Origin of the sequence: Bradyrhizobium liaoningense, assembly GCF_018130955.1 — a bacterium.
GTDB classification, from domain to species: Bacteria; Pseudomonadota; Alphaproteobacteria; order Rhizobiales; family Xanthobacteraceae; genus Bradyrhizobium; species Bradyrhizobium liaoningense_C.
In genome coordinates this window covers 1-52,621 of the sequence record NZ_JAFCJM010000047.1, presented here as the reverse complement: position 1 = coordinate 52,621, position 52,621 = coordinate 1, and the positions used below count along the sequence as shown (strand labels likewise).

Below are 52,621 nucleotides of genomic sequence, written 5' to 3'. Positions count from 1 at the left end.
AGCGAACCGCCGTATACGGACCCGTACGTACGGTGGTGTGGGAGGGGAGGAGCTGCGAGGCTCCCCCCTATCCCGATTTTGGCCAGCCGCGGTGGCTTCGCACCGATGCCGGCGGCTTTTACACGTCAGCACTCTTCTAATCTGAAGCGCGCGTTTGGCTCGCTCCGTCTCGACCGCGTGTCGATGCGTGCGTGACGTTCAGCCACGCGCTCCCGGCCAGATTGACCATCGTCTTCAGATTGTAGTATATCTCCTTTAGATTGTAGAACATTAAACTTACTCGTTGAAGTGAGTTGAGCCGGCTGTGCCGGGCCGGATGCGCTCGAGTGCAGCAAGACCGAGTGCAGCAAGAGACGTCATCTCGAAGCGCTGGTTTACCAATCGGGAGTGATCCATGTCGCATCTCCGGACGATTCAAGCCTTTGCTCTCGCTGTCTCGTTCGTTGCGGCCGGCGCCGGCATCGCAAAGGCCGACCGGGCCGGTTGCGAGTACAGGGATATCGACGTTGCGCGCTATGGCGAAAAACCGTTCCGCAATCCGCCCGAAATCGTCTCCGCGAACGGCGTGCTGAAGACCGCCCTCGACGTCCAGTACACCGATTCGAACACCGTCAGCATCGGCGGCTGCGGCGTCACGCTCCGGACCTATGGCGGACGCCTCGCCGGTCCGACGCTGCGCGCAAAGCCCGGAGACGTGCTCAACATCCTCCTGTCCAACAAGCTGCCGGTAGAAACGCCCGACCAGGTCAATCAGCAATTCGAGCAGGAGCGGTCGAACGCGCATTTGAGCGTCGTGCCCGCCTCGTTCAACACCACCAATCTGCATACCCACGGCCTGCACGTCTCGCCGGTCGGCAACAGCGACAACGTCCTGCTCGCGCTGCTGCCGCAGACGCAGTTCCCCTTCGAGATCAGGGTGCCGGCGAACCATGCGCCCGGCTCGTTCTGGTATCACGCCCACACCCATGGCTCGACGTCGATCCAGGTCGGCAGCGGCATGGCCGGCGCGCTCATCCTGGACGACGATGCGTCGAAGATCCCGCCTGCGCTGCGCGAAGCCAACAAGGGCGAGAAGGTCATGCTGTTCCAGACCATCCTCTACGACACCAATGGCGAGCTGAATCAGATCTCTGCGCTGTTTCCCGATCCGTCGCCCTGTCCGACGCCCAACCCCGGCACCTGGACCTGCAGCAAGCGGCAGATCACCATCAACGGCGATTTGCGCCCGGTGATCACGATGCGGCCCGGCGAGGTGCAGCGCTGGCGTCTCATCGACACCGGCTTCCGTGCCTCGCTCGCAATCCGGCTGGAAGGGCACCCCCTGCATGAGATCGCGCTCGACGGCCTCTATCTCGGCCGCGTCGATACCTGGCCCGCGGGGCAGACGATCGAGCTGCAGCCGGGCTATCGCAGCGACGTGCTGGTGCAGGCAAGCAAGACGCCCGGCCGCTACCGGCTGATCAACGGCGCGCTGACGGCCGCGCAATCGTTGCGCGCGGTTGCGCAGGCGGAGGAAGTGTTGGCCATCGTCGACGTGCAGGGCGAGCCCGTGGACATGGCGCTGCCGACCAGCGCCGAGATGGCCCCGCTCGCGCCGTTCCCGAACGTCGACCTGAAAGCGAAGGCGGTCGGCGTGCAGCAGGTCGTGTTCAAGCTCGGACAGGATCGTCCGGGCAATCGCAACTATTTCCAGATCAACTACGAGGCCTTCGACCCCAACCACACGCGCAAGGTGGTGTTGAACACCGTCGACCAATGGTCGCTCTCGACCATCGGCGATCCCACGGAGAACAACGGCATCCCGCCGCTGCCCCACGTCTTCCACATTCACGTCAATCCGTTCCAGTTCGAACGGCAGGGACCGTCCGGTCCGGAGACGGTCTGGAAGGACACCGTGCTGGTCCCGCCGCGGAAGCAGATCAACGTCTACACGCAGTACACCGACTACATCGGCGCCTTCGTCCTGCACTGCCACATCCTGGATCACGAAGACCTCGGCATGATGGAGGTCGTCGAAGTCGTCAGCCCGGAAGGCTCACAGCCGCTGCGCGCGTTCGTGGGCGGCGGACATCGTCACTGACGCGACAACCATTGCGACACGAAGCGACGCGACAAGCGCCGGCCCCCAGACCGCCGGCTCCGATCTCACCAAAATGGCCCGCTCCGCGGGCCATTTTTGTTTGGCGGGCCGGGCCTCACTTGCACTCGTCGACCGGATATTGCTGTCCGCCGCCGGCGCCCTTGAAGACGCCTACGAAGAATTTCTTGCCGCCCTTGCACCGGCTGATGCAGGCGGAAATTTCGCGCGTGCATGCGGCGGCATAGGTCTTGGCCTCCGCGCCCTGGCCGCTTGCCCAGGTCTTGCACTCCTGCGCCTGCGTCGTGCAGGAATTGGCAAGCGCGCTGACGGTGCCGCCGATGGTCATGAACGCGATCGTCGTGATGGCCAAAGTAAACTTCTGCATACAAACATCCTCTGAAAGTAAATCGTTTCTAGTCAACGTACGAAATGTTCGCGTCCCCCTCACACCACCACCAGCCCCACCGCAAGCACCAGCCCGCTGAGATACGTGAACAGCGCGCCTGCGAACCTTCCCGGGTTCGGGCGGTTCAGCGACTTTCCCCACAACAGGCTCGCGGCGAGCGCGAAGCGCGCGAGCGTGGCGATCACAATGGTCACGGTGATCCACATGGGCGCGGGGTGGATGGCGAACCACAGGAACAGCACGGCGAAGAACGGGGCGTATTCGGCGGTGTTGGCGTGCGCGCGCACGGCGCGGTGGACGGGATCGGTCGGGCTCGGGTCGTGGCCGATGCTGCGGCGGTTGCTGCGCCGCTGGATCGAGACGTTGAGCCCGAGGCCGAACAGCAGCAGGCCGAGCAAGGCGGTGCAGATGATGGCGATGTTCATGCGTGGTTACTCCCCCAAGGATGCGGCGGGAGAAGATCAGATCGGGCGGCGCCGGGGAAGGGCGGCGGGGCGGTCACGTCAGCAAATTGCCCCTGGCATCAGTGTTTTTGCCGCCCGCCGACGGCCATGCACTCCTGCGCTGCCGCGGCGCTGCCCGGCGCGGGGAGGGTGCAATGGCGTTGTTGCGTCGGGGGGCGTCTGGCGCGCTGAGGCAATGTTCGCTACAATCACCCTGCTTGGCCGCAGGGCTAGGTGACTTTTGCTTTGACGTTTTTATCATTGATTGGCCTGGCGGCCGCCTTTGGCCGCTGCACTGTTTTGCAACATGAGCGAAGCCATGACCACACGGGATCCGGCAGCTCTCTTGTCACCAGTCGAGCGCGACCTCCGGCTCGATCTCTTCCGCGGCATCGGCCTGTGGATGATCTTCCTCGATCACATCCCGCACGACGTCGTGGCCTGGCTCACCCTGCGCAATTACGGCTTCAGCGACGCCGCCGAGTTTTTCGTCTTCATCTCCGGCTATCTGGTCGGCTGGATCTATGGGCCGATCGTCGCGGGCGGCTGGTTTCTCGCGGCGGTGAAGCGGCTGTGGACGCGTGCGGCCGAGCTGTACGTCGCGCACATCATGCTGTTCCTGCTGTTCACCGCGCAGATCGCGCGCACCGCGCGGCGCTTCGACAATCCGATGTACGAGCACGAGTTCAACGTCTTCAACTTCCTCCAGCATCCGGACGAGCTGATCGGCCAGGCGATCCTCTTGAAATACAAGCCGGTCAATCTCGACGTGCTGCCGCTCTACATCTCACTGGTGTTCTTCGCGCCCTTCATGGTGTGGTGCCTGACCAAGCGGCCGAACCTCACGCTGGCAGGCTCCGCGGTGCTCTACATCCTGGCGCGCTGGTTCGACTGGAACGTCGCCTCCTATCCGCCCGGCACGACCTGGTATTTCAACCCGTTCTGCTGGCAGCTCATGTTCGTGGTCGCGGCCTGGTGCGGCATCGGCGAGATCGATAAGATCGCGAAATGGGTCTGGTCCAAGCCGGTGATGGCGCTCGCGGCGGCCTGGATGGCGTTTGCGCTCGTGATCGTGATGACCTGGCACATCCACACGCTGGAAGCCATGATTCCGAAATGGATGATCAAGGCGATCTATCCGATCGACAAGACCGACCTCGACATGCTGCGCTTCACCCACTTCCTGGCGCTGGCGATCTGGGTCACCTATTTCGTCTCGCGCAAATGGAGCCTGCTGGACACCAACTGGCTGCGCCCGGTGATTCTGTGCGGCCAGCATTCGCTGCCGATCTTCTGCCTCGGCGTATTCCTGTCGTTCTCCGCGCACTGGATCCTGACCCAGTACACCAAGGGGGTCTGGCAGCAGCTCGCCGTCTCCCTCGCCGGCATCGTCATCATGTGTGTCGTGGCCTGGCTGCTCGACCGCGCCAAGCGGGTGCCGAACCTGTTCGTCAGGGTGACGGAGGTCGAGGAGCCGGAGGTCGAAATCGTGCGGGTGGGCGCCGCGCCTGCGAAGCGTTGAGATGACCCGCGCAGTCGAGTTGGGATTTTTCGTGGAGGGGTCTTATGTCGAGAGCCTTTTTGACGATCGGCGTGCTTCTGCTCCTCGTCTTCGGTGCCGCCGCGCAGACGCCGTCGCCGGAAGCGCTCGGTGCAGCGCGAAAACTCGTCGTCACCCTGAAGATTGCGGATCAGTATCGCGCGCTGCTGCCGCAGCTTTTGCTCAAGCTCAGGCCCGTGGTGGCGCAGGACCGGCCCGAGATCGAGCGCGACTACGACGCCATGATCGCGCCGGGCTCTGATATCTACACCCCGTTCCTCAACGCGATGATCGACCAGATGGCCGCGGTCTATGCCCAAACCTTCACGCTCGACGAATTGCGCCAGATCGAGGCCTTCTACGCCCACCCGGCCGGGCAGAAGTTTCTGGAGAAATCCGACGCGCTGGCGCAGGCAAGCGCGCAGATCGGCCAGGACGCCAGCCGCAAGGCCGCCGACGAGCTGAAACAGCGCCTCACCGAGGCGCTGCGGCAGAAGGGGCATAAGCTCTGAACGAGCGTTCCTAGGCAGCGAAAGCCGGCAGTTTCCACGTCCGGGTTGCAACCTGGAGCACGCACCGGCCGCCCGGTGCACGATAGCGTCCTCACGCAAGCAACGCTCCGTTCAAGCAATCAGGAAAGGAGCTTCAGGGAGGACACACCATGACCGGCGAAACCGCAGCCACCATCTCGAAAGCCCGCGAGCATGCGATCGGCGACCTCCTGCGCCGTTCCGCTAGCCGCGATCCGGGCCGGCTGGCGGTGGCCTGCGGCAGCGTGAGCTGGACCTTTGCCGAGATGGACGCCGTCTGCAACCGGCTGGCGCGCGGCCTGCTGGGCCTCGGCGTGACGAAGGGCGACCGCCTCGCGGTGCTGTCGCGCAATTCGCACGCTTTCGCTGCGCTCCGCTTTGCGGTGGCGCGGATCGGCGCGGTGCTGGTGCCGATCAACTTCATGCTCAATCCCGATGAGATCAATTTCATCCTCAAGAGCTCCGGCGCAAAGCTGCTCGCGACCGGGCCCGATTTCGTGGACGCCGCCCGCGCCGCCTCGGCCAGGGATTGCGCGGTCGAAAAGCTGATCTGGCTGCCGGGCGAGGATCCCGCCACGGCGCCGGCCGGTCTCACCACCTTCGACGATCTGCTGCATGCCGACGGCTCCTTCCTCGAAGCCTCCGTCGACAGCCGCGATCTCGCGCAGATCGTCTACACCAGTGGTACGGAATCGCTGCCCAAGGGCGCGATGCTGAGCCATGAGGCCGTGATGTGGCAATATGTAAGCTGCATCATCGACGGCGGCATGAGCGTGGAAGACAAGGTGCTGCACGCGCTGCCGCTCTATCACTGCGCCCAGCTCGACGTCTTCCTGGGGCCGCAGATCTATCTCGGCGCCTCCGGCGTGATCACGGGCAAGCCGACCGCCGACAACATTCTGGCGCTCATTGCGGCTCACAAGATCACCGCTTTCTTCGCGCCGCCGACGATCTGGATCGCGATGCTGCGTTCGTCCAACTTCGACAAGACCGACCTGTCGACGCTGCAGAAGGGCTATTACGGCGCCTCGATCATGCCGGTGGAGGTACTGCTCGAACTGCAGCGCCGGCTGCCGAACGTCAAATTCTGGAATTTTTACGGCCAGACGGAAATCGCGCCGCTCGCCACGGTGCTGAGGCCGGAGGATCAGCTTCGCAAGGCCGGTTCGGCCGGCAAGCCGACGATCAATGTCGAGACACGTGTGGTCAACACGGCGATGGAGGACGTCGGGGTCGGCGAAGTCGGCGAGATCGTGCACCGCTCGCCGCATCTTCTGTCCGGCTATTACAACGATCCCGTGAAGACCGCCGCGGCGTTTTCCGGCGGCTGGTTCCACTCCGGCGATCTCGCCACCGTCGATGCCGAGGGCTACATCACCGTGGTCGACCGCGTGAAGGACATGATCAAGACCGGCGGCGAGAACGTCGCGAGCCGCGAGGTCGAGGAGATGGTCTACCGCATTCCTGCGGTCTCGGAAGTGGCCGTGGTCGGCCTGCCCGACCCGCGCTGGATCGAGGCGGTCACCGCGATCATCGTGGTCAAGACCGGCGAGACGCTCGACGAGGAGGGCGTCATCAGGCACTGCGCCGGCCAGATGGCGCATTTCAAGGTGCCGAAGCGGGTCATCTTCGTCGACAGCCTGCCCAAGAACCCCAGCGGCAAGCTGCTCAAGCGCGAGCTGCGCCAGCGTTTTGTCGGGGCTGATACCCTCGACAAGGCGATCCAGAAGAATTTTGGCACTTGAGGCGGAGCACTTCGCCGCGAGCGTCTGGCAAGTCGCGCGCGAAGGGGCGATCGACTCCCTAATCGGCCGCGTCGGCCAGCTTCCGGGTATCGTCAGGCGTCCGTCCGAAGCGGCGACGAAACGCGCGATGGAAGTAGGAGACGTCCTGAAAGCCGGCGAGATGCGCGATCTCGATGATCTTGCGCGTCCGCAGGCTCGGATTGCGAAGCAGTCGCTCGGCGCGCAGCAGGCGGTGCTCCAGCACGAAGCCGGTATAGGTCTCGCCGGCCTGCTCGAACATCAACTGGATGGTGCGCGAGCTGATCCGGTGTGTGGCTGAAAGGCTGGTGAGCGACAGTTCGGGACTTTCGAGCTGCGCCAGGATGTTGGACTTGAGGGTTTCGAAGCGCGCTGCGGCAAGGCCGCGAGAGCGGGCCTCCTCCGCCACGGTGCCGCGCGCCCCGATCATCAGCACGGCGAGGTCGAACAGATGCTGCGAGACCGCGTCGAGCTCCGCCGGCTGAAGCTCGGTCGCATGCGCCAGCGCAAGGTCGTAATACCGCAGGAACATCGAGGCGATTGGTGTGACGCCGGCGATCGACTTTGCGATCAGGTCCTCGGCGTTCGGGCACGCGCGCAGCAGCGCCTTGCGCGGCAACAGCGCGGTCCGGAAACTACCATATGTCGTCTGAGTGATGTAGGCGCCCTTGATCGAGGGGTCACCGATCGTGATGTCGCCGGCAGCGATCTCCAGCGCGCGATTTCCCATTGCCCCGATCAACCTCGCATTGGGCGACGTCGTAATCACCAATTCGTCGTTCGTTCCCATCGACACGAAAGACATCGGGGTGCCCGATGAGGCCGACATATTGAGGCGGGGAAGAATGACCGGCGTCATCGTCCGGTGAACTCGCCCATCCCCGACTGGAACGAAATCGACCGCCGCCACCCGGCGGCAAAATTGCTCGCGCCACATCTCGTAGGCCGGACCGTTCGGGTCGCCATCGAATGAGAGTTGAGGCTGGGTCATCGATCTGGCGGGAATCGTTCGTTGGCAATCTCTGGCGAGCGCATTCTTGCCGTGGGGGCGGGGGGCGGCAACGAGAAAAGCGCGGAATTGCGCGAAAGGCCACTCGCGATAGCGCGCTGAGCCAGTGACGAGGTGCCGCAGGCCGGTGTGCTCGGTTCGCAACAGGTGACCGCGAATGTGACGCGCCTTCACGTCAGTCCATCTCGTCTTTCGTCAAGCGCCAAGATCGGTGGCCGCCCTCGCCCTATCGTCTGCCGACGTGAGGATGAAGAGGAATGTTTTGATGTCGGGCCGGGCGAAATATCGGATTGCAATTGTCGTGTCGCTCATCTTCGGAGGGCATGCCGCAGGCGGCGCGATGGCCGCGGATCTCGCCTACAAGGCCGTCCCGCCTACGCCGATGTTCGACTGGACCGGCTTCTACGCAGGTGTTCACGCCGGATATGGCACCGGCAACGGCAACAGCGCGACGGTGGATCCGAGCGCACTTCTGGCGCTGTTTCCGGCAGTGCCCGGCATCAATCCGGCCACGTCAACGACGTCTCCGCCGTTCACGCTCGGTGTCGGGCAATCGGGTTGGCTGGGTGGCGTGCAGGCCGGCTACAACTGGCAATCCGGACATACGGTCGCGGGCATCGAGGCCGACATCAGCGCATCAGGAATTCGTGGATCCGCCACAGGTGCGTATGCGCTGCGGCCCGTCTTCCTCGTCGGCGACTTCGACAATTATGCCGGCCAGGTCACGGTCAACCAGGAGATCGACTATTTCGGCACGCTGCGCGGTCGCCTCGGCTATGGCGGCAATGGCTGGCTGCTCTACGCGACGGGCGGCCTCGCCTGGGCTCATGTCAAGGCGAGCCTCGACAGCAGCCATGTGCGCCTGACCAACAATTTCCCGATCGCCGGACTGCCGGCAGCCCTGGACGGACACGCCGCCACGAGCGGCTTCAACATCGGATACGCAGCCGGCGCGGGCGGCGAGTGGGCGTTCGCACCGCAATGGTCGGTCAAGGGCGAATATCTCTACCTCAATCTCGGTCGTAACGTGTCGCTCTCGATTCCCGGCACGAGCCTGGCGGGAGGGGATATCGAGCTGCACACGTTCAGGGTCGGATTGAACCGGCGATTTGCGCCGTGAGGCCGAGCCTGGGCTCTCAGTACTTCTTGACGGCCGCGCCAAATGCGAGCCATAGCGCGATCGAGGCGATGCCAAAGCCGCCGAGCAGCAGGAAGGTCGGACCGTAGCCGATCCATTCGGCGATCCAACCGCCGAGCGCGGGACTCAAGCTGGCGCCGACGCCCTGCACGGTGATGACCGCGCCCTGGCCGAGATTGATGCGGCCTGTGCCGTTGAGCGAGCGTGCGACCATGCCGGGCACGGCGACGGTCTGTAGTCCCGTGCCGATGCCGTCCAGCACCTGCACGGGGACGACACCCCACCAGCCCGTGAGGAAGAAGGCGAGCACGCCGCGGATGGGCAGGAACATGAAGGAAGCGAGGATCACCGGCCAGTAGTTGCGCTTGCTGGCAACCTTCATGGCGATCAGCGACGTTACGACCATCACGCCTTGTGCGATGACGACGGTCGTTGCGACGAAGCTCGGCCCGTTGGCCTGCCCGTCGGCGACGGCCGCAAGGCCGTAGAGCGGCACGATGGCGGCATTGCCGAGGTGGAAGATCGCGAGCGCAAGCGCCAGCACCAGCAGCGGCTTGTGCTTGAGCAGCATTTTCATCGCGTCCGGCGGCGCCTTCGAGTCGTCTTCCTTGCTCCCGCGCGCGACGCGATCGTCGATCGCGCCGACCGGGATCATCAGCACGCAGGCGATTGCGATGGCGCCGAAGACCGCCGCCAGCACGAACACTGCGACGTAGCCGTAGGTCCAGCCGAGATAACCCGACAGCGCCGCGCCGACCATGTTGCCGGCGTGGTTGAACGCCTGATTGCGGCCGTTCTGCTGGTTGAAACCTTTCTGCTTGACCATGCCGAGCGTGATGCCCGTCACCGCCGGCACGATCGCGGCACTGGCGAGCGATTGCGCGATCTGCGAAGCCGTCACCGCCCAGAAATTCTGCGAGATCAGGATGATCGCGGAGGCGGCGACGACGCAGATACCGGGAATGACCACCCACATGCGCTTGTTGCGGCTGGCGTCGATGAAGCCGCCGATCGGCGTCGTCATCAGCATGCCCGCGACATTGCCGATCGTCATCGCGGTGCCAATCATTCCACTGGCCCATCCGTGCGATTGCAGGAAGACGCCGACGAACGGCCCGATGCCCGACTGCATGTCGGCCATGAAGAAGTTGAGCGCGAGGAGGGGCCAGAGACGGGGTGAGCGGGAACGCGATGTCATCGAACGTCAGGCGTGGTCCGGTGGCCGGAGGGAGTGACCGGTGTTCTCCGTGGTGAGAACGTAACCGATGCTGGTCACGTTGGTTCCAAGACCCTTGTTCAAGACTCTTGTGGCGACTCTTGCGGTCGGACCGTCTTGCTGCCATCTCGTGCAAGGCTGCCCTGGAGCAGGGCTGAAAGCACTGGAGCACCACGCATGCCCCTCTGGACTTGCGAAACCTGCGGCGCGCAATTTCCTGCCGGCGACAGGCCGCCCTCCGCGTGCCCGATCTGCGAGGACGAGCGCCAATATGTGAACTGGAAGGGCCAGACCTTCCTCACGCGCGAGGCGCTCGCGGATCGCTGTCGCCTCGTCTGGCGCGACGATCTTGGCCTCACCGGGCTGGCGCTCGAGCCGGGTTTTGCGATCGGCCAGCGCGCGCTGCTCGTGCCCGATGCCGGCGGCTGCGTGATGTGGGACTGCGTTCCGCTGGCAACGGCCGAGGCAATCGCTCATGTCAAATCCCTGGGCGGGCTGAAGGCGATCGCGATCTCGCACCCGCATTACTATGGCGCGCTCGCCGACTGGAGCGACGCTTTTGGCGGCGCGCCGGTCTATCTTCACGCTGACGATCGCCAATGGGTGACGCGGCCGCATCCGGCGATCGTGCATTGGACCGGCGACATCAGGCGCATCTCCGACGATATCGTCCTCGTCCGCAGCGGCGGCCATTTCGCAGGCGCGACCATGCTGCATTGGGCGCGCGGCGCCGACGGCAAGGGCGCGCTGCTCACCGGCGACATCGCGCAGGTGACGATGGACCGCCGCTTCGTCAGCTTCATGTACTCCTATCCGAACTACACGCCGCTGAATGCGGCCGCGGTGCGCCGCATCGCGGACAGCGTCGCGCCGTTCGCCTTCGATCGCATCTACGGCGCGTGGTGGGGCCGCAATATCGAAGGTGGCGCCAAGGCCGCGTTCGCGGCGTCTGTCGCGCGTTATCTGGCCGCGATCGCCTGAGGCGCGGCCCGAATTGCGCGATATCCCGTCAGGTGATCTCGGACAATGGCTCTGGAGCAGGCCTGGAGTCGTCAGCATTTGCGTCGCTGGCGGAGATGATCAGCCAAGACGAAGCCCCAGCATTCCCGCGACCGTTGCGATTGCGAACACGCCACCGCTGACGATGATCCCGACGGCAATTCTGTTGGTGATCGCGATGCGCCAGCTATGCGCGAGAAGCACAACTCTGAGACCGCAGGCAAGGTGCGCGATCGTTACGAATGTTGCGAACAAATAGTAGGGCACCTGGCGGGCGTTGGAGAGGTTGCCAAGCAGGCCGACCTTGAACCCGGTCGCAAAAACCCAGTTGGTGTCGATGCCGACGCCCCAGCGCGCGACGATGAAGATCACGAGCATGTGCGCCGAGAGGAACGCCGCGACTCCGACGCCGGTCGCGACCTGGAGCATGCGGAAGGGATCGTTGGGGGCATATTGGCGAATCGATGCCAGCCAGACACCGCTGGCGACCTGAAACAGGAACAGCGCCACGATCACGGGCTCCACGATGCCGGAGCGATACCAGACGCGCAGCATTTCCATGACCTGGATATGAAGGTCCGTTCCCAAGAGGCCGATGAAGTGATTTCCGAGATGCGCAATCAGGAACAGCGCCAGAATGACCGCCGCCGAAACTCCGTGGGCGAACCGCAACCGGCCGGTCCACGCCGGTTGCAGGCGGGCCTTGCGCTCGCGACCCGCGGCGGCAATTGCCGTCAGTGCGACCCAGACCACGATCCAGACCAGGCGATCGTCGAACGTCCAGCGGAACCCCGCTGCAATGACGCGCTCGACGGTGAACAGGGCCGGGGCGGCGAAGGCCAGCAGGGTGATCCAGCGCGTGCCGGAATACCCTTCGCGACCGTTATGTCCGACCAGCATCGCAAAGCTGACGAGCGAAGGGATCGCGGCGCAGAGCAGCGAGGCTGTGGCGCCGTAGAGCGCAGCGATCTTGGTCGTGCCTTCCGCTTCGCGCATCAGCGACGCGGATGCGAACAGGCCCCATACCGCCAGGGGGTAGAGCAGCGCGAGGAAGGGAGGGAGGATGGCGGCCATCCTTGCCGAGATCACGGGACCTCCGCGCACAGATAGGCTCTCGGCTGGCGCAACATCCGTCATGTCATTCTCCATCTGGGGAGATCGGAAGAGGCAAAGACATGCCTGTCCGATGCCGGGGCTGGACCCCGGTTTCTCACCGCGTTAATATTCGAGCTCGAATAACATATCAGAGTTCGAACATTATGCGCAAGTCACGTGTCGCGCCCGGATTGCCGAGGGTCGGAGAGGGCAAACGAGGTGAGGAGGGCCACGTCGGCTATCTTCTGCGACAGGCCGCCGGTGCTCACCGCCTGCGGATGGAAAGGACGTTGGCCGAAGTCGAGGTGACGCCGCCCCAGTTCTCGGTCATGACGATGCTTGCCGCATATCCTGGTCATTCGAACGCGGATCTGGCCCGCCTCGCGCTGCTGACGCCGCAAACCGTGACCGTGATCGTCGCGAATCTGGAGCGGACAGGGGCGGTCAGCCGACACGCGCATGCGGTCCATGGCCGTATCCAACATCTGGAATTGACTGAAAGCGGACATGCCCTGCTCAGGAAATGCCGCGCGCTGGTCCATGATCTCGAGGATTCTCTCACCCGCGGCCTCGCCGAGAACGAGACGCAAACCATACGCCGCTGGCTGGCGCGGGTCGCCACCGGCACTGTCGAATAGCGCGAAGCAACCTCCCGTCGCAGCCGTGGCTGTCGGCTCGCGACGCCAGAGGCCCCGCGCCGCAGATGCGAGGTGCTACGCCCGCTGCCGCGCGGCGGCGGGCAGATCCTGCCACTTCGACCAGGAGACGTAATAGGCCACCGCCGCCAGCCCGGCGAAGCCGAGCAGGCTGACCGCGATCTGCATGGCGACCAGATTGGGGCCGGTGATCAGGATCAGATGTGCGGCAAAGGACAGGAATACGCCGATGCAGAACACCGCGAGCCATTCCTCGCCGCATCTGATGACGATCTGGAGCAACCGCCACTGCAAGGCCGGATGGTCGGCCGGCACCAGAAAGGTCGCGAGATAGGCCAGCGCGAGGAAATGCAGCACGCGATAGGGCGCGAGGTTTTCCTTGTCGGGCGTGAACACGTTAAGGACGACGTCCGGCACGTAGGCGGCCAGTGGCGGCCAGTTCCGCGCCAGCGTGATCGCCATCGCAAACACGAGATAAGCGCCTGCCAGCGCCCGCAGCCACGCCATGCCATGCAGCGCGCGGCTGGACGTGCCTGACACCGCGAACCAGCCGCCCAGCACCATCAGCAACTGCCAGCAGAATGGATTGAAGGTCCATTCGCCGTCGGGATAGATGCGGAAACTCCAGCCGAAGTATCGCGCGGCGGCATAGAGCGCGACGGAGGCGAGCAGCGTCAGGTTCGGCCGCCGCATCAGGCCCCACAGGACGAGTGGGAAGAACGCCATCAGCGGGATCATCAGTTGCAGGAGGTCGAGATTCAGCGGCTCCTCCTGCAGCACCAGCCCGCGCACCAGGATGCGCAGGGGATGTTCGAGGATCCCCGAGATGTTGTATTCGTGGATGATCTCCGGTGCCATCGATCGCGAGGCGACGTAGGCGATCGTGTCGATATAGATCACGAACAGCACCACATAGGCCGCATAGAGCCGCCAGACCCGGCGGAAGATGCGCGTCGCCGCGACCATGAAGCCGCGCTCCAGCACCATCTTGCCGTGGATGATCGCCACCCCATAGCCCACCACGAACACGAACAGGTCGGCCGCGCCGCTGAAGCCGAAATTCCGCAGCGTCAGCAGGTTCACCACGTTGTTCGGGACATGGTCGATGAAGATCGACCAGTTGGCGATGCCGAGCGTCAGATAGAGTCGCGCATCATGACTGAATGCGGCGAGGTTCGCCTTGGCGGTGGAATTCATTGCTTAAGTATGGGGATCAAGTACGGGGATTGGAATCGCAGGGGCGCCGCTTTTAGCGGCAAGAACCGTCTCTTCCGAGTAGCGTTTCCGTGAAGTGGCATTGCCCCTTTCGTCAGCGCCTCGACTGATTCGAGCCGCCCGGAGGTAGTTAACGTCGCGGAAGAGGCATCGGAGGCGATCACAACCTCTTGATCCCTGGCTCTCCTGCGCTATATCCCGGTTTTCCCCTGATGGATTTCACCGGGTATACGCATGACGACGTCAGATACGGCTGTGCATACGCAGCCCTTCCAGGCCGAGGTGTCCGAGCTTCTGCACCTGATGGTGCACTCCGTCTATTCGGAGACCGACATCTTCCTGCGCGAGCTGATCTCCAACGCGTCGGACGCCTGCGACAAGCTCCGCTACGAGGCGATCGCCAATCCGGCGCTGCTGGGCGAGGGCGAGGCACCAAAGATCCGCATCATCCCGAACAAGCCGGCGGGAACGCTGACCGTCGCCGACAACGGTATTGGCATGGAGCGCCAGGAGCTGATCGACCATCTCGGCACCATCGCCCGTTCCGGCACAAAAGCCTTCGTGGCCAAGCTGAAGGAGGCCAAGGACGGCCTCGGCCTGATCGGCCAGTTTGGTGTCGGCTTCTACTCCGCCTTCATGGTCGCCGACAGGATCGCGGTGATCAGCCGCCGCGCCGGCGAAAGCGACGTCTGGACCTGGACGTCCTCCGGCGGCTCCGGATTTGAGATCGCGCGCGCTGGCGAGGAAGATGCGAGCCGCGTCACCCGCGGCACCGAGATCGTGCTGCATTTGAAGGACGACGCGAAAAAATATCTCGAGGCTTACGAGATCGAGCGCATCGTCGGCGCCTATTCCGACAACATCCTGTTTCCGATCGAACTCGTGCCGGAGGAGGGCGAGGCGCGCCAGATCAATTCGGCGAGCGCGTTGTGGCAGCGCTCGAAATCGGAGCTCACGGCGGACGATTACAAGCAGGCCTACAAGCAGATCGCGACCGCCTTCGACGATCCCGCAATGACGCTGCATTACCGTGCCGAGGGCCGCTACTCCTATGCGGTGCTGCTGTTTGCGCCGTCGACGAAGCCGTTCGATTTGTTCGAGCCGTCGCGCAAGGGCCGCGTGAAGCTCTACGTCCGCCGCGTTTTCATCACCGATGACGCCGATCTCTTGCCCGGCTATCTCCGCTTCGTCCGCGGCGTGGTCGACAGCGAGGACCTGCCGCTCAACATTTCGCGCGAGATGCTGCAGAACAATCCGCAGCTCGCGCAGATCCGCAAAGCCGTGACCACCCGCGTCGTCAGCGAGCTCGAAAGCCTCGCCGACAAGGACGCCGAGAATTTTGCAAAAATCTGGGACGCATTCGGCGCCGTCATAAAGGAAGGCATCTACGAGGATTTCGAGCGCCGCGAAAAACTCCTGTCGCTGTCGCGCTTCGCCACCACGACGGGCGAGAAGCGTTCGTTGAAGGACGTCGTTGCCGATTTCAAGCCGAACCAGACCGAGATCTACTATCTCGTCGGCGACAGCATCGAGCGGTTGAAATCGAATCCGCGCCTGGAGGCGGCGACCGCGCGCGGCATCGAGGTGCTGCTGCTCACCGATCCCGTCGACGCCTTCTGGACCTCGATGCCGTCGGAGTTCGAGGGCAAGCCGCTGAAGTCGCTGAGCCAGGGCGACCTCAATCTCGATTTGATCCCGCGCGTCGACGAGGAGAAGAAGGACGAGCCGGCCGCCGACGAGGCCGCGACCATCGCCGTCATCAAGGGCTCGCTCGGCGAGCGCGTCAGCGACGTCAAGGCCTCGACGCGGCTCACCAGCTCCGCCTCCTGCCTCGTTGCCGACAGCCAGGGGCCGAGCCGCGAGCTCGAGCGCATTTTGGCGCAGCAGAACCGCGGCCAGCGCTCAAAACCGATCCTCGAGATCAATTTGCGCCATCCGCTCGTCACCGCGATCGCGAAGGCACCGGCCGGCTCGACGACGGTCGACGACCTCAGCCTGCTCCTGCTCGAACAGGCGCAGATCCTCGACGGCGAGCTGCCGGAGGATCCGGCCGCCTTCGCGGCGCGGCTGAACCGGCTGGTGCTGCAGGGCCTCGGTTAGCCAGTCGCGAGCGTTTGCAATGACGGGGATTGGGCAAGACGCGCGCCCACGTTGAACCCTGTCATTGCTGCGCCCGACGAACGGGGATGCAGTTCATCCCGTCACGTCCGTTTCGTCGCATCCTTTCGCTCGCCTTCGGTCTCGCTCTGTCCGCATCCGCGCATGCGGCCTCCGACGACGGCACCAAGCCGGACGTGCCAAAGTCGCCGCGCAACATCCTCGAGACGCGGATTCCCATTCCGCACGAGCCCGATGCCGCCAACAATGGCTGCCGCTTGCGGGCGTCTCCGACGGAGCGCGAGATCGGTGCACTGAGCGAGGTGCCGTTCTGGAGCCTGATTGAGCACGTCAATCTCCACGCCGGCTTGCGCGTCATCATTGATGGCCGCGAAGGATTTGCAAAGCTGATTGCCCCGCTCGACGAGGACGCCCGCAACCTCGCGACACTCTATATGCTGTGGTACTATTTCGGCCGCGACGGGCTGCACACTTTCCTCGGCGGTGAGGCCGGTGACGCCGCGCCCCTGGTCCGCGACGCCCTAGAGGCGGCGGGCATGACCCGTGAGCACGACGTCTTTACCCGTGCCATGGCGCTGTTCGGCAAGGATTACCCGCTCGACCGGGACACGCGCTGGAATTTCTACGGCTGGAGCCGGCCGTCCACGCAGATCGACGCCGTCACCTCCATGCCTGCGCCGCTCAACGCCTTTGACTACCGCATGATGGCGCTCGCGCGCGAATTTGGCAGCAAGGTGGCTTTGGCAAAACGCATCACCGCCTTCGTCGAGAGCAAGCCCGCACTGTGGCAGCGCATCGAGAGCGAGCGCGCCCATCTCAACGAGCCCGATCGTCTGCGCATCCTGACGTCTGCGCTCTGGAAGGACATGGTCTCGCTGTGGCGACCCTATCCGGAGATCGAGAAGCGCCTCGCCTCGTTCACCAGGCCGCAGCGCACCATGCTGGTCATGTCCGCCTTCAACGACGAATTCATGAACGGCGGCGTGCATCAGTTCTTCTACAATTCGGAAGGCGCGCTCGCGCCCGAGGTGCGTGATGCCATGATCGAGCTCGGCATGACCGCGCAGGCGGCGATTCTGCAGCGCGGCCTCGACATGTTCGCCAAGCCCTATGTCCGCGACACCCAGCGCCGACGCGAGACCTACTTCCATGGTGACGACAAGAAGGATTGGGGCGAGCGCCTCTCGGCGCTGACCGACGAGCTCTATGCGCTCGACGGTGGGCTCGAGTTCCACCAGATCAAAGACAGCATGGTCGTCGAGGGCGGTCCCGGCATCGAATTTGCCATGCTCAACTACGCCCACAAGACTAGCCTGCTGCCGTGCTAGAGCATGATCCGGACCCGAAGGCCGCGTTAGCGCAAAATGTGAAGCGGTTTTCTTGTTTCTTGAACGGGCACGGCGCCTGGTGCCGGGCCGGCGAGCCCGCGGAACGGGATATAGCAGGTCAGGGAAATGCGGTCGTGGAAAGCCGTTCCGGTGTGGCCTCCGGAGATCAAGTCGGTGTCACAGCTTTCGCCGCAACGTCCGGTGCGCCGCGCGCTCGTAGATCGCAATGATGATGGCGCAGGGAATCAGTCCGAACACCAGCAACAAGAGTATCGTCGCAAGCATGGCCATCGATCCATGTGCGGGGGAAATGTGCGGCAGTGTGCCAAGGTGCTTCGCGATGATTCGGAATCATAGCATAAGAGAGGTGGCCACGAGAGAGGATCGGAGCACATATGCGGCCGCGCGGCTTCATTCCTTCGTCGAAGGCGTGGCATAAGCCGTGCGACGACCCGCGTCAGGGACAGTTGTATCGGCGTGTCAGTCTGATATGGGTTCCGCGCGGCTGTTGCGCCGCGCCGTTGCGGGAGGGAAGACCATGCGCACATCATTCGGGATCATCTTGGCGATCGGCATGTGGCTCGCGGCCTCGCCCGCCGATGCCCAGAAGTACGATCCGTGGTATCCGGTTTGCATGCATCGCTATGGCGGCGGCTTCCGTGGCGGAGCGGACTATTTCGATTGCTCGTTCACCTCGCTCCCCCAGTGCCGGGCGACCGCATCGGGCCTTCCCGCGACATGCGACCTCAATCCCTACTATGTGGGCGATCAGCCTCCGCCGCGCAAGCGCAACAAGCCGGCTTACTAGGGCTGGTCTACGTTTCTCACGCCGCGATCTGCCGGCGCGAGCCTCGGTCTATCCCCGTGATCCCAAGGCTCAGCGGGCGACGCGTTGCGTCGCCCGGCGCGCGCCTCCAGCAACAACGGCTTTGCCGTTGCGCGGGGATGCCGGGGCCATCGCGGCCACTGATTTCGGCCGCCCGCACGCCGTTCCCTTTGGCTGGTAAAGGATAGCTGCAGTTCATGCGCGACTAACCGTGTTTTACCGTGTCTCTTAACGCCTGGTCAGGGCTCGCGGTCTATAGCTACCGCAAGACAGATGAGACCTGCCGAAAGAACACGGAAATGAACACCGGCGTCATCGACCAGCCCCAAGAACAGTTCAAAGCCGTCAAAGCACCCTCCGCGTCGAAGATCTGGCTGAAGGCGATCGAGCTCACCGCGCGCATCGAGACGCTGCCGGGCCGGCTGTTTGCCGATGTCGTCGACGATTGGGCCAGGCGCCAGCCGGACCGCGCCGCGCTCCTCACCGACGACGCCACGATCGATTACGACACGCTGGCGCGGCGCATCAACCGCTATGCGCGCTGGGCGCGCTCGGTCGGCCTCGCCAAGGGCGACACGGTCGGCCTGATCATGCCGAACGGCGCCGATTATCTCGCGGCCTGGCTCGGCATCAGCCGCGTCGGCGGCGTGGTGGCGCTGCTGAACACAAAGCTGGTGGGGCCATCGCTGGCGCATTGCATCGATGTCGCAAGGCCTCCCCATCTCCTCGTCGCGCATGATCTGGCGGATGTGCTGGCCGGCGCATCGCCGTATCTGAAATCGTCGCCAAAAATCTGGACGCATGGCGATGCCCGCGCCGAACGCTCGATCGACGTCGCGCTCGCTGCTCTGAGCGATGATCCGCTCATGGCGGAGGAGCATGGCGATGTCACCATCAACGACCGTGCGCTGCTGATCTACACGTCAGGCACCACGGGCCTGCCGAAAGCCGCAAGCATCAGCCACCGCCGCATTCTCAACTGGGGTTCTTGGTTCGCCGGCCTCACTGGTGCCACGCCGCAGGACCGGCTCTACGACTGCCTGCCGCTGTTCCATTCGGTCGGCGGCATCGTCGCCCCCTGCAGCATGCTGGCCGCCGGCGGCTCGGTGGTCATTGCGGCAAAGTTCTCGGCGACGAATTTTTGGAACGACATCGTCCGCTTCGATTGCACGTTGTTCCAGTATATCGGCGAGCTCTGCCGTTATCTCCTCAAGGCGCCGCCGTCGGAATATGAGAACCGCCATCGCCTGCGGCTGGCCTGTGGCAACGGCCTGCGCGGCGACATCTGGGAGGATTTTCAGGAGCGCTTTGCCATTCCGCGCGTGCTGGAATTCTACGCCGCGACCGAGGGCAATTTTTCGCTGTTCAACGTCGAGGGCAAGCCGGGCGCGATCGGCCGCATTCCTCCGCTGCTCGCCCACCGCTTCCCGGCGGCGATCGTCAAGGTCGATCCCGACACCGGCGTACCGCTGCGCGATGAGGACGGGCTGTGCGTGACCTGCGCGCGCGGCGAGGTCGGTGAAGCCATTGGCCGCATCGGTGTTGCCGACGAGGGCGGTGGCCGCTTCGAAGGCTATACCGATGCCGGCGAGACCGAAAAGAAGGTCCTGCGCGATGTGCTCGCCAAGGGCGATGCCTGGTTCCGGACCGGCGACCTCATGCAGATCGACGACAAGGGCTTTTTCCATTTCGTCGATCGCATCGGCGATACTTTCCGCTGGAAGGGCGAGAACGTCGCAACGTCGGAGGTGAACGACGCGGTGCGCGAGTTCGCCGGCGTGATCGATGCCACCACCTACGGCGTCAGCATCCCCGGCACCGACGGCCGTGCCGGCATGAGCGCGCTGGTTGTGAATGAGGGCTTTGATCTCTCGGGTCTTGCCGCGCATCTTGCAAAACGCCTGCCGGCCTATGCGCATCCACTCTTCATCCGCATCGCCGGCGCGCTCGATGCGACCGATACGTTCAAGCAGAAGAAGGGCGAGCTCGCGCGCGACGGATTTGATCCGGATAAAGTCGCCGATCCCATATTCTTCGCCGACCCGAAATCGGGCGGCTATGTCGCGCTGGATCAGGCGAATTACGCGGCGATCCTGGACGGTTCGATTCGGCTGTGAGCCTACGAAAAATCGGACATAGGTCGGATTTTATCTGAATTGTCCAAGAAGGCATTTACTTCTGTCGGGTAAACAAGGCGCCAAATACTCAAGCACATTGGGAGGCGGGGGCTCGACGCTCCGCCGTAACAAAAAAGAAGCGAGCAGGCCATGTCGGTAAGGTTAAAGATCCTTGAAGCCATCAAGCAGATCGCGCAGGAGCAGCACGTCAAGCTGCCCCCATTGACGGACGATCTGTCCTTACATGAGACGGGTTTCGACTCGCTCGCCTTCGCCATCCTCGTTGCACGCCTCGAGGACGAGCTCGGTACCGACCCCTTCACGATTTCCGAGGACGCGGCGTTCCCCTCGACCATCGGGGATTTCGTGCGGGCCTACGAAAATGTCCCCGCGTGAGATCTTTGCGCTTCGCGACTATCTGAGCCCGGAGCTCAAGGGCCGCACCATCTCCGACGCCCATCATCTGGTGTCGCTGACGGACGTGCTGTCGCATACGGTTTTGGGCGGCCGCCTGCGTGAGCTGGCGGGCCGCTCTGTGCTTCTCAAACTGTCTGACCAGCTCAAGTCGGGCCTCGCCATGATCGAGCTCGACGGCGTCGCACGGCGCATGCTGCTGTGTCCGCCCGATCTCAATCCTGCGCATCTCGACGCGTTGATCGCGGATGCCGAGATCGACGCCGTCGTCACCGACGACCCCGCGTCATGGGCCGACAAGGCCATCGCGCTGATCGTGTCAGCGCAATTGCCGCCCATCGCAAGCGCGCCGGCCAGGACCGAGCGCGCCACCGAATGGCTGATGCTGACCTCGGGCACCTCGGGCGTGCCAAAAATTGCGGCGCACACGCTCGAAGCCCTCACGGGCGCCATCGTCGCCGAGGGCCCCGCGCGGGGACCTGCGCCGGTATGGGCGACGTTCTACGACATTCGCCGCTATGGCGGTCTCCAGATCTTTCTGCGCGCGGTGTTGAGCGGCGGATCGATGGTGCTGTCAGATCCGCATGAAGCGCTCGGCGATCATGTCGCGCGGCTTAATGCGTGCGGCGTCAAGCATATTTCCGGAACGCCCTCGCATTGGCGCAAGCTTCTCATGAGCGGTGCGGCCGCGCAGTTCGCGCCGCGCTATGTCCGTCTCTCCGGCGAGATCGCCGACCAGGCGGTGCTCGACGGCTTGAAGGCGGCCTTTCCCGACTCTTCGATCGGCCACGCCTATGCCTCGACCGAGGCCGGCGTCGGTTTTGCCGTCAATGACGGGCTGGAGGGTTTTCCGGCCGACTACGTCGGCGCGAACCGCAACGGCGTCGAGATGAAGGTCGTCGACGGCTCGCTGCGCATCCGGTCCAAGTGCATTGCGCACGCCTATGTCGGCCGCAATGCGACCGCGCTCGCGGATAGCGACGGTTTTGTCGATAGCGGCGACATGGTCGAGCTGCGCGGCGAGCGTTACTACTTCGTCGGACGTCGCGGCGGCATCATCAATATCGGCGGTCTCAAGGTTCACCCCGAGGAGATCGAGGCGGTCATCAACCGCCATCCGGACGTGCGGATGTCGCGCGCGAAATCGCGGAAGAGCCCGATCACCGGCGGCATCGTCGTCGCCGACGTCATCCTGGCCGACGGCACCGATCCTGCACGTGCCAAGGAGATCCGCGACCAGATCGTCACGCAATGCCGGGCGCAGCTCGCGTCCCACAAGGTGCCGGCAGTGATCCGCTTCGTCGATGCGCTCGACGTCACCCCGGCCGGAAAGCTGGCGCGATCAGATGCGTAACGTTCTCGTCACCGGCGGCAGCCGCGGCATCGGCCTTGCGATCGCGACGCGGCTCGCGGGCGCCGGCTTCAATGTCATCGCGGCGGCGCGGCGCGAGAGCGAGGAGCTGCTGGCTGCGAAGCGCGAGGCAGACGGCCGTCTGCATTTCCGCACCTGCGATCTTGCGGTGATCGATGCGATCCCGGCCTTCGCAAAATTGCTGCGCGGCGAGTTCGGTCCGATTTACGGCCTCGTCAACAATGCCGGTCTCGGCACCGAAGGCCTGCTCGCGACCATGCACAATTCGGAGATCGAGGCGCTGGTGCAGCTCAACGTGCTGTCGCCGATCATCCTCTCCAAATACGTCGTGAGGCAGATGATGGCTGACGGTGAGGGCCGCATCATCAACATCTCCTCGATCATCGCCTCCACCGGCTACAACGGCCTGTCGGTCTATGGTGCCACCAAGGCGGCCGCGACCGGTTTCACCCGCTCGCTGGCGCGCGAGGTCGGCAAGGTCGGCATCACCGTGAACGCGATCGCGCCGGGCTTTATCGACACCGAGCTGACGCACAATCTGTCGGACGAAGGCCGCAAGCGCATCGCCGGCCGCAGCGCATTGCGCCGTCTGCCTGACACCGACGACGTCGCACGTATGGTGGAATATCTGCTCGGCGAGGGCGGTCGCAACGTCACCGGCACGGTGTTCACGATCGATGCCGGGAATACCGCCTAGCGCGCGTGATCCGGAACCTTCACTGCCACAATTGAGTTGAGCGAACTCAATTTCCTTTCGGCGGGTTTGTGCTTATGATGCCGCGCAATCGATGGCGGTACGTCAATCGATCTGCCCTAACTAACGAGGAGCAGTCCATGACCGCTTCAAATCTGGGCCGGACGTCCGTGGCGTCCTCGCGAGCGCGGCAGGACGCCACTAATTGCGTGCCGATGTCGCATCAAAATTCCGGCGACCACGGCCACGAAATGTATCCGCAGCAATTTGTCCGCCTGGTCGGCTGTCACGACATGCACGCGCCGGCCGCGCGCGACAAGGAAGAGACGAAGCTGCACTAGCGACGCCGCATCGGGTGCGCGGGCTTCAGTCCCGGTGCTTCGGCAGATCGATCCGCTCTCTTGAAAATTCCGGCGGTCCCTCGGTGAGGCGGCGGATGCGCCGCTCGCGCTCGTCGGCCGGCAGCGCCGGATCGAGCATCTCGCCGATCTGCCTGACCGCTAGTTGCTCGATCTCGGTGGACTTTGTAGGGACGGGGTGATTGACCGCGTGGGTGACGGGGGCGGCCCTGAGACCGATCTCGACGAGGGCGCCGATCGCATCCGAGCGCGTCATCCGGTGGGCCTCGGCCCAGGCATCGATGGCGGCGGTCAGGTCTTCCGACATCTTGATTGCGCTCACCGCGTCCAGCCCCGTGCGCCGGCGCAGTGGCGGATTGGACTCATTGTCGCTGAAGTCGGCCACCCCGATTGTCCCGTTTCGCCACTCTCTTACGCCCTCTATTCGTAGACGGCATTGGGGGCCGGCGGTTTGATGTTGATCAATGACGGGACTGCGGCAATGCAACGCGGCACGATCTTGTTGTCCGGCGCGGTTTCGGCCAATGATCGGCGAACCCGATCACGATCTTCCCCGTATCTTGTCCCGTATCTTGCCTCGCATTGGTGAGCGACCATCCGGCCCGGACGATGACATCAGCATCCAGCTTCTACGGCAGCATTCCCGTGTTCCGCGGCTTCGCCAGCCTGATGGACCCCGCGCTCTATTCGCGCGTGCCCGACGACTGGACCATTGGGGTTGCCGACATCGTCGATTCCACCAAGGCGATCGCTGCGCAGCGCTACAAGGCGGTCAACATGGCCGGCGCCGCCGTCATCGCAGGGATCACCAATGCGCTGGAGGGGCGGGAATTCCCCTTCGTGTTCGGCGGCGACGGCGCAAGCTTTGCGGTCGCCCCTGACGATCTCGCGCGCGCCCGGGAGGCGCTGGCCGCAACCGCGACCTGGGTGCGGGAGGATCTCGATCTCAAGATGCGCGTCGCGCTGGTGCCGGTGAGCGCGATCCGCGCGCAGGGTCTCGACGTCCGCGTCGCGCGGTTCGGCCCGTCGGCGAATCTGTCCTATGCGATGTTCTCCGGCGGCGGCCTCGGCTGGGCGGAAGCCGCGATGAAGCGCGGCGAGTTCGCGGTCGCGGAGGCGCCTGCGGGCACGCAGCCCGATCTCTCCGGCTTGTCCTGCCGCTTCGAGGAGATTCCGGCCTCGCGCGGCCTGATCCTGTCGGTGCTGGTGGTGCCGGCGCGCGGCGCCGATCCGGCTTCCTTCCGCAAGGCGATCGAGGACATCCTCACGCTGGTCGAACGCAGCCCGGATGCGGGGCGGCCGGTGCCGCCGCAGGGGCCGCCGCTGAAATGGCCGCCGCAGGGGCTCGACTATGAGGCGCGCGCACAGCGCGGCGGCTCGCTGCTCAAACGCCGCCTCGGCGTGCTGGCCTACACGCTGTTCGCTTATGTGATCGTGCGCTTCGATCTCAAGGTCGGCGGCTTCGTGCCGAAGACCTATGTGCAGCAGGTCGTGGAGAACTCGGACTTCCGAAAGTATGACGACGGTTTGCGCATGATCCTCGACTGCACGCCGGAGCTCGAGCGCGGATTGAGCGAGCGTCTCGCCGCGGCGGCCGCCAACGGCATCGTCCGCTACGGGTTGCACCGGCAGGACGCGGCGATGATGACGTGCTTCACGCCGTCGGCGCTGCGCAGCGACCACGTCCATTTCATCGACGGCGCACGCGGCGGCTATGCGACGGCGGCCACCGCGCTGAAGGCGATGGTGGCCTGATTTCATCCTAGAAACGTGGCCTTGGTTTCACCTCTCCCGTAGGGAGAGGTCGGATCGCATCGACAGATGCGATCTGGGTGAGGGGTTACGGTCTCACTGAATGCTGCGGCCCCTCACCCGGATTGCACTGGACGATGCTTCGCATCGCCAGGCGCAATCCGACCTCTCCCCGCTGGGGAGAGGTGGGCTTCAGCGTCCGACGTAGCACCGCGCTCACTTGCCCCAGCGCACGAAGGCGACGGAGGCCGCGGTCGAGAGCCCGAACACCACCATGGCGCCGCCGACCAGCGCGAACAGCGTCCAGGCCGGCGCGCCTGTTGTGGCGAGCCAGATGCCGCCGATCGCGACGATCAGGAGGCGCGCGGTGGAGGCGAGCACGGGGCCGCCGACATGGGCCGCGCCTTGCGAGGAGAAATAAAGCGACACGCCCATGCCGAAGAACATGAAGGCGGGACCTGCCCAGTGGAAATAGGCGTGCGCGGCCGCGGACACGCCGGCATCGCGCGTGAACAGCGCGACCCAGATCGCCGGATCGAGCGCGACGACGAGGCCGATCAGGCCGACGGTGATGCCGGACGCCGCCGCGGCCGTCCAGGCCACACGCCGCGCGCGTTTCACCTGGCCGGCGCCGATCGCCATGCCGACCATCGGCACGGACGCGATGCCGAACGCAAAGGTGATCGGGATCAGCAAGAATTCCAGCCGCGAGCCGATGCCGTAGCCGGCAAGTGTCTCGGTGCCGAAGGTCGCGAGCACCTTTGTGAAAATCAGGATGGTGAGCACGGTCTGCAGCGGCGAGAGACACGCAAGCGCGCCGACCTTGAGAATGTCGAGGAACATGCCGCGCTCGAAACGGAACGCAGCAAAATTCAGCGCCAGCCGGCTGCGGCCGGCGGCGAGGTACCAGATGAAGAACAGCGCGCCTAACGTGAAGGCGATCAACTGGCCGGCGGCAACGCCGCGCATGCCGAATTGCGTCACGCCGAACAGGCCGAGCCCGAGCGTGCCGCCGACCGCGACCTGCACCAGGCTGACGCCGATCAGCGTCATCGAGGGCAGCCGCATGTCGCCGGTGCCGCGGATCACGGAGGCGAGCGTGTTGACCAGCCAGATCGCGATCGCGCCGGAGAACAGCACGGTGGAATAGGCGCTGGCCTCTTCCAGCACGCGCTCGCGCCCGCCGAGCAGCGTGAAGAAGGACCGGCCGAAGGCCAGCATCAACACGGTGAAGAACAGCCCGCCGCATAGGCCGATGATGGCGGCATGCAGCGCCAGCGTCGCGGCGCGCTCGCGGTTGCCCGCGCCGAGTGCACGGCTGATCGCCGAAGACACGCCGCCGCCCATCGCGCCCGCGCTCATCATCTGCGTCAGCATGGCGAAGGGAAACACCAGTGCGATCGCGGCAAGCGGAATGGTGCCGAGTCGGCCGATATAGGAGGTCTCGGAAATCGCGACCAGCGTAGAGCCGACCATCGCGATCATGTTGGGGATCGCGAGCCGCAGCAGCGTCGGCAGGATCGGCGCGGTCAGGAGGTTGCTGATGGAGGAGGGGACCGCGACACGGACCGGGGCGGCGTCAATGGGGGCGTCGATGGTCATATGTCACGCGGCGGAAATAAGATGATGAATGACATATTATAGGGTCGGGGCAGCGCTGCCATCCTGTCGTTCACGCAGGGCTCACCACGGCAGGCCGCATAGGTCGATGGTGCCCTGACGCGGCGCGCGACCGAGATCGAACACGAAGGGCGTCATGAAATCGTAGCGAATGCGGCCCTCGGCCTGTTCGGCGTGGACCTCGCCGCTGAAGCGGTGCCAGTTTCGCGCCTGGTAGAACGCGAAATTATGCGGCTGGCAGAACAGGATCGCGAACCGCGCGGCTTCGTTGGCCCGCATGGTCTGCGTTGCGGCCTCCAGCGCCAGCGTCGCATAGCCGCGACTGCGGCAGTCCGCGCGCGTGGCGACGGCGCCGATCCCTCCGACATGCATCTTGTGGCCGTTCCAAAGGATGGTGCGGAAGAAGATGCCGGCATGGCAGACCAGCCCGCCCGTGGTTTCCTCGATCAGCACGCGCAGATCGGGCTCGGCCCATTCGATATGGCCCCACGGCAGCTTCTCGGTCTCGTGGCGCGGCCAAACCGCGCTGAGCAGCGGCTCGGCGATCGACCGCGAGGCCTTGCCGTTCAAAATGTCGATCTCGATGCTCATGGCTCTGACTTTCGCAGCGTCGCTCCCGGATGCCATTCGTTCTGTCATAACCGCTTCAATGGCAATGATATTTTACGATGAACCGCCGGCTCCGATCGGATGTCCGCTTGCTGCGCCGAATTTGTGCAATCGGGCCATGCGGTCGCATCACCCGTTTTCGCAAATACCGGTGTTTTACGGGCGAGGAACCTTCTATAAGGGGTGACCGTTAAGCCACGTTCCCCATCAGTTGCGGACAAGAACCCATGACATTCACGCTTCCCCCACTTCCTTACGCCTATGACGCCCTCGGGCAATTCATGTCGAAGGAAACGCTGGAATTCCACCACGACAAGCACCATCAGGCCTATGTCACCAACGGCAACAACGCGCTCAAGGGGACCGAATGGGAAGGCAAGACCCTTGAAGAGATCGTCAAGGGCTCGTTCGGCAAGAACCCGGCCGTGTTCAACAATGCCGGTCAGCACTACAACCACATTCACTTCTGGAGCTGGATGAAGCCCAATGGCGGCGGCACCAAGCTGCCCGGCAAGCTCGAGAAGAAGATCAACGAGGACCTCGGCGGCTTCGACAAGTTCAAGGCCGACTTCCAGGCCGCCGGCGTCGGTCAGTTCGGCTCCGGCTGGTGCTGGCTCCAGGTCAAGAACGGCAAGCTCGAGATCTCCAAGACTCCGAACGGCGAGAATCCGCTGGTGCACGGCGCCACCCCGATCCTCGGCTGCGACGTCTGGGAGCACTCCTACTACATCGACTACCGCAACCGCCGCCCGGACTATCTCAAGGCGTTCGTCGAGAACCTCGTGAACTGGGAATATGTGGAGTCGCTGTTCGACAAGGCGTGATTGATTCACTCGGTCATTCCGGGATGGTCCGAAGGACCAGACCCGGAATCTCGAGATTCCGGGTTCGGCTCTTCGAGCCGCCCCGGAATGACGGAATAAAAAAGGCGGTCGCATCGCGGCCGCCTTTTTTTTGCTGCGCGGGACTGGCGTTTGATTTTGAATCGCTAGCCGGCGGGCACGGTTCACCTCTCCCCAGCGGGGAGGAGGTCGATTTGCGCTAGCAAATCGGGTGAGGGGGGCTGCACCACGTGAGACCGTGACTCCTCACCCGGCGCTACGCGCCGACCTCTCCCAAGGGAGAGGTGGATCCCGATGCCGCGCCAGGCTCGACTCAATCTCGCCACTGCTTCCTCACCCGCATAGCCCTGCGCCACGCGCGCATGAGCCCCATCATCGTTCCGTTTGCATCACGATCCCTGCGTCTTTAAGCAGGTCTTGCATCCCACCCGCCAGACCCGAGCCATTTGTCAGAACCTTCCCCGAAAGACCCGGCGCCGGCCGAGGACGCGGAGTCCGAACCGCGGCCGGGGCGGATCCGCAAGCCGATCGGCTGGTCGACCATCTTCATCGCCGTGCTGGTGGCGGTGAGCGCGGCGCTGGTCTGGCGCCGCGACGGCACCGATGGCGTCCTCGACATTCTCACCCACGATCTCGCGCTGTTTGGCGGCATTATTCCCCGTGTGCTCGCGGGCTGCCTGCTCGGGGCCTTCATTTCCGAGATTCTGCCGCACGAAAAGGTGTCGCGCTCGCTTGGGCCGAAATCCGGGCTGATGGGCCTTCTGATCGGCACCGCCTTCGGCGCGATTCTCCCCGGTGGTCCCTTCACCGTCTATCCCGTCGGCAGCGCGCTGCTCGCGGTCGGCGCCGATTTCGGCGCCGTGATCGCCATGGTCGTGAGCTGGACGCTGATCGGCTACGGCCGCGCGGTCGCCTGGGAAATCCCGATCATGGGCACCGATTTCACGCTGTGGCGCATCGTCATCTCGCTGCCGCTGCCAATTCTCGCCGGCGCGCTGGGCCGCTTCGTCTATGTCCGCCTCTCACCGAAGCGCGCGGCTGATGAGGCCGACACATGAGCGCGGCGCTGCTGATCGACATCCTGCTCTGGGGCTCGGTGATCGGCGTCGGCCTGATCGCCTTCCGCCGCGGCAAGCCGGTGTTCACGGCGTCGCTGCGCGAAGGCTCGATGGACTTCATCAACATCGTGCCGCGCATTGCGCTCGGCGTGATCGGCTCCGGCTATATCGCCGCGATCATCCCGCAGGAGGTCATCACCGGCTGGCTCGGGCCGGACTCGGGCTGGCTCGGCATCACCACCGCCGTCCTCGCCGGCGCCGCCACGCCCGGCGGGCCCGTGATCGGCTTCTCCATCGGCACGGTGGCGCTGAAGTCCGGCGGGGGCGTGCCGCAGGTGGTCGCCTATGTCGTCGCGTGGGCCCTGTTTGCCTTCCAGCGGGTGATTTTGTGGGAAATCCCGTTCATGCCGGCCCGTTTCGTCTGGTTCCGCTGCGCCGTTTCGGTGCCGTTCCCGTTCCTGGCGGCGGCCATCGCCATGGTGATCGGCAAGCCGTGAGGCGGTCGCCTTTCTGCTCTGGGACGCTTCGAGCACACTTGTCGCATGGACCCGCGCGATGCGCGCGTCGGGCTTGATTGTTTCTGGCCAGGGGTTGCGATCGCCGTAGTCGTCGGCGTCGCTACACCTGCCGTGCCTCTGCTCGGCTTCTTCGTCGGCGCGGTCCTGATGAGGTCGCACGCCGGCGGGGCCCAGATCATTGCTTATGTGGTCGCCTGGGCATGTTTCGCCGTCGGGCGGGTGATCCCTTGGGAAATCCCGTCGCTGCCGGCCAGATTCGTCTGGGGTCCGGTGTGCCGTCTCGCTGCCGCTCCCGTTCCTGGCCGCGGGGATCGCCATGGCGATCATCCCCGGGAAGTGAGGCGTCCGTCGGTGGACAGAGGTAATGTTATAATATAACGTCCCGGGCATGGTTCCCGCCGCGTCCCACGCCCATCATCACGACCATTCCGACGGCCATTCGCACGGGCACGGGCACGACCATACCCATGCCCATGTCCACGATCCCGCCGCGCCCCATCCGGCCCAGGCGGCGCCCTGGTCGATCCTGCGCATGACCATGGCCGGGCGCCTGCTGGCGGCCAGTGCCGTCTGTGCGGTGCTCTGGGGCATCGTCTTTCTGGCGATGAGGTGACCATGGCGGCGCAGCTTCAATTCCACAACGTCACGCTCGGCTATGACCGGCATCCGGCGGTTCATCACCTCAAGGGCGAGGTTGCGTCGGGCGCGCTGGTCGCGGTGATCGGCCCGAACGGCGCCGGCAAGTCGACGCTGCTCCGCGGCATCGTCGGCATCGTGAAGCCGCTTGCGGGCGCGATCCATCTCGGCGGCATCGATGCGCGCGACATCGCCTATTTGCCGCAGAGCGCGGAGATCGATCGCAGCTTTCCCATCTCGGTGTTCGACTTCGTCGGCACCGGCCTCTGGCGGGCTACCTCCCTGTTCGGCGGCATCGGCAAGACCGCGCGCAAAAAGATCCTCGATGCCATCGCGGCGGTCGGGCTCTCCGGCTTCGAGAACCGTCCCATCGAAACGCTTTCGGGCGGGCAGATGCAGCGGGTGCTGTTCGCGCGCGTGCTGCTGCAGGATGCGCGCCTGATCGTGCTCGACGAGCCCTTCAACGCCATCGACAGCAAGACGACGACCGACCTGCTGGCGCTGGTCAAGCGCTGGCATGGCGAGGGCCGCACCGTGCTCGCAGCGCTCCATGACCTCGAAATGGTGCGCAACCATTTTAGCGAGACGCTGGTGCTGGCGCGCGGTCCGGTGGCCTGGGGCCCGACATCAGAGGCGCTGACGCCGGAAAACCTGATGGTCGCGATGCGGATGTGCGAGGCCTTCGACGACAGCGCGGCGGCCTGCGCCGACGACGCGCACTCGCAGGCGGCGTGACCGGGATGATCTATGACGCGCTGATCGGCCCCTTCACCGAATTCGAGTTCATGCGGCGCGCGCTTGCGGCCGTGATCGCGCTGTCGCTCGCCGGTGCGCCGATCGGCGTGTTCTTGATGCTGCGGCGGATGAGCCTCGTCGGCGATGCCATGGCGCACGCGATCCTGCCGGGCGCGGCGGTCGGTTTTCTGCTCTCGGGCCTCAACCTGTTCGCGATGACTTTTGGCGGCCTGATCGCGGGCTTTGCGGTGGCGATCCTCGCCGGTGTCGTTGCGCGCTCCACAGGCCTCAAGGAGGACGCCTCGCTTGCGACCTTCTATCTGGCCTCGTTGGCGCTGGGCGTGACCATCGTCTCGATCAAGGGCACCAATATCGACCTCTTGCACGTGCTGTTCGGCAACATCCTCGCGATGGACGACCAGACGCTGCTGGTCGTCGCCTTCAACGCCACGATCACGCTCCTGGTGCTCGCGGTGATCTTTCGTCCCCTGGTGATCGAAAGCGTCGATCCCCTGTTCCTGCGCACCGTCAGCCGCGCCGGCGGACCTGCGCATCTCGCCTTCCTCGCGCTCGTCGTCGTCAACCTCGTCAACGGCTTTCAGGCGCTCGGCACCTTGCTCGCGGTCGGCCTGATGATCATGCCGGCGGGCATCGCACGGTTCTGGTCGCGCGATCTCACGGCGATGATCTGCATCGCCGTGATCGCCGCGGCTGTGTCGGGCTATGCCGGGCTCGTGCTGTCGTTCCAGACCCGCGTGCCCTCGGGGCCAGCGATCATCCTGGTAGCGACGGTGTTCTATATCGTCTCGGTGCTGTTCGGCCGCATCGGCGGGCTGGTCCGCCAGATGTTTCCGGGCCGGCATCTGGAAGCGTGATGGCGATGCGACTGCTCCTGCTGATTGCGTCCCTGTTCGTCGCTTCGCCCTTGCACGCTGCAGAGAAGATCAATGTCGTTGCGAGTTTCTCGATCCTCGCCGACTTCGTCCGCAATGTCGGCGGCGATCGCGTCAACCTCACCATGCTGGTCGGGGCCAACAGCGACGTCCATGTCTACACGCCGGCGCCTGGTGATGCGAAGCGCATCGCCGACGCAAAACTCGTCGTCGTCAACGGCCTCGGTCTCGAAGGCTGGCTGCCGCGTCTCGTGCAGTCCTCAGGCAGCAAGGCGACAGTCGTCACGGCCAGTGCCGGCATCGCGCCGTTGAAACTTGGCTCGGGCGCCGATCCGCATGCCTGGCAGTCGATATCAAACGCAAAAGTCTATGTGACCAACATCGGCAACGCGCTGGCTGTCGCCGCCCCCGATGAGGCCGAATTCTTCCGCACCCAGGCAAAAGCCTATTTGGAAAAGCTCGAAACGCTCGACCGCGAAGTGCGCGAGGCCCTGGCGAAAATTCCACCCGAACGGCGCAAGGTGATCTCGACCCACGATGCCTTCGGCTATCTCGCGGCCGAATACGGTATCCAGTTTATCGCCCCGCTCGGGGTTTCCACGGAAACCGAGCCCAGCGCGCGCGATATTGCAGCCATTATCAGCCAGGTCAGGGCTGCGAAAATTCCGGCCGTGTTCCTCGAAAATATCAGCGACGACCGGCTGATCCGGCGGATCGCGGCCGAGACCGGCGCAAAGGTCGGCGGGACCCTGATTTCGGACGGTTTAACAGGCGAAAAGGGGCCTGCCCCCACTTACATTGACATGGTCAGGCACAATATAAAGGCCCTGACCAGCGCGCTTGACCATTAGGGTGGGGGCCACCCCGCCACGCGTCGCGCGCACCGCCCGATGTCGGAGTTTTCATGTCTGAAGTGACGTCTTCCAAGATTCCCGTGACCGTCCTGACCGGCTATCTCGGTGCCGGCAAGACCACCCTGTTGAACCGCATTTTGTCGGAGAACCATGGCAAGAAATACGCCGTGATCGTCAACGAATTCGGCGAGATCGGCATCGACAACGACCTCATCATCGGCGCCGATGAAGAGGTGTTCGAGATGAACAATGGCTGCATCTGCTGCACCGTGCGCGGCGACCTCGTGCGCATCATGGATGGGTTGATGAAGCGCAAGGGCAAGTTCGACGCCATCATCGTCGAGACCACGGGTCTCGCCGATCCGGCGCCGGTCGCGCAGACCTTCTTCGTCGACGAGGACGTGCAGAAGAACGCCCGCCTCGACGCGGTCGTGACCGTTGCCGACGCAAAATGGCTGTCCGACCGGCTGAAGGACGCGCCCGAGGCCAAGAACCAGATCGCCTTTGCCGATGTCATCGTGCTGAACAAGACCGATCTCGTCTCCAAGGGCGAGCTTGCCGAGGTCGAGGCGCGCATCCGCGGCATCAACCCCTATGCCAAGCTGCACCGCACCGAGCGCTGCTCGGTCGCCCTGGCTGATGTGCTCGATCGCGGCGCCTTCGACCTCGACCGCATCCTCGACATCGAGCCGAGTTTTCTGGAGGCCGATGATCATGACCACGATCATGATCACCATCACCATGGCCACGACCATCATCACCATGATCACGGCCACGGCCTGAAGCACTATCACGACGAGGAGATGCAATCGCTCTCGCTGAAGACCGACAAGCCGCTCGATCCCGGCATGTTCATGCCCTGGCTGCAGAACCTGGTGCAGACCGAAGGCCAGAAGATCTTGCGTTCGAAGGGCATTTTGTCGTTCCGTGGCGATGACGACCGCTACGTTTTCCAGGGCGTCCACATGATGCTGGAGGGCGACCACCAGCGGAAATGGAAGGACGGCGAGCCGCGCGAGAGCCGGCTGGTCTTCATCGGCCGCGAATTGCCGGAAGAGACCATCCGCAAGGGTTTTGAGAGCTGCGTCGTCTCGTGATGACTGAGTTCACTCCGGATCCCTATTCGCCCTCGATCGTCTCCGTCACCGACCGGGTCCGCCCGGTTGCGCTCGGCATGGCGGTGACCTCGGCGCATTTTCTGTCCGACCGCATTGCCTTCGTCGGCGGCGAGGAGAACGTCGCGCTGGTCGACGCCAGTGGTGAAGTCAGCAAGGTCGCCGTCCATAGCGGCGGCATTCTCTCCACCGCCAGCGACGGCAAGCGCCTGGTGATGGGCGGCGACGACGGCAAGGTAGTTGCGCTCAATGCCAAGGGCGAGGTGACGCTGCTCGCCACCGACCCCAAGCGGCGCTGGATCGACGCGGTAGCGTTGCATCCCGACGGCGCCTTCGCCTGGTCGGCCGGCAAGGTCGCCACCGTCAAGAGCGGCAAGCAAGAGGAGAAGTCGCTCGAGGTGCCCTCGACCGTCGGCGGTCTCGCCTTCGCGCCGAAGGGATTGCGGGTCGCGATTGCGCATTACAACGGCGTGACGCTGTGGTTTCCCAACATGGCCGCGACCGCAGAATTCCTGCCCTGGGCCGGCTCCCATCACGCCGTCACCTTCTCACCGGACAACAAGTTTCTGGTCACCGCGATGCACGAGCCGGCGCTGCATGGCTGGCGGCTCGCCGATAACCGCCACATGCGCATGACCGGCTATCCCGCCCGCGTCCGCTCGATGTCCTGGAGCGCGGGCGGCAAGGCGCTCGCCACCTCGGGCGCCGATACCGTCATCATGTGGCCGTTCGCCAGCAAGGACGGCCCGATGGGCAAGGAGCCCGCGATGCTCGCGCCGCTGCAGGCGCGGGTCGTCACTGTTGCCTGCAATCCCAAGAGCGACGTCCTCGCCGCCGGCTACAGCGACGGCACCGTGCTGATGGTGCGGCTGGAGGACGGCGCAGAAATCCTGGTCCGCCGCAACGGCACCCCGCCGATCACAGCACTCGCCTGGAACGCCAAGGGCACGCTGCTCGCGTTCTCCGACGAGGCGGGCGATGCGGGGCTGTTGGACCTTTAGAGCACGCGTCTTGACAAGCCGTGTGCTCGTAAAATCCGCCGTACTGGCGCAGGCAAAGTTACGTTCGCTTTACCTCGCAGAGCGGACATTGAAGTCACACGTCAGTATGTCCGCTAAGGGCCCGGGAGCGGACCCATGCACAGCCTTACTCTATCACTGCATTGGCGCTTACAAGCAGATTGCTTGGAATTGTGATGCCGAGTGTTTTCGCCGTCTTTAGATTGATCGCCAGGTGAAATTTCGTGGGCTGTTCTACGGGAATTTCACCCGGCTTCTCACCCTTCAGGATTTTATCGACGTAATCAGCTCCTCGCTGAAAAATTTCGCGAACGTCCGGTCCGTAGGAGAGCAGTCCGCCCAGCTCGACAAAGAATTTGAACTCGTGAAAAATTGGAATCCTGTGTTCCAAACCAAAATCGGCGAGCCGCTTGCCAATTGTAGTAATCACGCCGTCGCTGACAGTAAGCAACGCCTCGGGAGGGGTGTTGAGGATCGCCTCAAACGCTGCGTCGACATCAGCAATCCTTCGATACTCCACAAAACGAACCGCTATCTTGAGCTTTTCAGCTGCCGCCGAAATCGTCTCGAAATGAATATTTCCGCCCGGAACAGTCGGATTGCCAATCACAGTCATACGCGACAGTTGAGGCAATACCTCCTTCATTATCTCGACGCGCTTGACGTCAAGCTCGGGAGACATGGTTTCATAGCCGGTAATATTGCCGCCGGGATGAGCAAGGCTCTTGTAAAGGCCGGACCCAACTCCATCATGACTGAATATGACGACGATGGGAATCGTACGGGTCGCCTTCTGGACGGCTAGTCCGTATTCGCCCGTCACAGCAACGATAACGTCCGGGTTGAGGCGTACCAGATCGGCGGCCATCCCAGGCAGCAATTCCGATTTTCCCTCGGTAAACCGCAACTCGATTTTGAGGCTTCTTCCTTCGAAATATCCAAGCTCTTTGAGCCGATCAGCGAAAACCCGGCCCGCCGGCGCGATTCCTAGAAATCCGATGAGATAGGTTTTCTCTGCGCCCCGCAGTCGGTTCGGAACCGCTGCGACGACCGCCCCTCCCGCAAGAACGCTAACGAACTCGCGCCGCTTCATTGCCACGCCCCTAAAGTGGGGGAATGGAATATAGCACAATTTCACCTCAAATGTTCAGCCGAAATCGCGCAGCCAGCGTGGCACTTTTTCAAGTCGATAGGAAAAACGTACAGCTAGTCTGAGGTCTGCAATGGGTCACTCGCGTCATTATTGGTCGGTTCGCCGGATGTCTGCTTATCCTCTCACAGCGGCAGAGTAGCAGACATCTCGGAACCGCTGCTTAGGGCCAGAACCGGAAGTCTCGCTCGCACGTAATGCACTCTCATTTTCTGGGGAACACACGCACGATCATTCGGGCAAACCCGCCACTCGAAATGCGTGCGCTCGAAGGCCGTTCGAACCAATCGCATTGACCGACTGCGTTATCGACAGTTGCAGACTGCCGCATCGACGTCGTCCAGCTGCAAGCAAGCACCTTGCAGCGCAGCTACGGAACAATATTACATCTGAGAGATGCGCGGAACGAAACGGGTCGTCAGTCTTTCTCTGGCCTTTGGGAGGTGCACATGACTTCTCAGGCTACAGAAGGCGCCTGCGCGTTTGCTTGGCGGAACTACTTGCTGCGACACAACGGCGTCAGCGAGAACGATACTCGGCGTTCCGCCCTCTATCGCTACGTCGCAAATCTTTGTGATACCGGAGAAGATGATTTCGATCTCTTGCAAATAGCGGCAGTCGCTTACTTGAAAAAACTGGACGAATTGCATGACGACCGATCTGCAAGGCTCGCGGTAGATAACATTTTGGCCGAACGTTTAGCATCGCGCAGTGCTCAACCCGACACCTAACTTCAGACAAATAACGCCAGAGGGAAGGAGCGAACAGCATGGCAGACAAATCCGCTGACTCAAACCGTTTCGCGCGCGACCCACAAAGAGGCATCGCCGCAGCGACAGGAATCGGCATGAATGCCTTGAAGCCAATTATGCACTTTCAGGTCTCAATGCTGAGGATGTGGGCCGATAGTATTGAGAGGTTCGCGGGCAATTACGAAAAGGGGTTGGAAGAAACCGTGACCGCCGTAGAGGAGCAGTCAGACAAGGAACGCGCCGCGTAAATCAACGCGAATGGTTACGTGGAATCCGCTCAGGGTCCAGAAGCGGACCCAAGGAATCCGAGCGGACCGGCCTTGTGGACCTCTAATCAATCGTCATCTTCAAGCCGTATCAATAGCGCATGCGGTTTCTGACGACCTTCCAGTTCGCCGACTTTGCCGACACGCTGGTCAGCCTGTTCACGGCCTTCGTGCTGGGCACGCTGATCGGCGCCGAGCGGCAATATCGGCAGCGCACGGCGGGCCTGCGCACCAACGTGCTGGTCGCGGTCGGGGCGGCGGCCTTCGTCGATCTCGCCATGCATCTGACCGGGGCTGACGGCGGGGTTCGGGTGATCGCCTATGTCGTCTCCGGCATCGGCTTCCTCGGGGCCGGCGTCATCATGAAGCAGGGCATGGATGTGCGTGGCCTCAATACGGCGGCGACGCTGTGGGCCTCAGCCGCGGTCGGCTCCTGCGCCGGTGCGGATATGATCGCGCAGGCGGTCGCGCTGACCGTGTTCGTCATCGCCGGCAACACGCTGCTGCGCCCGCTGGTGAATGCGATCAATCGCATCCCGCTCGACGAGCGGCGTTCGGAGGCGACCTACTACTTCAAGCTGGCCGTGACGACCGAGGCGCTGCCCGACATGCGCGACGCCCTGGTCGAGAAGCTGGAGGCGGCGAGCTATCTGGTGGCCGATGTCGACGTCGTCGAGATCGGCGACGACATTCTGGAGATCGTCGCGACCCTGGTTGCGACCGCCGTCGACCCGAACGAGCTCAACGCCGTCGCCGTGGAGATGCAGCGTCAGAACGGCGTGCGCCACGCCACCTGGGAAGTCTCGACCACCGACTGAACCCTGCGTTTTGGCGCGTCAGGCGAGGGTACCCCGCGCCGCCGGCGTTCCACGGAACCGCCGTCGGGCAATTTCGTTGATATCAGCGGAAAGGCTCGCGGGTGAGCGACATGACTGGCAAGGACGACAAGCGCAGCGTGAGACGAGATCTGTTGATGGCCGGTGCGCTGTTCGTGGCCGGCGTCGTGGTCTCCGGCTTGTCGATCGCGCAGATCCGGGCCCAGAACCGGCACATGGCGCAGGCGACGCAGCCGCTGCAGGGGACGCCGTCGGACGATCAGACCAGGACGCCTGCGGAATCCAAGCCCGGCGGCGACCGCCCGACCACACCCGCGCCCGAACCGGCACGCCCCGACCCGCAAACGCAGGGTGCAGCGAGGCCGGCGCTGCCGCCGGCCCCGGCCGAGAAGATCGCCCCACCGATCAAGGACAAGCAGTAGGCAACGCTCGCCTTTTTGTCCCACACGCGCAACGGCGTCGTGTAGCCGGGTGATCATGCCGGCTACAGTGCATGGGGTTGTTTTCGCGCTTTTTGTTTGAGGGCCTGTCATCGCGGGCACCGTCATTCCGGGGCGCGACGAAGTCGCGAGCTATGATGCGCAATTGCGCATCTGAGAATCCATTTGTCCGCGTGTTCTGAGGTCCGATGGATTCCGGGCTCGGCGCTGGTGCGTCGCCCCGGAATGACGAGCGGGGGGAGCGCGCGCTCAGCGCACCAAGATATTCCGGAACTGCCAGGGATCGGACGTGTCGATGTCCTCTGGGAACAGCCCGGGCCGGTCAGTGAGCGGCGTCCAGTCGGTGTAAAAGCCCTTCACCGGGCCGAGATAGGGCAACTGGATTTCCAGCAGACGATCAAAATCCATCTCGTCGGCTTCGACGATGCCTTCGTTCGGGTTTTCCAGCGCCCACACCATGCCGCCGAGCACGGCCGAGGTCACTTGCAGGCCGGTGGCGTTCTGATAGGGCGCGAGTTCGCGGGTCTCTTCGATGGAGAGCTGCGAGCCGTACCAGTAGGCATTGTTGTCATGGCCGAACAGCAGCACGCCGAGTTCGTCGATGCCGTCGACGATTTCGTTCTCGTCGAGGATGTGGTGCTTTTCCTGCATCTTCCCCGCGCGGCCGAACATTTCATGCAGCGACAGCACGGCATCGTCCGCCGGATGATAGGCATAGTGGCAGGTCGGCCGATAGATCGCCGTGCCCGAGGCGTCGCGTACCGTGAAGTAATCGGCGATCGAGATCGACTCGTTGTGGGTGACGAGGAAGCCGTACTGCGCGCCGCGGGTCGGGCACCAGGTGCGCACGCGCGTGTTGGCGCCGGGCTGCATCAGGTAGATGGCGGCGCCGCAGCCGGCTTCGTGGGTCCGCGCATTCTCGGGCATCCATTTTTCATGGGTGCCCCAGCCGAGTTCGGAGGGCTGCACGCCTTCCGACAGGAAGCCTTCCACCGACCAGGTGTTGACGAAGACATCAGGCTCTTTCGGCTTCTTGGAGCGCTGGGTGTCGCGTTCGGCGATGTGGATGCCCTTGATCCCAGCCTGCCGCATCAAGTCCGCCCATTCGGCCTTGGTCTTCGGCCTGGGGGCATTGAGCTTCAGATCGGCGGCGACATTGAGCAGCGCCTGCTTGACGAAAAAGGAGACCATGCCGGGATTGGCGCCACAGCAGGATACGGCCGTCGTCGAGCCCTTAGGCCGCGCCTTCTTGGCGGCCAGCGTCACTTCGCGAAGGGCGTAGTTGGAGCGCGCTTCCGGGCCCTTCGAAGCATCGAAATAGAAGCCGAGCCAGGGCTCGTTGACGGTGTCGATATAGAGAGCGCCGAGTTCGTTGCAGAGCTCCATGATGTCGGCGGAGCCGGTGTCGACCGAGAGATTGACGCAAAAACCCTGGCCGCCGCCTTCGGTGAGCAGCGGGGTCAGCACGTCGCGATAATTGTCTCTGGTCAGGCCCTGCTGGATGAATCTGACATTGTGCTTCTCGCAAAGTGCCTTGCGGCCCTCGTCCTTAGGATCGAGCACGGTGATGCGCGACTTGTCGTAATCGAGATGCCGCTCGATCAGCGGCAACGTGCCTTTGCCGATGGAGCCGAAGCCGACCATGACGATGGGGCCGGTGATCTTCGCGTAGATCTGCGAGGCGGGGCTCATCAAGTATCTCCAGAGAACGTCTAGGTGTTGGTGGGATCAGGTGCGGCGCTTCGCGGTCACTTCGATCTCGATCTTCATCTCGGGCTTGTAGAGGCCTGAGACGACGAGAAGCGTTGCGGCCGGGCGGATGTCGCCGAGCACCTCGCCGCAGACGGCGAAATGCGCATCCGCGTCCTTGGCGTCGGTGATGTAGTAGGTCGCGCGGACGATGTCGGCCATCGCGAAGCCGCCCTCCTTGAGGGCCGCCTCGATGGTCTTGAAGCAGTTGCGTGACTGGCTCGTGACATCTGCCGGCATCGTCATGGTGGTGTAGTCGTAGCCGGTGGTGCCGGCGACGAAGGCGAAGTCGCCGTCGATCACGGCGCGGCTGTAGCCGGCGGTCTTTTCAAAGGGCGAGCCGGTGGAAATCAGGCGACGGGACATGCTTTTTGGACCTCGACTGAAGGAGCTTTCGGCGGGGGTTTACGGGCATTTCGCCGCCGCGCGCAACCCTTAAAGGGGCCGCGCTCGGCGGGACCATTGGCGTGGTGTCGGCAGGCGCGGGCGCGGCCCTCAGGCCGCGTGCGGTACCGCGAGCGGGGCCTTCACGGCGCGAACTGCCCTCGCTTTGGGCAAGGACTTGCCCGTCGGGACGATCATGCCCCATGCGCCGTCGAGCGCACCCTCGGTGAACTCGAGCGCGAGCAGCCGGTCGCGCTCGAAGCTGCCCGGCAGCGACAGCTCGCCGGTCTTTTGAGCCGTGAAGCCGAAGCGGGTGTAGTAGGGCGCATCGCCGAGCAGGATCACGGCGGCGTGCCCGCGCGCCCGGGCGGCGGCCAGCGCTTGATTCATCAGCGCGGCGCCGATCCCGAGCTCGCGGCAGGCAGGGTCGACCGCGAGCGGTCCGAGGACCAGCGCGGGCCTGCCTCCGGCGCTGACGTGCCAGAGCCGCACGGTTCCCACGAGTTTTCCCTCGCGCAACGCCGTCAGCGCGAGGCCGGCGGCGGGGGCGCGTCCGTCGCGCAGGCGCTGGCAGGTGCGCTGATGGCGGGTCTCGCCAAAGCAGGCATCGAGCAGCGCCTCACGTGAGGCAACGTCGGAAGCACGCTACGCACGGATCGCGAACGGAGCGGCTTTCGAGGTGAGGGCGATCGGTGGCTTCCGAAGAGCAGTCATGGCACGTCAGTCCCCGCTTGGACCCGCGTGCGAAGGGCGCGCGGCTCAAGCGTTGTCAGAAATGGCAATGTCGGGGAGGGAGCCGGCACGCCGGCTCCCGGGTTCGTCAGGCCTCGAAGGCGAGGCGGATCAGATGTGGCAAATCAGATGTGATAGGTCTTCAGCGGCGGGATGCCGTTGAACGCCACCGACGAGTAGGTCGACGTATAGGCCCCGGTCCCTTCGATCAGCACCTTGTCGCCGATCTCGAGCGTCACCGGGAGCGGATACGGGTTCTTCTCGTACAGCACGTCGGCGCTGTCGCAGGTCGGACCCGCGAGCACGCACGGCGTCATGTCCGCGCCGTCATGAGCGGTGCGGATGGCGTAGCGGATCGACTCGTCCATGGTCTCGGCCAGACCACCGAACTTGCCGATGTCCAGATAGACCCAGCGCACCTCGTCCTCGTCGCTCTTCTTCGAGATGAGCACGACCTCGGACTCGATGACCCCGGCGTTGCCCACCATGCCGCGGCCCGGCTCGATGATGGTCTCCGGAATCTGGTTGCCGAAGTGCTTGCGCAGCGCACGGAAGATCGAACGGCCGTACTGCAGAACCGGCGGTACGTCCTTCAGATACTTCGTCGGAAAACCCCCGCCCATGTTGACCATGGTCAGGTTGATCCCGCGCTCGGCGCAGTCACGGAACACGGTCGAGGCCATCGCGAGCGCCCGGTCCCATGCCTTCACCTTGCGCTGCTGCGAGCCGACATGGAAGGAGATGCCGCACGGCTCCAGGCCCAGACGCTTGGCGAGGTCGAGGACCTCGACAGCCATTTCCGGGTCGCAGCCGAACTTGCGCGACAGCGGCCACTCGGCGCCGGCGCAGTCATAGAGAATGCGGCAGAACACCTTCGCAGCCGGGGCGGCACGGGCGACCTTCTCGACCTCGGCGGCGCAATCGACTGCGAACAGGCGAATGCCGAGCGCGAAGGCGCGCGCGATGTCGCGCTCCTTCTTGATCGTGTTGCCGAAGGAGATGCGGTCCGGCGTAGCTCCAGCGGCCAGCGCCATCTCGATCTCGGCGACGGTCGCGGTGTCGAAGCAGGAGCCCATGGAGGCCAGCAGCGTCAGCACTTCCGGCGCCGGGTTTGCCTTGACGGCATAGAACACGCGGCTGTCGGGCAGCGCCTTGGCAAAGGTCTGGTAGTTGTCGCGCACGACTTCGAGGTCGACGACGAGACACGGCTCGGTGTCGAGGCCCTCGCTGCGGCGGTTGCGCAGGAATTCCTGAATACGTTCGGTCATAGCACCCTCCAAACGGCCCAGCGACGGGGATCCGTTCAAAAAATGACGTCGGATAAGAGTGCCCCGGCCAGATTGCGCGATGGAGGCGCAACGAAGCCAAAAGACTCAAACCAGACTGTGCTGCCGTGGATTGGTTGGGAATTTCCCGCCCGCACACCTGGCAATGAAGGACAAGCCTTTTCAGTAGCCCGCGCCGGCGTTGGAATGCCGGTAGAGACCAAAAAAGCCCGATCCGTCGTTGCTTTAAGTCGCGTCCCCCGTTGAGAGCGGGGTGCGCCGGTTCGCCTCCGGCTGCCAGTCACGGTTGCAAAGAGCGAAGTCACCTTCGACAAGGCATCTCTTTGAGAGAGATGCTGGACGCTCCGGCGTTTGCTTCGTCTTCCGACTTGTCAGTCCTTCGACCTTCAAGTCTTCCGACTTCCGCACTTCCGAAGAGCCCCTCGGCTTCTTCACCCCTTGGCGGCTGTCCGGCCTCTTGTCCGGATACCTACCGACTGACACACGACCACAGGCACGTGCGAAATTGGGCAATTCCGCACATAAGCGTTTTGACTCTGCTTCGCAAGAATTTTTTTAGGTTAGCGACAGATTTGCCTAACGACTGCTTGCGCAGTGATGCGCGAGCGGCACCGAAGATGAATGGTCGTTAAGTTTCCGCGCCGAGCGCGTCGCTGCGAGCGACGCGTCGCGACGACTGACCTCGCTAGACGCGGCGCGTGAAGGGCTCGACGCGCTGTGCGGCGCGGATGAAGGCCGTCATGACGAGGACGCCGAGTCCGAACAGCACCGCCTGAAGGATGTGCGCGCCGGTGTTGTCGAGCCCGAACAGAATCGCGAGCGCCCAGCCGCCGGCGAAGGCCGCGCCGAACACTTCGGCGCCAATCAGGATGGCGGCGCTGATGACAGTGATCACGCTCGGCCAGACGATCTGGCGGGAGGAAGAGGCAGGCGCGTCCATGGGGCAAGATCCCTCGTCTAAGAGGGCCGCAATCTCTCCGAAAAGGCCGCCCAGAGCAAGGCCAAATGGCCCAAAAAAGCCCCATCGCGTGCTATAGCTGGCCCCAATAAATCAGCTCAAAAACCGGGACCAAGCGATGTCAGAACCCCGCCAGAATACAGGCCCCGCGCAGGCCGAGACGAACCCGCTGCTGAAGGCCTGGGTGACGCCCTTTGCGACCCCGCCATTCGACGAGATCAGCCCGGAGCACTTCCTGCCGGCCTTCGAGCAGGCCTTCGCCGACCACTCAGCGGAGATCGCGGCCATCACCCACGACCCGGCGGCGCCCGACTTCGCCAACACGATCACGGCGCTGGAGCGCTCCGGCAAGCTTTTGACCAAGGTCGCGGCAGTGTTCTACGACCTCGTCTCGGCGCACTCCAATCCGGCGATCCTGGAGACCGACAAGGAGGTCTCCCTGCGGATGGCACGGCACTGGAATCCGATCATGATGAACGCCGTGCTGTTCGGTCGCATCGCCCAGCTGCACGAGAATCGCGCCTCGCTCGGGTTGTCGCCGGAGCAGCTCCGCCTGCTGGAGCGGACCTACACTCGCTTCCATCGCGCCGGCGCCGGCCTCACCGAGGAGGCCAAGAAGCGGATGGCCGAGATCAACGAGCGGCTCGCCCAGCTCGGCACCACCTTCAGCCACCATCTGCTCGGCGACGAGCAGGAGTGGTTCATGGAGCTCGGCGAGGACGACCGCCAGGGTCTGCCCGAGAGTTTCGTCGCCGCCGCCAAGGCCGCGGCAGAAGATCGCGGCATGGCCGGCAAGGCCATCGTCACGCTGTCGCGCTCCTCGACCGAGCCGTTCCTGAAGAGCTCGGCCCGGCGTGACCTGCGCGAGAAAGTCTACAGGGCCTTCACGGCGCGGGGCGACAACGGCAACACCAACGATAACAACGCCACTATCGTCGAGATCCTCAAGCTGCGGGAGGAGAGCGCAAAACTCCTGGGCTACCCGACCTTCGCCGCTTACCGCCTGGAGGATTCCATGGCCAAGACGCCCGATGCCGTGCGCGGGCTGTTGGAGCGGGTCTGGAAGCCGGCGCGGGCGCGGGCGCTCGCCGACCGCGACGAGATGCAGGAGCTGATCGCGCAGGAGGGCGGCAATTTCAGCCTCGCCCCCTGGGACTGGCGCTACTACGCCGAAAAGCTCCGCCTCCAGCGTGCCAATTTCGACGATGCCGCGATCAAGCCGTATCTGACGCTCGACCACATGATCGCCGCCGCCTTCGATTGTGCCACGCGCCTGTTCGGCATCACCTTCACCGAGCGCAAGGACGTGCCGGCCTGGCATCCGGACGTGCGGGTCTGGGAGGTCAAGGGCCCCGACGGAAAGCACAAGGCGCTGTTCTACGGCGATTACTACGCCCGGCCGTCGAAGCGCTCAGGCGCCTGGATGACCTCGCTGCGCGACCAGCAGAAGCTCGACGGCGAGATCGCCCCGCTGATCATCAATGTCTGCAACTTCGCGAAGGGCGCGGGCGGGGAGCCCTCGCTGCTGTCGCCGGACGATGCCCGCACCCTGTTCCACGAGTTCGGCCACGGCCTGCACGGCATGCTCTCCAACGTGACCTACCCGTCGCTGTCGGGCACCTCCGTTTTCACCGACTTCGTCGAGCTGCCCTCGCAGCTCTATGAGCACTGGCAGGAGCGGCCCGAGGTGCTGCAGCAGTTCGCAAAACACTACCAGACCGGCGAGCCCCTGCCGGACGACCTGCTCCAGCGTTTCCTCGCGGCGCGAAAGTTCAACCAGGGCTTCGCCACCGTGGAGTTCGTGTCCTCGGCGCTGGTCGATCTTGAGTTCCACACCCAGCCGGCGGCTGCCGCCGAGGATGTGCGGGCCTTCGAGAAGAAGGAGCTCGAGAAGATCGGCATGCCCGAGGAGATCGCGCTGCGCCACCGGCCCACGCAGTTCGGCCACATCTTCTCCGGCGACCATTATGCCTCGGGCTATTACAGCTACATGTGGTCGGAGGTGATGGACGCCGATGCCTTCGGCGCCTTCGAGGAAGCGGGCAACATCTTCGATCCCGCCGTGGCGAAACGCCTGCACGACGACATCTACTCGACGGGCGGGTCGGTCGACCCGGAGGCCGCCTACGAGGCCTTCCGCGGCCGGCCGCCGGAGCCCGACGCGCTCTTGCGCCGCCGCGGTCTTTTGGACGAAGCGAAGGCTGCCTGATGGGCTGGATTCGCAGGCTCTCCGGACTGCTGCTCGCGGCCGCCCTGTCCCTGGCGGCGGGGGCCGCGAGTGCGCATCCGCATGTCTGGATTACTGCCACGAGCGAGGTGCTGTACGCGCCGGACGGCTCGGTCACCGGCGTGCGCCACGCCTGGACCTTTGACGACATGTTCTCGGCCTATGCAGTGCAAGGGCTCGAGGGCAAGACCAAGGGCACCTACAGCCGCGAGGAGCTGGCGCCGCTCGCCCAGACCAATGTCGAGTCGCTGAAGGAATACGCCTATTTCACCTTCGCCAAGGCCGACGGGAAGAAGGAGCGTTTCAATGAGCCGATCGACTACTTCCTCGACTACAAGGATACCGTGCTGACGCTGCACTTCACGCTGCCGCTGAAGAACCCGGTCAAGTCAAGGCAACTTGTGCTGGAAGTGTTTGACCGCTCCTTCTTCATCGACTTCAAGATGACCGACAAGGAGCCGGTCAAGCTGGTCGGGGCCCCCGCCGGCTGCCAGATGAAGCTGGAGCGTCCGAGCGACGGCACGGCGAGCGCGCAGAAGCTGAACGAGCAGACCTTCATGAATGGCGAGAACTCGAACTTCGGCCTGATGTTCGCCAACAAGATCACCCTGGACTGTCCGTGAACCCGACCTCGCCCCTCCTGCGCGGGCTCGTCACTGCTGCGGCGCTCGTCGCCGTGGTGCTGGCCGCCGACGCCGCGCTTCATGATCTCCTGGCGCAAAACCCCTTTGGCGCGCCGCGCCCGGCGCCGGCAGCCGAGCCGGAGGCCGGCGGCATCGTCGGCTGGCTCTTGGCAAAACAGTCGGAATTCTATCGCGAGATCTCCACCACCATCCGCGCCGCGAAGTCCGACGGCTCGGCGGTGTGGACGCTGCTCGCGATCTCCTTTGCCTATGGGATCTTCCACGCCGCCGGGCCCGGCCACGGCAAGGCTGTCATCTCATCCTATCTCGTCGCCAACCAGGAGACCGCGCGGCGCGGCATCGCGCTGTCGTTTGCCTCGGCCCTGATGCAGTCGCTGGTGGCGGTCGCCATCGTCGGCATCGCGGCCTGGGCGCTGAACGCCACCGCAAAGACCATGTGCAGCGCCGAGAAGGTGATCGAGATCGCAAGCTACGCCCTGATCGCGGCGTTCGGTGCCCGCCTGGTCTGGGTCAAGGGCGGCGCCTTCATGCGCGCGCTCGGGGCGAGTCAGCCCGTGCCGGCCATCGCGGGAGCAGGGCACCACCATCACGACCACAGCCACCAACACCATGATCATCACCACGATCATGACCACGGCCATCATCACGATCACGCCCATGCGCATGACCACGTCCATGACGAGCATTGTGGCCACTCCCATGGGCCGACGCCGAGCGAACTCGCCGGGCCCGGCGGCTGGCGGCGCGGACTGGCCGCGATCCTCACCGTCGGCATCCGGCCCTGCTCGGGCGCGATCCTGGTCCTGGTGTTCTCGCTCGCCCAGGGCCTGTTCTGGGCCGGTATCGCCGCGACCTTTTTGATGGGACTGGGCACCGCGATCACGGTTGCGACCATCGCCGTGGTGGCGGTCTCCGCCAAGGATATCGCGCGGCGCCTGAGCTCGGCCCGCGACGGCGGCGGTGCGCTTTTCATGCGCGGCATCGAGTTTGGGGCGGCCGGCCTCGTGCTGCTGTTCGGTGCCGGCCTGCTGTTCGGCTATCTCGCCGTCGAGCGGACGACGTGCTTCTAACCGCCGCGCTGGGTCCGCTTTGAGAAACGCGTCCGCTCGGCTATTCCTGCGGCATAACTAACAAGAACCCTTCAGCCGAGGACATCGATGTCGCGCGAAAACTTCTGGTTCTTTCACCCGTTCCGGGTGCGCTATTCCGAGATCGACGGCCAGGGCGTCGTCTTCAATGCGCATTATCTGACCTATTTCGACACCACCATCACCGAGTATTTTCGCGCGCTCGGCTTCGACCAATATGCCGATGCCAAGCAGAGCGGCATCGATTTCCACGTCGTGAAATCGCTGATCGAATACAAGGCGCCGGTCCGCTTCGACTGGGAGCTCGACGTCGGCGCGCGCGTGGCACGGATCGGCAATTCAAGCCTGACTTTCGAGCTTGCGATCTTCCTCAAGGGCCACTCCGAGGCCCTCGTCACCGGCGAGATCGTCTGGGTCTACACCGACCAGAAGACCCATCGTCCGGTCCCGATCCCGGCCTCGATGCGCGACCTCATCGCGACGCGAGAGCGGCATCTAGCTGTGTGAGCCCTTACCCTCCCCATCCAGGAGAGGGCAATCGCATATGACCCTGGAAGCTTGTGCGCAGGCGTTTCCACATCGTCATGGCCGGGCTTGTCCCGGCCATCCACGACCTTTGCCGCCGCACGAAGAACGTGGATGCCGGGACAAGCCCGGGCATGACGAGCTTGTGGTGCGGGCATCCCGAAGGAAAGTGATTGGCATACGCAATTGCCCTGCCCATCCAGGGAGGGTAAGCAAGTGAGCACTCATACCGGCAAAAAGCGTTTCAGCACCGGCATGAAGAAGATCGCGACGTTGATGAAGAAGCCGAGGCTCCAGAGGATGGAGCGCAGCGTCGGGCGGTTGCCGACATAGGTGAAGACGTAGGCGACCCGCACGAGCAGGAACAGGGCTGCGAGCTCGTCGACCAGGCGTTGCGGCGAGTCCCGGTATTCGGCGAGCAGCACCGCGAAGGCGAAGAACGGGAAGGTCTCGATGCCGTTCTGATGGGCGCCCAGCGCGCGCTGGGCGATGGCATCCTCGTAGAATGCGCCATCGCGCGGGCGCGAATTGTCGAAACGCCCGATCCTGGTCCATTTGATCGCGACGATCGTTGAGAGATAGAGCAGCAGTGCTCCGAAGACACACAATTCCGCAAGGGTCATCTGTCCCGCCCCGAAGCATCGCCGCGCTCCACCCGAAACTAGCGAACCCGGCCTCGCCTTGACAAGTTCGGTGCAACGCGCGAACCCAAATCCGTCATGACCTCCGTCCCGCCCACCGAGAAGCCGAAGCTGGCCGCAGCACCAGGCGCGCCGCGCGTCGGCGTGCTGCTGGTCAATCTCGGCACGCCCGACACCGCCGATGCCCCGGGCGTCCGCGTCTACCTCAAGGAATTCCTGTCCGACGCCCGGGTGATCGAGGACCAGGGGCTGGTCTGGAAGCTCATTTTGAACGGGATCATCCTGCGCCGCCGCCCGCGCACCAAGGCGCTCGACTACCGAAAGATCTGGAACAACGAGAAGGACGAGTCGCCGCTCAAGACCATCACGCGCTCGCAGGCCGAGAAGCTCGCGGACGCGCTCGCCGACCGCACCCATGTCGTGGTCGACTGGGCGATGCGCTACGGCAATCCATCGATCCGCGCGGGCGTCGAGGCGCTGATCGCACAGGGCTGCGACCGTATCCTGGCGGTGCCGCTCTATCCGCAATATTCCGCCTCGACTTCGGCGACGGTCTGCGACGAGATGTTTCGCGTGCTGTCACGCCTGCGCGCACAGCCGACGCTGCGGGTGACGCCGCCCTATTACGACGACGAAGCCTATATCGAGGCGCTCGCAAGCTCGATCGATTCCCATCTTGCAACGCTCGCCTTCAAGCCCGAGCTGATCGTCGCCTCGTTCCACGGCATGCCCAGGAGCTATGTCGACAAGGGCGACCCCTATCAAGAGCACTGCATCGCCACCACCAACGCGCTGCGGCGGCGCCTGGGCATGGACGAGACAAAGCTGCTGCTGACCTTCCAGTCGCGGTTCGGCAATGACGAGTGGCTGCAGCCCTACACTGACAAGACGATGGAGCGTCTCGCGCGCGAGGGCGTGCGCCGCATCGCCGTGGTGACGCCGGGCTTTGCCGCCGACTGCCTGGAGACGCTCGAGGAGATCGCGCAGGAGAATGCCGAAATCTTCCGCCACAATGGCGGCGAAGATTTTGCCGCGATCCCCTGCCTCAACGACAGCGAGGCCGGCATGGACGTGATCCGCACGCTGGTGCTGCGCGAGCTGCAAGGCTGGATTTGAAAAGGCTGGATTTAAAAAGGCTGGATCTGAAGAGGCTGGATCTGACGGGAATTTCCATGAAGCGGCGCGATGTCCTGGCGCTCCTCGGTACGGCCTTCGCGATCCCGTTCGCGGCGCGGGCGCAGTCGCCGGCCGGTCTGCGCCGCCTCGGCGTCCTGACGGTGACGGCCGCCGATGACGCAATCGGCCAGACCCGCACCGCCGTCCTCCTCGAAGCGCTCGCCGCGCGCGGCTGGAAGGAGCAGGACAATCTCCAGATCGACTGGCGCAGCGGCCGCGGCGACCGTGCCCTGATCGCGCGTCTTGCCGGCGAGCTGGCCGCGCTCAATCCCGACATCCTGCTCGCGATCGGCACGCCCTCCGTCGAGGAGCTGCGCAAGCGGGCCGCATCGACGCCGATGGTCTTCGCCGTCGTGACCGACCCCGTCGGCCAGGGTTTTGTCGAGAGCCTCGCCCGTCCCGGCGGCAATATCACCGGCTTCACCGACTTCGACGGTCCGATGGCCGGCAAATGGCTGGAGATGCTGACCCAGGTCAGTCCGAAGGTCAGCCGCGTGCGTGTGGTCTATAACCCCGCGACGGCGCCATTCGCCGGCCTCATGCTGCATACGATCGAGGATGCGGGGCGCGCGCTCGGCGTGGCGGTCGAGGCCGTGACTGTCACCGACGTGGCATCGATCGCGGCACTGGCCGGGCGGACGGATTCAGCCCTGCTCGTGCTGCCGGATTTCTTCACGCTCGCCAACCGCGCGCGCCTGTTGGCGGCAGCCAATGAGGCCCGCGTCCCCGCCGTGTACTGGAGCCGCACCTTCGTCGAGGAAGGCGGGCTGATGTCCTACAGCACCGACAGTGCCGAGCAGATGCGGCAGGCCGCGGCCTATATTGACCGCATCCTGAAAGGCACGAAGCCGGCCGACCTGCCGGTGCAAAATCCCACCAAATTCGAGCTGGCGGTCAATTTGAAGACCGCGCGGGCGCTGGGGCTGACGATCTCGTCGTCGCTGCTGGCGATCGCCGACACCGTGGTTGAGTAGCGCTCGGCTCCTTGTTTGAGCATGATCTCCGCGCAAACGCGTTCCGCGTTTGTCGCGAGGGAAAACCGCTCCGCACTTTTCCGGATCATGCCGTAGGATGCCGCCGTGCCGTTTCAAGGGCTCTTTCGCAATACTTATCGGCGGCCGTTCCGCCTCCGTACTTCTTGTGGAAAGGCGCTGGCGCGCCGACGTGAATCGCAACCGCTGAACCGGTAGGGTGGCGATCCCGACCAATCAACGGCGCGGGAAACGCATTTTCCCGCCTTGGGAGGAGCTATGAGCGGTTTCGACTTTTTCGCGATTGCGCTGGTATTGCTGGTCATTGTCACGCTGCTGGCCGGCGTGAAGACGGTGCCGCAGGGCTATGACTGGACCATCGAGCGGTTCGGCAAATACACCCAGACGCTGAGCCCGGGGCTCAATCTGATCGTGCCCTATTTCGATCGCGTCGGGCGCAAGATGAACATGATGGAGCAGGTGATCAACATCCCCGAGCAGGAGGTGATCACCAAGGACAACGCCACCGTGACAGTCGACGGCGTGGCCTTCTTCCAGGTGTTCGACGCGGCGAAGGCGAGCTATGAGGTCGCCAATCTCGAGCAGGCGATCATCGTCCTGACCATGACCAACATCCGCTCGGTGATGGGTTCGATGGATCTCGACCAGGTGCTGTCGCATCGCGACGAGATCAACGAGCGCCTGCTGCGCGTGGTCGACGCCGCGGTCTCGCCCTGGGGCCTGAAGGTCAACCGCATCGAGATCAAGGACATCGTGCCGCCGGCCGACCTCGTCGAGGCGATGGGCCGGCAGATGAAGGCCGAGCGCGTCAAGCGCGCCGACATCTTGCAGGCCGAAGGCCAGCGTCAGTCGGAGATCCTGCGTGCCGAAGGCGCCAAGCAGGGCCAGATCCTTCAGGCGGAAGGCCGCCGCGAGGCCGCCTTCCGCGACGCCGAAGCCCGCGAGCGTTCGGCGGAGGCCGAGGCGAGGGCGACGCAGATGGTGTCGGAAGCCATCGCCAAGGGCGACGTGGCCGCGCTGAACTATTTTATCGCCGACAAGTATATCAAGGCGTTTGGACAGCTCGCGGACTCGCCGAACCAGAAGGTCATCATGCTGCCGGTTGAAGCGATGAGCATGCTCGGCTCGCTCGCCGGCATCGGCGAGATCGCCAAGGCGACGTTCGGCGAAAGTGCGGCGTCGGCGGCCGCCGTGCGCCGCGGTTCGGTGCCGCCGACCGGCGCCACGCCGCCGGCCGTGCCGCCGAGGCAATAGGATAGTCAAAGAGGTCGTGTCATGACCGAGATGTTCGTTACGCTGGGGACCTGGAACTGGCTGATCTTCGGCTTCCTTCTGATGGGGCTGGAGGTGTTCGCGCCCGGCGTGTTCCTGTTCTGGCTCGGGCTCGCGGCGCTGCTGGTCGGCCTCTTGTCGTTCGTCTTCCATCCATCCTGGCAGGCGCAGCTCGTGATGTTCGCCGTGTTCGCCGCAGCCGCGGTGCCGGTGTGGCGCAGGCTTGCGCGGAGCAAGGCGGACGCGGGCGCGAGCCCCTATCTCAACAGGCGCGCCGATGCGCTGCTCGGGCGAGAGTTTACGCTCGAGAAGCCGATCATCGACGGAAGCGGCACCATGCGCATCGGCGACACCGTCTGGCGCGTGGCCGGCCCGGATACGCCGGCAGGCACGCGGGTGAAAGTGGTGCAGGTCGACGGCGCAAATCTCACGGTGGCCGCGGCGTAGGTCTCTCTCACCCTCTCCCCTTGTGGGCTAGGGGATTCCCGGATTTTGTTCTTGGGTGGCAAGAGCATAGCCCTCGAGCGTGGCGGC

General features: G+C 64.2%; 52 protein-coding genes and 1 pseudogene. 37 read left to right on the top strand and 16 right to left on the bottom strand.

Annotation, left to right across the window (positions count from 1 at the left end; all coding sequences use genetic code 11):
- Window positions 1-394: 394 nt before the first annotated feature.
- Window positions 395-2,080: a multicopper oxidase family protein gene (locus tag JQ632_RS28970; protein ID WP_212406055.1), complete on the top strand. Its 1,686-nt coding sequence runs from the start codon at window positions 395-397 to the stop codon at window positions 2,078-2,080.
- 115 nt (window positions 2,081-2,195) lie between these two features.
- On the opposite strand, the gene JQ632_RS28965 is transcribed toward JQ632_RS28970, so the two are convergent.
- Both JQ632_RS28965 and JQ632_RS28960 read right to left on the bottom strand, forming a co-directional pair.
- Entirely contained in the window at window positions 2,196-2,465 is a 270-nt protein-coding gene (locus JQ632_RS28965) for a hypothetical protein (protein ID WP_212406054.1), read from the bottom strand.
- 59 nt (window positions 2,466-2,524) lie between these two features.
- On the bottom strand, window positions 2,525-2,911 hold the full coding sequence (locus JQ632_RS28960) for an MAPEG family protein (RefSeq protein ID WP_212406053.1): 387 nt from the start codon (window positions 2,909-2,911) through the stop codon (window positions 2,525-2,527).
- Between the two features lie 337 nt (window positions 2,912-3,248).
- Between JQ632_RS28960 and JQ632_RS28955 the strand changes: the two genes are divergently transcribed.
- From JQ632_RS28955 to JQ632_RS28945, 3 genes are all read left to right on the top strand, one after another.
- Window positions 3,249-4,451, top strand: a complete 1,203-nt coding sequence (locus JQ632_RS28955; RefSeq protein WP_212406052.1) for an OpgC domain-containing protein — start codon at window positions 3,249-3,251, stop codon at window positions 4,449-4,451.
- Window positions 4,452-4,495: 44 nt separating this feature from the next.
- Window positions 4,496-4,981, top strand: a complete 486-nt coding sequence (locus JQ632_RS28950; RefSeq protein WP_212406051.1) for a DUF2059 domain-containing protein — start codon at window positions 4,496-4,498, stop codon at window positions 4,979-4,981.
- Window positions 4,982-5,130: 149 nt separating this feature from the next.
- Window positions 5,131-6,744, top strand: coding sequence for an acyl-CoA synthetase (locus JQ632_RS28945; protein WP_212406050.1), 1,614 nt, complete (start codon window positions 5,131-5,133; stop codon window positions 6,742-6,744).
- A 58-nt stretch (window positions 6,745-6,802) separates the two neighbouring features.
- On the opposite strand, the gene JQ632_RS28940 is transcribed toward JQ632_RS28945, so the two are convergent.
- Window positions 6,803-7,492, bottom strand: coding sequence for a helix-turn-helix domain-containing protein (locus JQ632_RS28940; protein WP_249152600.1), 690 nt, complete (start codon window positions 7,490-7,492; stop codon window positions 6,803-6,805).
- A 544-nt stretch (window positions 7,493-8,036) separates the two neighbouring features.
- On the opposite strand from JQ632_RS28940, the gene JQ632_RS28935 reads away from it, so the two are divergent.
- Complete coding sequence (locus tag JQ632_RS28935; RefSeq protein WP_212406048.1) at window positions 8,037-8,891, top strand: outer membrane protein; 855 nt, start codon at window positions 8,037-8,039, stop codon at window positions 8,889-8,891.
- A 16-nt stretch (window positions 8,892-8,907) separates the two neighbouring features.
- On the opposite strand, the gene JQ632_RS28930 is transcribed toward JQ632_RS28935, so the two are convergent.
- Complete coding sequence (locus JQ632_RS28930) at window positions 8,908-10,107, bottom strand: MFS transporter (RefSeq protein WP_212406047.1); 1,200 nt, start codon at window positions 10,105-10,107, stop codon at window positions 8,908-8,910.
- 195 nt (window positions 10,108-10,302) lie between these two features.
- Between JQ632_RS28930 and JQ632_RS28925 the strand changes: the two genes are divergently transcribed.
- Window positions 10,303-11,106 (top strand): MBL fold metallo-hydrolase, encoded by an 804-nt coding sequence (locus JQ632_RS28925; RefSeq protein ID WP_212406046.1) that lies wholly within the window; start codon window positions 10,303-10,305, stop codon window positions 11,104-11,106.
- A gap of 99 nt (window positions 11,107-11,205) precedes the next feature.
- Here JQ632_RS28925 and JQ632_RS28920 read toward each other — a convergent pair whose 3' ends face one another.
- Entirely contained in the window at window positions 11,206-12,261 is a 1,056-nt protein-coding gene (locus JQ632_RS28920) for a hypothetical protein (RefSeq protein WP_212406045.1), read from the bottom strand.
- A gap of 248 nt (window positions 12,262-12,509) precedes the next feature.
- Here JQ632_RS28920 and JQ632_RS28915 point away from each other — a divergent pair, with 248 nt between their 5' ends.
- Window positions 12,510-12,857 (top strand): MarR family transcriptional regulator, encoded by a 348-nt coding sequence (locus JQ632_RS28915; protein WP_312015674.1) that lies wholly within the window; start codon window positions 12,510-12,512, stop codon window positions 12,855-12,857.
- A 75-nt stretch (window positions 12,858-12,932) separates the two neighbouring features.
- Here the strand turns inward: JQ632_RS28915 and JQ632_RS28910 are convergent, their stop codons facing one another.
- Complete coding sequence (locus tag JQ632_RS28910) at window positions 12,933-14,072, bottom strand: OpgC domain-containing protein (RefSeq protein WP_212406043.1); 1,140 nt, start codon at window positions 14,070-14,072, stop codon at window positions 12,933-12,935.
- A gap of 252 nt (window positions 14,073-14,324) precedes the next feature.
- Between JQ632_RS28910 and htpG the strand changes: the two genes are divergently transcribed.
- From htpG to JQ632_RS28870, 8 genes are all read left to right on the top strand, one after another.
- Window positions 14,325-16,190: a molecular chaperone HtpG gene (gene htpG / locus JQ632_RS28905; RefSeq protein WP_212406042.1), complete on the top strand. Its 1,866-nt coding sequence runs from the start codon at window positions 14,325-14,327 to the stop codon at window positions 16,188-16,190.
- 86 nt (window positions 16,191-16,276) lie between these two features.
- Window positions 16,277-17,536, top strand: coding sequence for a DUF4375 domain-containing protein (locus JQ632_RS28900; protein ID WP_212406041.1), 1,260 nt, complete (start codon window positions 16,277-16,279; stop codon window positions 17,534-17,536).
- 538 nt (window positions 17,537-18,074) lie between these two features.
- Complete coding sequence (locus JQ632_RS28895) at window positions 18,075-18,344, top strand: DUF3551 domain-containing protein (protein ID WP_212406040.1); 270 nt, start codon at window positions 18,075-18,077, stop codon at window positions 18,342-18,344.
- A 317-nt stretch (window positions 18,345-18,661) separates the two neighbouring features.
- Window positions 18,662-20,479, top strand: coding sequence for a long-chain-acyl-CoA synthetase (locus JQ632_RS28890; RefSeq protein ID WP_212406039.1), 1,818 nt, complete (start codon window positions 18,662-18,664; stop codon window positions 20,477-20,479).
- Window positions 20,480-20,629: 150 nt separating this feature from the next.
- The gene (locus JQ632_RS28885) at window positions 20,630-20,875 is read left to right on the top strand and encodes an acyl carrier protein (RefSeq protein ID WP_140978008.1); all 246 of its coding nucleotides are present in this window, start codon (window positions 20,630-20,632) and stop codon (window positions 20,873-20,875) included.
- Window positions 20,862-22,247, top strand: coding sequence for a class I adenylate-forming enzyme family protein (locus JQ632_RS28880; protein WP_212406038.1), 1,386 nt, complete (start codon window positions 20,862-20,864; stop codon window positions 22,245-22,247). Before JQ632_RS28885 ends, JQ632_RS28880 begins: the two co-directional genes overlap by 14 nt.
- On the top strand, window positions 22,240-22,962 hold the full coding sequence (locus tag JQ632_RS28875) for an SDR family NAD(P)-dependent oxidoreductase (RefSeq protein ID WP_212406037.1): 723 nt from the start codon (window positions 22,240-22,242) through the stop codon (window positions 22,960-22,962). The genes JQ632_RS28880 and JQ632_RS28875 overlap by 8 nt, the downstream gene beginning before the upstream one ends.
- Window positions 22,963-23,099: 137 nt before the next feature.
- The gene (locus JQ632_RS28870; protein ID WP_212406036.1) at window positions 23,100-23,300 is read left to right on the top strand and encodes a hypothetical protein; all 201 of its coding nucleotides are present in this window, start codon (window positions 23,100-23,102) and stop codon (window positions 23,298-23,300) included.
- A 25-nt stretch (window positions 23,301-23,325) separates the two neighbouring features.
- Here JQ632_RS28870 and JQ632_RS28865 read toward each other — a convergent pair whose 3' ends face one another.
- Window positions 23,326-23,703 carry a hypothetical protein gene (locus tag JQ632_RS28865; RefSeq protein ID WP_312015673.1) on the bottom strand — a complete coding sequence of 126 codons (378 nt, stop codon included), beginning with the start codon at window positions 23,701-23,703 and terminating at the stop codon, window positions 23,326-23,328.
- Between the two features lie 224 nt (window positions 23,704-23,927).
- Between JQ632_RS28865 and JQ632_RS28860 the strand changes: the two genes are divergently transcribed.
- Entirely contained in the window at window positions 23,928-25,073 is a 1,146-nt protein-coding gene (locus JQ632_RS28860) for a DUF3095 domain-containing protein (protein ID WP_212406035.1), read from the top strand.
- Window positions 25,074-25,286: 213 nt separating this feature from the next.
- On the opposite strand, the gene JQ632_RS28855 is transcribed toward JQ632_RS28860, so the two are convergent.
- Window positions 25,287-26,672: an MATE family efflux transporter gene (locus JQ632_RS28855; RefSeq protein ID WP_212406034.1), complete on the bottom strand. Its 1,386-nt coding sequence runs from the start codon at window positions 26,670-26,672 to the stop codon at window positions 25,287-25,289.
- An 81-nt stretch (window positions 26,673-26,753) separates the two neighbouring features.
- Window positions 26,754-27,281 (bottom strand): GNAT family N-acetyltransferase, encoded by a 528-nt coding sequence (locus tag JQ632_RS28850; RefSeq protein WP_212406033.1) that lies wholly within the window; start codon window positions 27,279-27,281, stop codon window positions 26,754-26,756.
- 245 nt (window positions 27,282-27,526) lie between these two features.
- On the opposite strand from JQ632_RS28850, the gene JQ632_RS28845 reads away from it, so the two are divergent.
- From JQ632_RS28845 to JQ632_RS28805, 9 genes are all read left to right on the top strand, one after another.
- Entirely contained in the window at window positions 27,527-28,123 is a 597-nt protein-coding gene (locus tag JQ632_RS28845) for a superoxide dismutase (protein WP_212406032.1), read from the top strand.
- A 464-nt stretch (window positions 28,124-28,587) separates the two neighbouring features.
- On the top strand, window positions 28,588-29,199 hold the full coding sequence (locus JQ632_RS28840) for a permease (RefSeq protein WP_212406031.1): 612 nt from the start codon (window positions 28,588-28,590) through the stop codon (window positions 29,197-29,199).
- Window positions 29,196-29,696: a hypothetical protein gene (locus JQ632_RS28835; RefSeq protein WP_212406030.1), complete on the top strand. Its 501-nt coding sequence runs from the start codon at window positions 29,196-29,198 to the stop codon at window positions 29,694-29,696. Before JQ632_RS28840 ends, JQ632_RS28835 begins: the two co-directional genes overlap by 4 nt.
- 409 nt (window positions 29,697-30,105) lie before the next feature.
- Entirely contained in the window at window positions 30,106-30,330 is a 225-nt protein-coding gene (locus JQ632_RS28830; protein WP_212406029.1) for a hypothetical protein, read from the top strand.
- 2 nt (window positions 30,331-30,332) lie between these two features.
- Window positions 30,333-31,088: a metal ABC transporter ATP-binding protein gene (locus tag JQ632_RS28825; protein ID WP_212406028.1), complete on the top strand. Its 756-nt coding sequence runs from the start codon at window positions 30,333-30,335 to the stop codon at window positions 31,086-31,088.
- Window positions 31,089-31,093: 5 nt separating this feature from the next.
- Window positions 31,094-31,963 (top strand): metal ABC transporter permease, encoded by an 870-nt coding sequence (locus tag JQ632_RS28820; RefSeq protein ID WP_212406058.1) that lies wholly within the window; start codon window positions 31,094-31,096, stop codon window positions 31,961-31,963.
- Between the two features lie 5 nt (window positions 31,964-31,968).
- A complete protein-coding gene (locus JQ632_RS28815) occupies window positions 31,969-32,832 on the top strand; it encodes a metal ABC transporter substrate-binding protein (RefSeq protein ID WP_212406057.1) in 864 nt (287 codons plus the stop codon).
- Window positions 32,833-32,885: 53 nt separating this feature from the next.
- A complete protein-coding gene (locus tag JQ632_RS28810) occupies window positions 32,886-33,932 on the top strand; it encodes a GTP-binding protein (RefSeq protein WP_212406027.1) in 1,047 nt (348 codons plus the stop codon).
- Window positions 33,932-34,951: a WD40 repeat domain-containing protein gene (locus tag JQ632_RS28805; protein ID WP_212406026.1), complete on the top strand. Its 1,020-nt coding sequence runs from the start codon at window positions 33,932-33,934 to the stop codon at window positions 34,949-34,951. Before JQ632_RS28810 ends, JQ632_RS28805 begins: the two co-directional genes overlap by 1 nt.
- Window positions 34,952-35,096: 145 nt before the next feature.
- On the opposite strand, the gene JQ632_RS28800 is transcribed toward JQ632_RS28805, so the two are convergent.
- Window positions 35,097-36,062 carry an ABC transporter substrate-binding protein gene (locus tag JQ632_RS28800; protein ID WP_212406025.1) on the bottom strand — a complete coding sequence of 322 codons (966 nt, stop codon included), beginning with the start codon at window positions 36,060-36,062 and terminating at the stop codon, window positions 35,097-35,099.
- A gap of 506 nt (window positions 36,063-36,568) precedes the next feature.
- On the opposite strand from JQ632_RS28800, the gene JQ632_RS28795 reads away from it, so the two are divergent.
- From JQ632_RS28795 to JQ632_RS28780, 4 genes are all read left to right on the top strand, one after another.
- Window positions 36,569-36,850: a hypothetical protein gene (locus JQ632_RS28795; protein ID WP_212406024.1), complete on the top strand. Its 282-nt coding sequence runs from the start codon at window positions 36,569-36,571 to the stop codon at window positions 36,848-36,850.
- 38 nt (window positions 36,851-36,888) lie between these two features.
- Window positions 36,889-37,119, top strand: a complete 231-nt coding sequence (locus JQ632_RS28790; protein WP_212406023.1) for a hypothetical protein — start codon at window positions 36,889-36,891, stop codon at window positions 37,117-37,119.
- Between the two features lie 119 nt (window positions 37,120-37,238).
- Complete coding sequence (locus JQ632_RS28785) at window positions 37,239-37,955, top strand: MgtC/SapB family protein (protein ID WP_212406022.1); 717 nt, start codon at window positions 37,239-37,241, stop codon at window positions 37,953-37,955.
- A gap of 110 nt (window positions 37,956-38,065) precedes the next feature.
- Window positions 38,066-38,395: a hypothetical protein gene (locus tag JQ632_RS28780; RefSeq protein ID WP_212406056.1), complete on the top strand. Its 330-nt coding sequence runs from the start codon at window positions 38,066-38,068 to the stop codon at window positions 38,393-38,395.
- Window positions 38,396-38,662: 267 nt separating this feature from the next.
- Here JQ632_RS28780 and JQ632_RS28775 read toward each other — a convergent pair whose 3' ends face one another.
- From JQ632_RS28775 to JQ632_RS28755, 5 genes and pseudogenes are all read right to left on the bottom strand, one after another.
- A complete protein-coding gene (locus JQ632_RS28775; RefSeq protein ID WP_212406021.1) occupies window positions 38,663-40,105 on the bottom strand; it encodes a homospermidine synthase in 1,443 nt (480 codons plus the stop codon).
- 36 nt (window positions 40,106-40,141) lie between these two features.
- Complete coding sequence (locus JQ632_RS28770) at window positions 40,142-40,528, bottom strand: RidA family protein (protein WP_212406020.1); 387 nt, start codon at window positions 40,526-40,528, stop codon at window positions 40,142-40,144.
- A 129-nt stretch (window positions 40,529-40,657) separates the two neighbouring features.
- Window positions 40,658-41,260 (bottom strand): annotated as a pseudogene (locus tag JQ632_RS28765) (GNAT family N-acetyltransferase).
- A gap of 143 nt (window positions 41,261-41,403) precedes the next feature.
- Window positions 41,404-42,546 carry a type III PLP-dependent enzyme gene (locus JQ632_RS28760; RefSeq protein ID WP_212406019.1) on the bottom strand — a complete coding sequence of 381 codons (1,143 nt, stop codon included), beginning with the start codon at window positions 42,544-42,546 and terminating at the stop codon, window positions 41,404-41,406.
- A gap of 703 nt (window positions 42,547-43,249) precedes the next feature.
- Window positions 43,250-43,504 carry a hypothetical protein gene (locus JQ632_RS28755; RefSeq protein ID WP_212406018.1) on the bottom strand — a complete coding sequence of 85 codons (255 nt, stop codon included), beginning with the start codon at window positions 43,502-43,504 and terminating at the stop codon, window positions 43,250-43,252.
- Window positions 43,505-43,640: 136 nt separating this feature from the next.
- On the opposite strand from JQ632_RS28755, the gene JQ632_RS28750 reads away from it, so the two are divergent.
- The 4 genes from JQ632_RS28750 to JQ632_RS28735 all read left to right on the top strand — a co-directional run bounded on the left by JQ632_RS28750 (window position 43,641) and on the right by JQ632_RS28735 (window position 47,988).
- The gene (locus tag JQ632_RS28750; RefSeq protein WP_212406017.1) at window positions 43,641-45,731 is read left to right on the top strand and encodes a M3 family metallopeptidase; all 2,091 of its coding nucleotides are present in this window, start codon (window positions 43,641-43,643) and stop codon (window positions 45,729-45,731) included.
- Entirely contained in the window at window positions 45,731-46,372 is a 642-nt protein-coding gene (locus tag JQ632_RS28745; RefSeq protein ID WP_212406016.1) for a DUF1007 family protein, read from the top strand. Before JQ632_RS28750 ends, JQ632_RS28745 begins: the two co-directional genes overlap by 1 nt.
- On the top strand, window positions 46,369-47,463 hold the full coding sequence (locus JQ632_RS28740; RefSeq protein ID WP_212406015.1) for a nickel/cobalt transporter: 1,095 nt from the start codon (window positions 46,369-46,371) through the stop codon (window positions 47,461-47,463). Before JQ632_RS28745 ends, JQ632_RS28740 begins: the two co-directional genes overlap by 4 nt.
- Before the next feature lie 87 nt (window positions 47,464-47,550).
- The gene (locus tag JQ632_RS28735; protein ID WP_212406014.1) at window positions 47,551-47,988 is read left to right on the top strand and encodes a thioesterase family protein; all 438 of its coding nucleotides are present in this window, start codon (window positions 47,551-47,553) and stop codon (window positions 47,986-47,988) included.
- Window positions 47,989-48,230: 242 nt separating this feature from the next.
- Here the strand turns inward: JQ632_RS28735 and JQ632_RS28730 are convergent, their stop codons facing one another.
- Window positions 48,231-48,629: an MAPEG family protein gene (locus tag JQ632_RS28730; RefSeq protein WP_212406013.1), complete on the bottom strand. Its 399-nt coding sequence runs from the start codon at window positions 48,627-48,629 to the stop codon at window positions 48,231-48,233.
- Between the two features lie 96 nt (window positions 48,630-48,725).
- On the opposite strand from JQ632_RS28730, the gene hemH reads away from it, so the two are divergent.
- The 4 genes from hemH to JQ632_RS28710 all read left to right on the top strand — a co-directional run bounded on the left by hemH (window position 48,726) and on the right by JQ632_RS28710 (window position 52,534).
- The gene (gene hemH / locus JQ632_RS28725; RefSeq protein WP_212406012.1) at window positions 48,726-49,763 is read left to right on the top strand and encodes a ferrochelatase; all 1,038 of its coding nucleotides are present in this window, start codon (window positions 48,726-48,728) and stop codon (window positions 49,761-49,763) included.
- Window positions 49,764-49,819: 56 nt separating this feature from the next.
- A complete protein-coding gene (locus tag JQ632_RS28720; RefSeq protein ID WP_212406011.1) occupies window positions 49,820-50,797 on the top strand; it encodes an ABC transporter substrate-binding protein in 978 nt (325 codons plus the stop codon).
- Between the two features lie 276 nt (window positions 50,798-51,073).
- Window positions 51,074-52,069 (top strand): SPFH domain-containing protein, encoded by a 996-nt coding sequence (locus tag JQ632_RS28715; protein ID WP_212406010.1) that lies wholly within the window; start codon window positions 51,074-51,076, stop codon window positions 52,067-52,069.
- A 21-nt stretch (window positions 52,070-52,090) separates the two neighbouring features.
- Window positions 52,091-52,534 (top strand): NfeD family protein, encoded by a 444-nt coding sequence (locus tag JQ632_RS28710; protein WP_212406009.1) that lies wholly within the window; start codon window positions 52,091-52,093, stop codon window positions 52,532-52,534.
- Window positions 52,535-52,621 lie beyond the last annotated feature (87 nt).

What these genes read in the sequence shown, in the direction of transcription:
- JQ632_RS28970 (WP_212406055.1), top strand. Translation starts at nt 395, where the DNA reads ATGTCGCATCTCCGGACGATTCAAGCCTTTGCTCTCGCTGTCTCGTTC.
- JQ632_RS28965 (WP_212406054.1), bottom strand. Translation starts at nt 2,465, where the DNA reads ATGCAGAAGTTTACTTTGGCCATCACGACGATCGCGTTCATGACCATC.
- JQ632_RS28960 (WP_212406053.1), bottom strand. Translation starts at nt 2,911, where the DNA reads ATGAACATCGCCATCATCTGCACCGCCTTGCTCGGCCTGCTGCTGTTC.
- JQ632_RS28955 (WP_212406052.1), top strand. Translation starts at nt 3,249, where the DNA reads ATGACCACACGGGATCCGGCAGCTCTCTTGTCACCAGTCGAGCGCGAC.
- JQ632_RS28950 (WP_212406051.1), top strand. Translation starts at nt 4,496, where the DNA reads ATGTCGAGAGCCTTTTTGACGATCGGCGTGCTTCTGCTCCTCGTCTTC.
- JQ632_RS28945 (WP_212406050.1), top strand. Translation starts at nt 5,131, where the DNA reads ATGACCGGCGAAACCGCAGCCACCATCTCGAAAGCCCGCGAGCATGCG.
- JQ632_RS28940 (WP_249152600.1), bottom strand. Translation starts at nt 7,492, where the DNA reads ATGGGAAATCGCGCGCTGGAGATCGCTGCCGGCGACATCACGATCGGT.
- JQ632_RS28935 (WP_212406048.1), top strand. Translation starts at nt 8,037, where the DNA reads ATGTCGGGCCGGGCGAAATATCGGATTGCAATTGTCGTGTCGCTCATC.
- JQ632_RS28930 (WP_212406047.1), bottom strand. Translation starts at nt 10,107, where the DNA reads ATGACATCGCGTTCCCGCTCACCCCGTCTCTGGCCCCTCCTCGCGCTC.
- JQ632_RS28925 (WP_212406046.1), top strand. Translation starts at nt 10,303, where the DNA reads ATGCCCCTCTGGACTTGCGAAACCTGCGGCGCGCAATTTCCTGCCGGC.
- JQ632_RS28920 (WP_212406045.1), bottom strand. Translation starts at nt 12,261, where the DNA reads ATGACGGATGTTGCGCCAGCCGAGAGCCTATCTGTGCGCGGAGGTCCC.
- JQ632_RS28910 (WP_212406043.1), bottom strand. Translation starts at nt 14,072, where the DNA reads ATGAATTCCACCGCCAAGGCGAACCTCGCCGCATTCAGTCATGATGCG.
- htpG (WP_212406042.1), top strand. Translation starts at nt 14,325, where the DNA reads ATGACGACGTCAGATACGGCTGTGCATACGCAGCCCTTCCAGGCCGAG.
- JQ632_RS28900 (WP_212406041.1), top strand. Translation starts at nt 16,277, where the DNA reads ATGCAGTTCATCCCGTCACGTCCGTTTCGTCGCATCCTTTCGCTCGCC.
- JQ632_RS28895 (WP_212406040.1), top strand. Translation starts at nt 18,075, where the DNA reads ATGCGCACATCATTCGGGATCATCTTGGCGATCGGCATGTGGCTCGCG.
- JQ632_RS28890 (WP_212406039.1), top strand. Translation starts at nt 18,662, where the DNA reads ATGAACACCGGCGTCATCGACCAGCCCCAAGAACAGTTCAAAGCCGTC.
- JQ632_RS28885 (WP_140978008.1), top strand. Translation starts at nt 20,630, where the DNA reads ATGTCGGTAAGGTTAAAGATCCTTGAAGCCATCAAGCAGATCGCGCAG.
- JQ632_RS28880 (WP_212406038.1), top strand. Translation starts at nt 20,862, where the DNA reads ATGTCCCCGCGTGAGATCTTTGCGCTTCGCGACTATCTGAGCCCGGAG.
- JQ632_RS28875 (WP_212406037.1), top strand. Translation starts at nt 22,240, where the DNA reads ATGCGTAACGTTCTCGTCACCGGCGGCAGCCGCGGCATCGGCCTTGCG.
- JQ632_RS28870 (WP_212406036.1), top strand. Translation starts at nt 23,100, where the DNA reads ATGACCGCTTCAAATCTGGGCCGGACGTCCGTGGCGTCCTCGCGAGCG.
- JQ632_RS28860 (WP_212406035.1), top strand. Translation starts at nt 23,928, where the DNA reads ATGACATCAGCATCCAGCTTCTACGGCAGCATTCCCGTGTTCCGCGGC.
- JQ632_RS28855 (WP_212406034.1), bottom strand. Translation starts at nt 26,672, where the DNA reads ATGACCATCGACGCCCCCATTGACGCCGCCCCGGTCCGTGTCGCGGTC.
- JQ632_RS28850 (WP_212406033.1), bottom strand. Translation starts at nt 27,281, where the DNA reads ATGAGCATCGAGATCGACATTTTGAACGGCAAGGCCTCGCGGTCGATC.
- JQ632_RS28845 (WP_212406032.1), top strand. Translation starts at nt 27,527, where the DNA reads ATGACATTCACGCTTCCCCCACTTCCTTACGCCTATGACGCCCTCGGG.
- JQ632_RS28835 (WP_212406030.1), top strand. Translation starts at nt 29,196, where the DNA reads ATGAGCGCGGCGCTGCTGATCGACATCCTGCTCTGGGGCTCGGTGATC.
- JQ632_RS28830 (WP_212406029.1), top strand. Translation starts at nt 30,106, where the DNA reads ATGGTTCCCGCCGCGTCCCACGCCCATCATCACGACCATTCCGACGGC.
- JQ632_RS28825 (WP_212406028.1), top strand. Translation starts at nt 30,333, where the DNA reads ATGGCGGCGCAGCTTCAATTCCACAACGTCACGCTCGGCTATGACCGG.
- JQ632_RS28820 (WP_212406058.1), top strand. Translation starts at nt 31,094, where the DNA reads ATGATCTATGACGCGCTGATCGGCCCCTTCACCGAATTCGAGTTCATG.
- JQ632_RS28815 (WP_212406057.1), top strand. Translation starts at nt 31,969, where the DNA reads ATGCGACTGCTCCTGCTGATTGCGTCCCTGTTCGTCGCTTCGCCCTTG.
- JQ632_RS28810 (WP_212406027.1), top strand. Translation starts at nt 32,886, where the DNA reads ATGTCTGAAGTGACGTCTTCCAAGATTCCCGTGACCGTCCTGACCGGC.
- JQ632_RS28805 (WP_212406026.1), top strand. Translation starts at nt 33,932, where the DNA reads ATGACTGAGTTCACTCCGGATCCCTATTCGCCCTCGATCGTCTCCGTC.
- JQ632_RS28800 (WP_212406025.1), bottom strand. Translation starts at nt 36,062, where the DNA reads ATGAAGCGGCGCGAGTTCGTTAGCGTTCTTGCGGGAGGGGCGGTCGTC.
- JQ632_RS28795 (WP_212406024.1), top strand. Translation starts at nt 36,569, where the DNA reads ATGACTTCTCAGGCTACAGAAGGCGCCTGCGCGTTTGCTTGGCGGAAC.
- JQ632_RS28790 (WP_212406023.1), top strand. Translation starts at nt 36,889, where the DNA reads ATGGCAGACAAATCCGCTGACTCAAACCGTTTCGCGCGCGACCCACAA.
- JQ632_RS28785 (WP_212406022.1), top strand. Translation starts at nt 37,239, where the DNA reads ATGCGGTTTCTGACGACCTTCCAGTTCGCCGACTTTGCCGACACGCTG.
- JQ632_RS28780 (WP_212406056.1), top strand. Translation starts at nt 38,066, where the DNA reads ATGACTGGCAAGGACGACAAGCGCAGCGTGAGACGAGATCTGTTGATG.
- JQ632_RS28775 (WP_212406021.1), bottom strand. Translation starts at nt 40,105, where the DNA reads ATGAGCCCCGCCTCGCAGATCTACGCGAAGATCACCGGCCCCATCGTC.
- JQ632_RS28770 (WP_212406020.1), bottom strand. Translation starts at nt 40,528, where the DNA reads ATGTCCCGTCGCCTGATTTCCACCGGCTCGCCCTTTGAAAAGACCGCC.
- JQ632_RS28760 (WP_212406019.1), bottom strand. Translation starts at nt 42,546, where the DNA reads ATGACCGAACGTATTCAGGAATTCCTGCGCAACCGCCGCAGCGAGGGC.
- JQ632_RS28755 (WP_212406018.1), bottom strand. Translation starts at nt 43,504, where the DNA reads ATGGACGCGCCTGCCTCTTCCTCCCGCCAGATCGTCTGGCCGAGCGTG.
- JQ632_RS28750 (WP_212406017.1), top strand. Translation starts at nt 43,641, where the DNA reads ATGTCAGAACCCCGCCAGAATACAGGCCCCGCGCAGGCCGAGACGAAC.
- JQ632_RS28745 (WP_212406016.1), top strand. Translation starts at nt 45,731, where the DNA reads ATGGGCTGGATTCGCAGGCTCTCCGGACTGCTGCTCGCGGCCGCCCTG.
- JQ632_RS28735 (WP_212406014.1), top strand. Translation starts at nt 47,551, where the DNA reads ATGTCGCGCGAAAACTTCTGGTTCTTTCACCCGTTCCGGGTGCGCTAT.
- JQ632_RS28730 (WP_212406013.1), bottom strand. Translation starts at nt 48,629, where the DNA reads ATGACCCTTGCGGAATTGTGTGTCTTCGGAGCACTGCTGCTCTATCTC.
- hemH (WP_212406012.1), top strand. Translation starts at nt 48,726, where the DNA reads ATGACCTCCGTCCCGCCCACCGAGAAGCCGAAGCTGGCCGCAGCACCA.
- JQ632_RS28720 (WP_212406011.1), top strand. Translation starts at nt 49,820, where the DNA reads ATGAAGCGGCGCGATGTCCTGGCGCTCCTCGGTACGGCCTTCGCGATC.
- JQ632_RS28715 (WP_212406010.1), top strand. Translation starts at nt 51,074, where the DNA reads ATGAGCGGTTTCGACTTTTTCGCGATTGCGCTGGTATTGCTGGTCATT.
- JQ632_RS28710 (WP_212406009.1), top strand. Translation starts at nt 52,091, where the DNA reads ATGACCGAGATGTTCGTTACGCTGGGGACCTGGAACTGGCTGATCTTC.